Origin of the sequence: Streptomyces sp. NPDC059851 (assembly GCF_042732005.1) — a bacterium.
In the GTDB taxonomy this organism is placed as follows: Bacteria; Actinomycetota; Actinomycetes; order Streptomycetales; family Streptomycetaceae; genus Streptomyces.
In genome coordinates, this window is record NZ_JBHWJJ010000015.1 from 1 (window position 1) to 57,671 (window position 57,671).

49 protein-coding genes and 2 pseudogenes (1 of these 51 running past the window's edge) are annotated in these 57,671 nt (G+C 73.2%); 37 read left to right on the forward strand and 14 right to left on the reverse strand.

Going from position 1 to position 57,671, the window contains the following annotated elements; translation table 11 throughout:
- Positions 1–122 precede the first annotated feature (122 nt).
- The 4 genes from meaB to ACFV7Q_RS07465 all read right to left on the reverse strand — a co-directional run bounded on the left by meaB (position 123) and on the right by ACFV7Q_RS07465 (position 5,997).
- On the reverse strand, positions 123–1,106 hold the full coding sequence (gene meaB, locus ACFV7Q_RS07450; RefSeq protein ID WP_385424772.1) for a methylmalonyl Co-A mutase-associated GTPase MeaB: 984 nt from the start codon (positions 1,104–1,106) through the stop codon (positions 123–125).
- Between the two features lie 10 nt (positions 1,107–1,116).
- Positions 1,117–3,333 carry a methylmalonyl-CoA mutase gene (gene scpA / locus ACFV7Q_RS07455; RefSeq protein ID WP_385424980.1) on the reverse strand — a complete coding sequence of 739 codons (2,217 nt, stop codon included), beginning with the start codon at positions 3,331–3,333 and terminating at the stop codon, positions 1,117–1,119.
- Positions 3,334–3,341: 8 nt separating this feature from the next.
- Positions 3,342–5,201 (reverse strand): methylmalonyl-CoA mutase small subunit, encoded by a 1,860-nt coding sequence (mutA, locus tag ACFV7Q_RS07460; protein ID WP_385424775.1) that lies wholly within the window; start codon positions 5,199–5,201, stop codon positions 3,342–3,344.
- A 118-nt stretch (positions 5,202–5,319) separates the two neighbouring features.
- Complete coding sequence (locus ACFV7Q_RS07465) at positions 5,320–5,997, reverse strand: DUF2470 domain-containing protein (RefSeq protein WP_385424778.1); 678 nt, start codon at positions 5,995–5,997, stop codon at positions 5,320–5,322.
- Positions 5,998–6,160: 163 nt separating this feature from the next.
- Between ACFV7Q_RS07465 and ACFV7Q_RS07470 the strand changes: the two genes are divergently transcribed.
- The 4 genes from ACFV7Q_RS07470 (at position 6,161) to ACFV7Q_RS07485 (ending at position 9,157) form a co-directional block, all read left to right on the forward strand.
- Positions 6,161–6,556 (forward strand): cell division protein SepF, encoded by a 396-nt coding sequence (locus ACFV7Q_RS07470; RefSeq protein ID WP_179176422.1) that lies wholly within the window; start codon positions 6,161–6,163, stop codon positions 6,554–6,556.
- Between the two features lie 448 nt (positions 6,557–7,004).
- Positions 7,005–8,159 carry an ATP-binding protein gene (locus tag ACFV7Q_RS07475; protein WP_385424983.1) on the forward strand — a complete coding sequence of 385 codons (1,155 nt, stop codon included), beginning with the start codon at positions 7,005–7,007 and terminating at the stop codon, positions 8,157–8,159.
- Complete coding sequence (locus ACFV7Q_RS07480; RefSeq protein ID WP_385424782.1) at positions 8,156–8,548, forward strand: nucleotide pyrophosphohydrolase; 393 nt, start codon at positions 8,156–8,158, stop codon at positions 8,546–8,548. The genes ACFV7Q_RS07475 and ACFV7Q_RS07480 overlap by 4 nt, the downstream gene beginning before the upstream one ends.
- A gap of 123 nt (positions 8,549–8,671) precedes the next feature.
- Positions 8,672–9,157 (forward strand): DUF6099 family protein, encoded by a 486-nt coding sequence (locus tag ACFV7Q_RS07485; protein ID WP_385424785.1) that lies wholly within the window; start codon positions 8,672–8,674, stop codon positions 9,155–9,157.
- 139 nt (positions 9,158–9,296) lie between these two features.
- Here the strand turns inward: ACFV7Q_RS07485 and ACFV7Q_RS07490 are convergent, their stop codons facing one another.
- Positions 9,297–9,527 carry a hypothetical protein gene (locus ACFV7Q_RS07490; protein WP_385424787.1) on the reverse strand — a complete coding sequence of 77 codons (231 nt, stop codon included), beginning with the start codon at positions 9,525–9,527 and terminating at the stop codon, positions 9,297–9,299.
- 211 nt (positions 9,528–9,738) lie between these two features.
- Positions 9,739–10,240, reverse strand: a pseudogene (locus tag ACFV7Q_RS07495) (hypothetical protein).
- Between the two features lie 344 nt (positions 10,241–10,584).
- Between ACFV7Q_RS07495 and ACFV7Q_RS07500 the strand changes: the two are divergent.
- The 9 genes from ACFV7Q_RS07500 (at position 10,585) to ACFV7Q_RS07540 (ending at position 23,151) form a co-directional block, all read left to right on the forward strand.
- Positions 10,585–11,508 carry an LLM class F420-dependent oxidoreductase gene (locus ACFV7Q_RS07500; RefSeq protein ID WP_385424790.1) on the forward strand — a complete coding sequence of 308 codons (924 nt, stop codon included), beginning with the start codon at positions 10,585–10,587 and terminating at the stop codon, positions 11,506–11,508.
- Between the two features lie 15 nt (positions 11,509–11,523).
- Positions 11,524–12,441 carry a homocysteine S-methyltransferase gene (gene mmuM / locus ACFV7Q_RS07505; RefSeq protein ID WP_385424791.1) on the forward strand — a complete coding sequence of 306 codons (918 nt, stop codon included), beginning with the start codon at positions 11,524–11,526 and terminating at the stop codon, positions 12,439–12,441.
- 80 nt (positions 12,442–12,521) lie between these two features.
- On the forward strand, positions 12,522–14,126 hold the full coding sequence (locus ACFV7Q_RS07510) for a 3' terminal RNA ribose 2'-O-methyltransferase Hen1 (RefSeq protein ID WP_385424794.1): 1,605 nt from the start codon (positions 12,522–12,524) through the stop codon (positions 14,124–14,126).
- A complete protein-coding gene (locus ACFV7Q_RS07515; protein ID WP_385424796.1) occupies positions 14,123–16,726 on the forward strand; it encodes a polynucleotide kinase-phosphatase in 2,604 nt (867 codons plus the stop codon). Before ACFV7Q_RS07510 ends, ACFV7Q_RS07515 begins: the two co-directional genes overlap by 4 nt.
- A 211-nt stretch (positions 16,727–16,937) precedes the next feature.
- Positions 16,938–17,438, forward strand: a complete 501-nt coding sequence (locus ACFV7Q_RS07520) for a hypothetical protein (protein WP_385424799.1) — start codon at positions 16,938–16,940, stop codon at positions 17,436–17,438.
- Positions 17,439–17,519: 81 nt separating this feature from the next.
- Positions 17,520–18,746, forward strand: coding sequence for an arginine deiminase (locus ACFV7Q_RS07525; RefSeq protein ID WP_385424801.1), 1,227 nt, complete (start codon positions 17,520–17,522; stop codon positions 18,744–18,746).
- 139 nt (positions 18,747–18,885) lie between these two features.
- A complete protein-coding gene (argF, locus tag ACFV7Q_RS07530) occupies positions 18,886–19,884 on the forward strand; it encodes an ornithine carbamoyltransferase (RefSeq protein ID WP_385424804.1) in 999 nt (332 codons plus the stop codon).
- 164 nt (positions 19,885–20,048) lie between these two features.
- Positions 20,049–20,876 carry an enoyl-CoA hydratase family protein gene (locus tag ACFV7Q_RS07535; RefSeq protein ID WP_385424807.1) on the forward strand — a complete coding sequence of 276 codons (828 nt, stop codon included), beginning with the start codon at positions 20,049–20,051 and terminating at the stop codon, positions 20,874–20,876.
- Positions 20,877–20,880: 4 nt separating this feature from the next.
- Complete coding sequence (locus ACFV7Q_RS07540; protein ID WP_385424809.1) at positions 20,881–23,151, forward strand: bifunctional salicylyl-CoA 5-hydroxylase/oxidoreductase; 2,271 nt, start codon at positions 20,881–20,883, stop codon at positions 23,149–23,151.
- A gap of 199 nt (positions 23,152–23,350) precedes the next feature.
- On the opposite strand, the gene ACFV7Q_RS07545 is transcribed toward ACFV7Q_RS07540, so the two are convergent.
- From ACFV7Q_RS07545 to ACFV7Q_RS07560, 4 genes are all read right to left on the reverse strand, one after another.
- Positions 23,351–24,190 (reverse strand): GNAT family N-acetyltransferase, encoded by an 840-nt coding sequence (locus tag ACFV7Q_RS07545; protein ID WP_385424811.1) that lies wholly within the window; start codon positions 24,188–24,190, stop codon positions 23,351–23,353.
- Positions 24,191–24,275: 85 nt separating this feature from the next.
- On the reverse strand, positions 24,276–24,785 hold the full coding sequence (locus ACFV7Q_RS07550) for a hypothetical protein (protein ID WP_385424813.1): 510 nt from the start codon (positions 24,783–24,785) through the stop codon (positions 24,276–24,278).
- A 27-nt stretch (positions 24,786–24,812) separates the two neighbouring features.
- The gene (locus ACFV7Q_RS07555) at positions 24,813–25,619 is read right to left on the reverse strand and encodes a PaaX family transcriptional regulator C-terminal domain-containing protein (RefSeq protein ID WP_385424816.1); all 807 of its coding nucleotides are present in this window, start codon (positions 25,617–25,619) and stop codon (positions 24,813–24,815) included.
- A 4-nt stretch (positions 25,620–25,623) separates the two neighbouring features.
- On the reverse strand, positions 25,624–27,243 hold the full coding sequence (locus tag ACFV7Q_RS07560) for an AMP-binding protein (RefSeq protein ID WP_385424819.1): 1,620 nt from the start codon (positions 27,241–27,243) through the stop codon (positions 25,624–25,626).
- 163 nt (positions 27,244–27,406) lie between these two features.
- Here ACFV7Q_RS07560 and ACFV7Q_RS07565 point away from each other — a divergent pair, with 163 nt between their 5' ends.
- The 5 genes from ACFV7Q_RS07565 (at position 27,407) to ACFV7Q_RS07585 (ending at position 33,273) form a co-directional block, all read left to right on the forward strand.
- Positions 27,407–28,558, forward strand: coding sequence for an acyl-CoA dehydrogenase family protein (locus ACFV7Q_RS07565; protein ID WP_385424822.1), 1,152 nt, complete (start codon positions 27,407–27,409; stop codon positions 28,556–28,558).
- Positions 28,555–28,956, forward strand: a complete 402-nt coding sequence (locus tag ACFV7Q_RS07570) for a RidA family protein (RefSeq protein ID WP_385424824.1) — start codon at positions 28,555–28,557, stop codon at positions 28,954–28,956. Before ACFV7Q_RS07565 ends, ACFV7Q_RS07570 begins: the two co-directional genes overlap by 4 nt.
- A gap of 218 nt (positions 28,957–29,174) precedes the next feature.
- Entirely contained in the window at positions 29,175–29,462 is a 288-nt protein-coding gene (locus ACFV7Q_RS07575; protein WP_385424827.1) for a hypothetical protein, read from the forward strand.
- 146 nt (positions 29,463–29,608) lie between these two features.
- Entirely contained in the window at positions 29,609–30,535 is a 927-nt protein-coding gene (locus ACFV7Q_RS07580; protein WP_385424830.1) for a polyphosphate kinase 2 family protein, read from the forward strand.
- A complete protein-coding gene (locus tag ACFV7Q_RS07585) occupies positions 30,532–33,273 on the forward strand; it encodes a cation-translocating P-type ATPase (RefSeq protein WP_385424832.1) in 2,742 nt (913 codons plus the stop codon). The genes ACFV7Q_RS07580 and ACFV7Q_RS07585 overlap by 4 nt, the downstream gene beginning before the upstream one ends.
- Positions 33,274–33,380: 107 nt before the next feature.
- On the opposite strand, the gene ACFV7Q_RS07590 is transcribed toward ACFV7Q_RS07585, so the two are convergent.
- Positions 33,381–34,751, reverse strand: coding sequence for an aminopeptidase P family protein (locus ACFV7Q_RS07590; RefSeq protein ID WP_385424834.1), 1,371 nt, complete (start codon positions 34,749–34,751; stop codon positions 33,381–33,383).
- 201 nt (positions 34,752–34,952) lie between these two features.
- On the opposite strand from ACFV7Q_RS07590, the gene ACFV7Q_RS07595 reads away from it, so the two are divergent.
- From ACFV7Q_RS07595 to ACFV7Q_RS07640, 10 genes are all read left to right on the forward strand, one after another.
- Positions 34,953–37,370, forward strand: coding sequence for a collagenase (locus ACFV7Q_RS07595; protein WP_385424837.1), 2,418 nt, complete (start codon positions 34,953–34,955; stop codon positions 37,368–37,370).
- 126 nt (positions 37,371–37,496) lie between these two features.
- The gene (locus ACFV7Q_RS07600; RefSeq protein WP_385424840.1) at positions 37,497–38,651 is read left to right on the forward strand and encodes an NAD(P)/FAD-dependent oxidoreductase; all 1,155 of its coding nucleotides are present in this window, start codon (positions 37,497–37,499) and stop codon (positions 38,649–38,651) included.
- Between the two features lie 392 nt (positions 38,652–39,043).
- Positions 39,044–39,388, forward strand: coding sequence for a (2Fe-2S)-binding protein (locus tag ACFV7Q_RS07605; RefSeq protein ID WP_385424843.1), 345 nt, complete (start codon positions 39,044–39,046; stop codon positions 39,386–39,388).
- The gene (locus ACFV7Q_RS07610) at positions 39,369–40,883 is read left to right on the forward strand and encodes an NAD(P)/FAD-dependent oxidoreductase (protein WP_385424846.1); all 1,515 of its coding nucleotides are present in this window, start codon (positions 39,369–39,371) and stop codon (positions 40,881–40,883) included. The genes ACFV7Q_RS07605 and ACFV7Q_RS07610 overlap by 20 nt, the downstream gene beginning before the upstream one ends.
- A 97-nt stretch (positions 40,884–40,980) precedes the next feature.
- Positions 40,981–41,916, forward strand: coding sequence for a dihydrodipicolinate synthase family protein (locus ACFV7Q_RS07615; RefSeq protein ID WP_385424849.1), 936 nt, complete (start codon positions 40,981–40,983; stop codon positions 41,914–41,916).
- Between the two features lie 17 nt (positions 41,917–41,933).
- The gene (locus ACFV7Q_RS07620) at positions 41,934–42,938 is read left to right on the forward strand and encodes a proline racemase family protein (RefSeq protein ID WP_385424852.1); all 1,005 of its coding nucleotides are present in this window, start codon (positions 41,934–41,936) and stop codon (positions 42,936–42,938) included.
- Positions 42,935–44,005, forward strand: coding sequence for a proline racemase family protein (locus ACFV7Q_RS07625; protein ID WP_385424855.1), 1,071 nt, complete (start codon positions 42,935–42,937; stop codon positions 44,003–44,005). The genes ACFV7Q_RS07620 and ACFV7Q_RS07625 overlap by 4 nt, the downstream gene beginning before the upstream one ends.
- 23 nt (positions 44,006–44,028) lie before the next feature.
- Positions 44,029–44,946: an ornithine cyclodeaminase family protein gene (locus ACFV7Q_RS07630; RefSeq protein WP_385424985.1), complete on the forward strand. Its 918-nt coding sequence runs from the start codon at positions 44,029–44,031 to the stop codon at positions 44,944–44,946.
- Positions 44,947–45,002: 56 nt separating this feature from the next.
- The gene (locus tag ACFV7Q_RS07635) at positions 45,003–45,713 is read left to right on the forward strand and encodes a GntR family transcriptional regulator (RefSeq protein ID WP_385424857.1); all 711 of its coding nucleotides are present in this window, start codon (positions 45,003–45,005) and stop codon (positions 45,711–45,713) included.
- A 150-nt stretch (positions 45,714–45,863) separates the two neighbouring features.
- Positions 45,864–46,286 (forward strand): hypothetical protein, encoded by a 423-nt coding sequence (locus ACFV7Q_RS07640; RefSeq protein ID WP_385424859.1) that lies wholly within the window; start codon positions 45,864–45,866, stop codon positions 46,284–46,286.
- Positions 46,287–46,294: 8 nt separating this feature from the next.
- Here the strand turns inward: ACFV7Q_RS07640 and ACFV7Q_RS07645 are convergent, their stop codons facing one another.
- Both ACFV7Q_RS07645 and ACFV7Q_RS07650 read right to left on the reverse strand, forming a co-directional pair.
- Positions 46,295–46,558: a hypothetical protein gene (locus ACFV7Q_RS07645; RefSeq protein ID WP_385424862.1), complete on the reverse strand. Its 264-nt coding sequence runs from the start codon at positions 46,556–46,558 to the stop codon at positions 46,295–46,297.
- A 71-nt stretch (positions 46,559–46,629) separates the two neighbouring features.
- Positions 46,630–47,113 (reverse strand): annotated as a pseudogene (locus ACFV7Q_RS07650) (IS5 family transposase); the annotation flags it as partial.
- Between the two features lie 280 nt (positions 47,114–47,393).
- Between ACFV7Q_RS07650 and ACFV7Q_RS07655 the strand changes: the two are divergent.
- The 9 genes from ACFV7Q_RS07655 (at position 47,394) to ACFV7Q_RS07695 (ending at position 56,610) form a co-directional block, all read left to right on the forward strand.
- Positions 47,394–49,298, forward strand: a complete 1,905-nt coding sequence (locus ACFV7Q_RS07655; protein ID WP_385424988.1) for a CHAT domain-containing protein — start codon at positions 47,394–47,396, stop codon at positions 49,296–49,298.
- Between the two features lie 14 nt (positions 49,299–49,312).
- On the forward strand, positions 49,313–49,744 hold the full coding sequence (locus tag ACFV7Q_RS07660; protein ID WP_385424865.1) for a hypothetical protein: 432 nt from the start codon (positions 49,313–49,315) through the stop codon (positions 49,742–49,744).
- Between the two features lie 249 nt (positions 49,745–49,993).
- Complete coding sequence (locus tag ACFV7Q_RS07665) at positions 49,994–50,233, forward strand: CD225/dispanin family protein (RefSeq protein WP_385424867.1); 240 nt, start codon at positions 49,994–49,996, stop codon at positions 50,231–50,233.
- Positions 50,234–50,340: 107 nt separating this feature from the next.
- The gene (locus ACFV7Q_RS07670) at positions 50,341–50,664 is read left to right on the forward strand and encodes a DUF2752 domain-containing protein (RefSeq protein ID WP_385424991.1); all 324 of its coding nucleotides are present in this window, start codon (positions 50,341–50,343) and stop codon (positions 50,662–50,664) included.
- 155 nt (positions 50,665–50,819) lie between these two features.
- Positions 50,820–52,562 carry an ABC transporter substrate-binding protein gene (locus ACFV7Q_RS07675; RefSeq protein WP_385424870.1) on the forward strand — a complete coding sequence of 581 codons (1,743 nt, stop codon included), beginning with the start codon at positions 50,820–50,822 and terminating at the stop codon, positions 52,560–52,562.
- Between the two features lie 46 nt (positions 52,563–52,608).
- Positions 52,609–53,562: an ABC transporter permease gene (locus ACFV7Q_RS07680; RefSeq protein WP_385424873.1), complete on the forward strand. Its 954-nt coding sequence runs from the start codon at positions 52,609–52,611 to the stop codon at positions 53,560–53,562.
- Positions 53,559–54,545 carry an ABC transporter permease gene (locus ACFV7Q_RS07685; protein WP_385424876.1) on the forward strand — a complete coding sequence of 329 codons (987 nt, stop codon included), beginning with the start codon at positions 53,559–53,561 and terminating at the stop codon, positions 54,543–54,545. Before ACFV7Q_RS07680 ends, ACFV7Q_RS07685 begins: the two co-directional genes overlap by 4 nt.
- Positions 54,545–55,579, forward strand: a complete 1,035-nt coding sequence (locus tag ACFV7Q_RS07690; RefSeq protein WP_385424879.1) for an ABC transporter ATP-binding protein — start codon at positions 54,545–54,547, stop codon at positions 55,577–55,579. Before ACFV7Q_RS07685 ends, ACFV7Q_RS07690 begins: the two co-directional genes overlap by 1 nt.
- On the forward strand, positions 55,576–56,610 hold the full coding sequence (locus tag ACFV7Q_RS07695) for an ABC transporter ATP-binding protein (RefSeq protein WP_385424882.1): 1,035 nt from the start codon (positions 55,576–55,578) through the stop codon (positions 56,608–56,610). Before ACFV7Q_RS07690 ends, ACFV7Q_RS07695 begins: the two co-directional genes overlap by 4 nt.
- 77 nt (positions 56,611–56,687) lie before the next feature.
- Here ACFV7Q_RS07695 and ACFV7Q_RS07700 read toward each other — a convergent pair whose 3' ends face one another.
- On the reverse strand, positions 56,688–57,671 hold the end of the coding sequence (locus tag ACFV7Q_RS07700) for a prolyl oligopeptidase family serine peptidase (RefSeq protein ID WP_385424885.1). The gene runs 1,125 nt beyond the window's last position; only the last 984 of its 2,109 coding nucleotides appear in the window; its start codon lies beyond the right edge, outside the window; its stop codon occupies positions 56,688–56,690.

Below are 57,671 nucleotides of genomic sequence, written 5' to 3' on the forward strand. Positions count from 1 at the left end.
CCGGGGGCCCCCCCGGCGTCTTGGGCCCGGGGGGGGCGGGCCGGGCCAACCCGCGCGGGGGGGGGGGCCCGGGGGGGGGGGCCCCGGCGCAGAGGTAGCGCGGGGCCGCGGCCCGGGTTCTGCTACGGGCGGGTGAAGGCGGCCAGGATGTGGTCCGCGGCCAGGGTCGGGGTCAGGGAGCCCTCCCTGACCCGGGCCTCCAGGGCGGGGGCCAGGTCCCGCACCGCCGGATCGTCCCGCAGCCGCTGCAACAGTTCGTCGCGGACCATGGACCAGGTCCACTCCACCTGCTGGGCGGCCCGCTTCGAGGCCAGCCGGCCTCCGGCGTCCAGCAGCCGGCGGTGCTGTTCGAGGCGGTTCCACACCTCGTCCAGCCCGCTGGACTCCCGGGCGCTGCACGTCAGTACCGGCGGCGTCCACGCCGCGTCGGCGGGGTGCATCAGCCGCAGCGCGCCGGACAGTTCGCGGGCGGCAGCGCGGGCGTCGCGTTCGTGCGGGCCGTCGGCCTTGTTGACCGCCAGGACGTCGGCGAGTTCCAGGACGCCCTTCTTGATGCCCTGGAGCTGGTCCCCGGTACGGGCCAGGGACAGCAGCAGGAAGGAGTCGACCATTCCGGCGACCGTGGTCTCCGACTGTCCGACGCCGACCGTCTCGACCAGGACGACGTCGTAGCCGGCCGCCTCCATCACGATCATCGACTCGCGGGTGGCCTTGGCGACCCCGCCGAGCGTTCCCGCCGACGGGGAAGGGCGGACGAAGGCGGCCGGGTCCACCGACAGGCGTTCCATCCGCGTCTTGTCGCCGAGGATGGAGCCGCCCGTACGGGTCGAGGAGGGGTCCACGGCCAGGACCGCAACCCGGTGGCCCAGCCCGGTCAGCATCGTGCCGAACGCGTCGATGAACGTGGACTTGCCGACGCCCGGCACACCGCTGATCCCGATGCGCCGGGCCCGCCCCGCGTGCGGGAGCAGCTGCGTCAGCAGGGTCTGCGCCAACACGCGGTGCGCGGGGAGGGTGGACTCGACGAGCGTGATCGCACGCGCGATGAACGCGCGCTTCCCGTCGAGCACCCCCTTCGCGTAGGCCTCGATGTCGATCTTCGGCACCGGCCCCCGCCTACAGCTCGTGGCCCAGATCCGCGGCGAGCCGCGTCACCAGGTCGTGGGCCGCGTCCGGGATGACCGTGCCCGGCGGGAACACCGCCGCCGCGCCCATCTCCAGCAGCGTCGGCACGTCGGCCGGTGGGATCACCCCGCCCACCACGATCATGATGTCCTCGCGCCCCTCCTCCGCCAGCTGCTCGCGCAGCGCCGGTACGAGGGTCAGGTGGCCGGCCGCCAGCGACGACACGCCCACGACGTGGACGTCCGCCTCGACGGCCTGGCGGGCCACCTCCGCCGGGGTCTGGAACAGCGGGCCGACGTCGACGTCGAAGCCCAGGTCGGCGAAGGCCGTCGCGATGACCTTCTGGCCGCGGTCGTGGCCGTCCTGGCCCATCTTGGCGACGAGCACGCGCGGACGGCGGCCCTCCGCCTCCTCGAACCGGTCGACGAGCGCACGGGTGCGCTCCACGTTCGGGGACTCGCCTGCTTCGCTGCGGTACACACCCGAGATCGTACGGATCTGGCTGGCGTGCCGTCCGTACACCTTCTCCAGGGCGTCCGAGATCTCGCCTACGGTGGCCTTGGCCCGCGCCGCGTCCACCGCCAGGGAGAGCAGGTTGCCCTCCAGGCCCTGCCCGGCGCCCCGCTCGGCCGCGTTGGTCAGGGCGCGCAGCGCGTCCTGCGTGCGGGCGTCGTCGCGTTCCTCGCGCAGCCGGCGCAGCTTGTCGATCTGCTGCGCGCGCACCGAGGAGTTGTCGACCTTGAGGACCTCGATCTGCTCGTCGTTCTCGACACGGTACTTGTTGACGCCGATCACGGGCTGCCGGCCGGAGTCGATCCGCGCCTGGGTGCGGGCGGCGGCCTCCTCGACGCGCAGCTTCGGGATGCCGGCGTCGATGGCCTGCGCCATGCCGCCGGCCGCCTCGACCTCCTGGATGTGCTGCCAGGCCCGGCGCGCGAGGTCGTACGTCAGCTTCTCGACGTACGCGCTGCCGCCCCACGGGTCGATCGACCGGCAGGTGCCCGACTCCTGCTGGAGCAGCAGCTGGGTGTTGCGGGCGATGCGCGCGGAGAAGTCCGTCGGCAGGGCGAGCGCCTCGTCGAGGGCGTTGGTGTGCAGCGACTGGGTGTGGCCCTGGGTCGCGGCCATCGCCTCGATGCAGGTGCGGGTGACGTTGTTGAAGACGTCCTGCGCGGTCAGCGACCAGCCCGAGGTCTGCGAATGGGTGCGCAGGGAGAGGGACTTGGTGTTCTTCGGCTCGAACTGCTTGACCAGCTTCGCCCACAGCAGGCGGGCGGCGCGCAGCTTGGCGACCTCCATGAAGAAGTTCATGCCGATCGCCCAGAAGAAGGACAGGCGCGGCGCGAACGCGTCCACGTCCAGGCCCGCTTCCCGGCCGGCCCGCAGGTACTCCACACCGTCCGCGAGCGTGTACGCCAGCTCCAGGTCCGCCGTCGCCCCGGCCTCCTGGATGTGGTACCCGGAGATCGAGATCGAGTTGTACCGCGGCATCTTCTGCGAGGTGAACGAGAAGATGTCCGAGATGATCCGCATCGACGGCTTCGGCGGATAGATGTAGGTGTTGCGGACCATGAACTCCTTGAGGATGTCGTTCTGGATGGTCCCGGCGAGCTTGTCGGGGGAGACGCCCTGCTCCTCCGCCGCCACGATGTAGAGGGCGAGGACCGGCAGCACCGCGCCGTTCATCGTCATCGACACCGACATCTTGTCCAGCGGGATGCCGTCGAACAGCTGCCGCATGTCGTAGATGGAGTCGATCGCCACGCCCGCCATGCCGACGTCGCCCGTCACCCGCGGGTGGTCGCTGTCGTAGCCGCGGTGCGTCGGCAGGTCGAAGGCCACCGACAGGCCCTTCTGGCCGGCCGCGAGGTTGCGCCGGTAGAAGGCGTTCGACTCCTCGGCCGTGGAGAAGCCCGCGTACTGGCGGATGGTCCAGGGCTGGTTGACGTACATCGTCGGGTAGGGGCCGCGCAGGTACGGGGCCACGCCCGGGTACGTCGCCAGGAAGTCCAGGCCCTCCAGGTCCCGCCCGGTGTACAGCGGCTGGACGCCGATGCCCTCGGGCGTCTCCCACACCAGGTCGCCCGGGGCGGTGCCGGTGGATTCCTTGACGGCGGCGCGCCACTGGTCCTCGGAGCCGGCGGCGGGGGCGACCGCGCCGCTGCGGAGCGGGAGGTCGGAGAAGTCGGGGATCCCGCTGCCGGTCATGATGCCGCTCACGAGGCCACTCCCATCCGGTCGAGAACGGAGGACAGCACGGCGACCGCGTCGCAGCCGGCGTAGACGTACTCGTCGACGGCGTCGGCCGCCGTGCCGGGCCTGCCCGCGAGGAACACGGTCGTCGCGCCCGCCGAACGCAGGGCCGCGGCGACGGCCTCGGCCTGCTCCTCGTACAGGGCGTCGCTGGAGCACAGCACGGCCATGCCGTCGGCGCCGCTCGCCGCGTACGCCTCGGCGGCCGTCGCCGCGTCCACCGACACCGGGTCGTGGACCGGCTGGATGCCGCCCGCCTGGAACAGGTTCGAGGCGAAGGTGGCGCGGGCGGTGTGCGCCGCCGCCGTGCCGAGTGCCGCGAGGAAGATCCGCGGTCGGGCTCCGGTCGCCGCCAGGTGGGCGTCGCTGCGGGCGCGCAGCGCCTCGTACGCCTCGTCGCGCCGGACCCGGGGCAGCCCGCCGGACGGGGCCTCGGGGGCGCTCTCGCGCTCGGGCAGCTGCTCGGTGAGCAGCGGGAACTCGCTGACGCCGGTGATGGGCTCGCGGCGCTTGGCCAGGCGTGCGGAGCGCTCCGCCCACGTCGCGGCCAGGCGGTCGGCGACCAGGCCCGAGCGCAGGGCGGCGGGCAGTCCGCCCGCCTTCTCGACGGTCTGGAAGAACTCCCAGGCGGCGTCGGCGAGTTCGTCGGTGAGCCGCTCCACGTAGTAGGAGCCGCCGGCCGGGTCGATGACGCGGGCCAGGTGCGACTCCTCCAGCAGGATGGAGGAGGTGTTGCGGGCGATGCGGCGCGCGAACGCGTCCGGCAGGCCGAGTTCGTGGTCGAACGGGAGCACGGTGACCGCGTCGGCGCCGCCCACGCCGGCCGCCATGCAGGCGACGGTGGTGCGCAGCATGTTCACCCACGGGTCGCGACGGGTCATCATCACCGGCGAGGTCACGGCGTGCTGGCGCTGGGCGCCGGCCTGCGCGGCCCCGCACGCCTCGGCGATCCTGGCCCACAGCCGGCGCGCGGCCCGGAGCTTCGCGATGGTCAGGAACTGGTCGGCGGTCGCCGCGTACCGGAATTCCAGCTGGCCGAGGGCGGCCTCGATGCCGAGCCCCGCTCCGTCGAGGGCGCGCAGGTAGGCGACACCGGTGGCCAGCGACAGGCCCAGCTCCTCGGCGGCCGAGCCGCCGGCCTCGTGGTAGGGCAGGGCGTCCACGGACAGGGCGCGCACGCCCGGCCAGTGCGCGGCCGCCTCCTGGGCGAGGGCGACGGCCGGGGTGAGGTCCGCCTCCTCGCCGGTGCGGGCCTCGTGGCCCAGCGGGTCGGCACCCAGGGCGGCACGGGCGGCCTCGGGGGCCACGCCGCGCTCGGCGTACAGGGCGAACAGGGCGCGGGCGGCCGCGGCGAATTCGGCGCCGGCGTCGAGGGACACGGGCGCGAGGTCCAGGTACACCCCGTCCAGGGCGCGGCCCAGCGACTCCACGGGCAGCCCGTCCCGGCCCAGGGTCAGCCAGAGGGAGGTGACGCCGTTCTCCAGGTCGGCGAGGACGGCCTCGTTGACCCGGGCGGGGTCGGCGCCGAGGTGCCGCTGACGCACGTCCCAGCCGGAGGCGGAGCCGCCCGCGGGGCTCCCGCCCCGTACGAAGGGGGCGAACCCGGGGAAACCGGTGTCGTGGGGCGTTTCGGGCGTCGTGTACAGGGGGCGGGTGGTGAGCCCGTCCTCTAGCTTCGTGGACAACGCGTCTTCCGCGGCGTCGCCGGTTGCCTCCTTGCCGGACTTGCGCAGTACGCCTTCTACCAGGCGCTGCCACTGCTCATGCGTCGCGTCAGGGAACTCGGCGGCCAGGGAGAGCCCGTCGTCAGGCAGGACCGTCATGGCCCGAATGCTAGGGGGGTCACCCAGAGGACGACCATAACCACCGGATGTGATCTCCCCCTCTCAGGTGAGGGGGGCGCGGCACGGACGAGCGGCTTGGGGGAGGGCTCCCGGGCCGTCAGGCGGGCAGGGTGTTGCGGTGGGAGCGGCGTCGGGCGGCACTGAACAGGGCCTGGAGCTGTACGCCGGACTGCTCGACGTCGTCCAGCGGGGAGGGGAAGGGGAGGGTGACGTCGCGGTGGCCGCGGGCCTCCTCCAGCCGCAGGGTGATGCCGTAGCGGTCCATGGCGAGCGGCAGCGCGCGCACGAGGGCGGCGGTCGGTGCGGGCCGGACCAGGCGGAGCAGCAGGGTGACGAGTTCGGCGTGGTCGTCGAGGAGGTGGGTGAGCATGCCGGCCTCGTACGGCGCGAGCGGGTCGGGGGAGGCCGCCTCCAGCTCCTGCAGCCCGACGTGCGAGCGGTGGCCGTCGCCGGTCTCCAGGACGGCCCGGTCGAGCTCCATGCAGGTGGAGGCGTCGGGGTCGGCGTCCAGGTACGGGGTGAGGAGGCGGCCGAGGAGCGTGACGCGGGCGCGCACCCGGTCCCGTACGGGGGTGGGGGCGACGTCGGTGAACTCCAGCCGGATCGCGGGCCGGTGCTCGGCGTGGCCGCCGGGTTCCGCGGGGTGCAGGTGAAGCCGGCCGAGGGGGTCGGTGCCGTCGAGGTGGCGGACCTCGGTGGCCAGCCCGTCGACGGTCACGGTCATGGAGTGGGCGGAGGCCAGGATCGACCGGACCCGCTCGGCGTCGGTGGACATGCGTATCCCTCTCCCTCACGGGTTACTTAGGTATGCCTAACCTAACCCATCCTGGAGGTGCGTTGAACCCCGGATCGAGCCACTCCGTGTCGTTGTTGGGCTGAACGGGTGAAGCACGAGAGGATGGGGGGATGCACATGAAGCGCACGGTCGAGGCGGTCCGGTGAGCAGGTACGACGTCACGGACGAACAGTGGGAGGGGCTCGCGCAGGTGGTCCCCCTGCGCAGTCGCAACGAGTGGCCCTCCCGGGTGGACCACCGCACGATCCCCACGACCCCCAAGGCGTCTGCGGCGGAGCAGCGCCGCTTCGTCGTGATCCGGGTCCAGGTCTTCGCCGACGCCCGGGAGGTGGCCGAGTACCTGATCGCGCAGATCCCCGTGCTGCTCGACCTCACCGGCGCGGACACCGAAGTGGCCAAGCGGATCCTGGACTTCAGCAGCGGCGTCGTCTTCGGGCTCGGCAGCGGGATGCACCGGGTCGACCGGAACGTCTTCCTGCTGGCCCCCGTCGGGACCGAGGTCGAGGGGATCGCGGCCGCCGCCGTCCCCCGATCGTAGGAAGGACGCCGTGGCGGAACGGTTCGCCGGACCCGAGGAAGGTCCGGGGGCCCGTACCGTCCCGCGCATGGACGCCACCTCGGACGCGGCGGGTGCCCTGGCCGCCGCCCTCCCGCGGCCCCGGGCCGCCTCGACCGTCCCGCCACGACCCCGGCCCGCGGCGGACGATGCGGACCCCGCGGCCGATGCCGCCGCGCCCGACGCCGCCGCGCCCGACGCCGCCGCGCCCGCCGCCGCCGCGCCCGATGTCCCCGGGTTCGATGCCCTCGCGGCCGATGCCGCCGCGTCCGATGCCCCCGGGTTCGATGCCCTCGCGGCCGATGCCGCCGCGGCCGATGCCGCCGCGTCCGATGCCCCCGCGTCCGATGCCCCCGGGTTCGATGCCCCCGGGTTCGATGCCCTCGCGGCCGATGCCGCCGCGTCCGATGCCCCCGGGCCCGACGCCGCCGTGCCCGACGTCCTCGCGGCCGACGCCGCAGTGCACCACCGGCCGGCCGTCACCGAGTTGCGGCTCTCCGCCTTCGGTGCGCACCGCGCGGCCACCTTCCCCCTCGGCCCCGTCACGCTGTTCGCCGGGCCCAGCGGCAGCGGGAAGACCCAGGCCCTGGCCGCCCTGGAGGCCCTGGCCCGGCTCGGCTCCGGCGCCACCTTGGACCGGGTCTTCCCCGACCCGCGCTCCCGGATCCCCGACCGGGCCCGCGCCGACGGGCAGCAGCGGCGCGGATTCCGGATCGGGTGCACCGTCGACGGACCCCTCGGCCCCGTCCGCCTCGACCTCGCCGTGCAGGTGGAGCCCGAGCTGCGGATCGCCGGCGAGCGCCTGTCCGCGGACGGCCGGATCCTGCTCGCCACCGCACTGCGCGACCCGGGCCGGCGCACCGTCCAGGCCGCCTGGCTCACCGGCGGCAGCACCGGGGTCACCCGGGCCCCGCTCCCCGACGACCGGCTCGGCACCGCACTGCTCCCGCTCCGCGTGGCCGGCGCCACGCCCGGCCAGCGGGAGGTCCTCGCCGCCGCCGAGCAGGTGGTGGTGGCGCTGCGCTCGGTGTTCCCGTGCGATCCCCGGCCCGAGCGGATGCGCGCGCCCGTCCCGCCGGGCGAGGGGCGGCTGCTGGGCGACTGCGCCAACCTGGCAGACGTACTGCGCCGGACCCGCCACGAATGCGGCACCCGCCATGCCCTGCTGACCGGCGCGGCGCGGACGGCGTGCGCGGGCCCGGTGCACGGTCTCGGGGTCCGGACCGACGCCGACGGCCTGGTCACCGCGCTGCTGGAGCGCGGCCCCGGACGGCCCGCCACCGAGCTGGGCCGGCTCGGCTCGGGCGAACTCCGCTTCCTCGCCCTGGCCCTGGTCCTGCTGACCGGGCCCGGGGTGCTCGCCATGGACCCGGCCGCCGAACTCCTCTCCGCCCGGCAGGCACTGACCGTCCTCGCCGACGGATTCGACCGCTGTCTGGACCCGCAGCAGCGCGCCGAGCTGCTGCGCCTGGCCCTGCTGTGCTGCGCGCGCGGCCACGTCCGGATCGTCGGGGCGGTGGGCCCGGAAACCGCGGCGGCCGCCCGCCCGGTACCGGGGGTCGTGGTGGTAGACCTGGGGTCATGAGCGAGACGAACGATCGGCGGCCGGACGACGGCCGACCCGAGGAGCGGCTGCACCAACTCCAGCGGCGGCTGGCCGACTTCGCGGCGGCGCGCGGCTGGGAGCCGTACCACACGCCGAAGAACCTGGCCGTTGCGCTGAGTGTGGAGGCGGCGGAACTGGTCGAAATCTTCCAATGGCTGACACCGGAACAGTCGGCGAAGGTCATGGAGAAGCCCGAATCCGCACACCGTGTGGCCGACGAGGTGGCCGACGTGCTCGCGTATCTGCTGCAATTCTGTGAGGTTCTCGGGGTGGATGTGTTGGATGCGCTCGCCGCGAAGATCGAGAGGAACGAAATCCGCTTCCCGGTGGAGGGAACCTCGACACCAAATCGTCACTCTTCGGAGTGATGGCGTTGTTCACAACCATGTTTGTGTCCATAGATTTCCGAATACCCCTGGCTTTACTGGCTCATTGCCCTCACTCTGGGTAGTGGTGAGAACGGCGGATGTCGTGCGGACGGGGGACGGCACATGGAGGCGGTACGGCTCATTGCGGCCGGCCGGCACGCGCTGGCGCGGAGCGGGGCGGCACTGGACATCGTGGGCGAGGCCTGGCAGGCCCAGGCGTTGGCCCAGGGCATGGGCAACTGGATCGCGGTCAGCGGACCGCGGGAGCTGAGATCGGAGGCGCGGGGACTGGGGGAAGCGGGAGGAAGAGGCTGTGGGGTGTTCGACAGAGCCGCCCTGCGCGGTGAGGGCCGCGGGCCCGACCACCCGCCGAGAGCGGCGCAACTGAGCGGGGTGGCCGATGTCCGACAGGCGCTGCTCGGATTGCAGGAGCTGTTGGGCGAGGTGGGGATCGCCCTGGTCGGCGTGGCCTGCGCGACGGACGACGAGGGCCTGTACTGGCAGTGCATAGAGTCCATCGACGCGGCCGACGAGTCGAGCGACCGGGTCCGGGCGATCCTGCGCCTGCTGATGGTCCGCGAGCGGGGCTCGGCCACGGGCGCGGCCTGACCGACGGAACGTCCGGCCGGGGCCGGGCGGGCCCCAGGGTGGTCCGGCTGGTCCAGCCGGCCCGGCGGCCTGTGCGATACGGCGGCCCGTGCGGTCCGTGCGGGCCGGCTGCCGGGCGGGTGGCCGGAGGGGGCAGCGGTCAGGACGGGCGGGAGGAGGAGCGGTCGTTCTCCGGGGTGCGGGAGGTCGCGGGGGACGTCGTGCCGGGGGCATGGTCCGCGGAGGACTGGAGCTCGGCGTCGAGCTGCGACAGGTCGGCGTTCAGGGCTTCCATCAGCGCCTCCATCTGCTGCAGCAGGCCCTTCGGCGCGCCGTCCGCGGCGGCCCCGCCGGGCTCCTGGCGCGCGTCGTGCGCGGACTCGTCGGACAAGACGGCCTCCTCGGCACTGGCCCTTCCACGGCGGAAAGGGGCGGTGTACGCACCGGCGGGCGCCGCCGACGCGCGGGCCGGGCGGTCCGGCTCCGGAGGGGCCAACGATCTCCGCCCCGGGCCGGTCACTGGCCGGGCGTCCTTCGACTGGCTGACCTGGGTGGACTGGATTGGGTGGCAATAGGCCCGAGCCTGACACCCCGGCGTCCGGTCAGTCCTCGATGTGGAGCTCCGGGCGGGTCCAGAGGGTGAGGTCGCTGCTGGTGGCGACTGCCAAGGTGAGACCGGACGGGGAAGAGCCGGCAGCGCGCAGCTCCGAGTACTCGGAGTGGAAGACGTGCCACCAGGTGCCTCCCGCCGGTCCTTTGTGTGCTCCGCCGTCGGCGGAGAGGATGACGCGGTCGTGGGGCCATTCGGGACTGACGACGTCCAGCGTCCAACCGTCCGGGGTGGTGCGGTGCAGACCGCCGCCGAAGAGGTCGGCGATGCGGACCGGGCTCCCTGCGACTGGACCGAGGCCGGGGCAGGTGAGGTCCGGGATCGGGATCCCGGTCGCGTGCGATCCTCTCGCCGGTGACCGCATCGGAGAGTCCGTGTCCGGCGCTGGCCACCATTACGAGGTCGCGTCCGGTGTTCGGGTGGACTGCGAAGCCGATGCCGAGCAGGCCGCCGATCGCGACCCTGTGGTCCAGGACTGGTTGCCAGGGCGAGATCGCCCGTCACCGGCGCACGGGGCGTCACTGAAATGGGGGACGCCCGCGGCTACCGGATGACGGAAGGCTTCGCTGCTGAGCTGCGTGCCGCCGTGGAGCGCAGGGCGAGCGAAATGCAGTGGTGAGAGGAAGCGGGCCACGTGGCCGACGTCCTGAGCGCGCACCTGGCCTCCGCGTCCGGCTGTCCGGAGTGCCGCTCCCCCTGGCCGTCGCCGAGTAGATCGGTGTGCGGGGGGCGGCGGGGCTGCGGCGCGGGTGAGGTCCATTTCCGCAGTCCCGCCCGTCCCGAATCGGGTGACCCCGGATTTCGTCCGGCAGGGGTGGGAGGCGGGCAGGATGGAGGCATGGATCTGCGTATCTTCACCGAGCCCCAGCAGGGCGCGAGCTATGACACCCTCCTGGCCGTTGCGAAGGCCACCGAGGACCTCGGCTTCGACGCCTTCTTCCGGTCTGACCACTACCTGAAGATGGGATCGGCCGACGGGCTGCCCGGGCCCACCGACGCCTGGATCACCCTCGCCGGCCTGGCCCGGGAGACCCGACGGATCCGGCTGGGCACCCTGATGACGGCCGGCACCTTCCGCCTGCCCGGCGTGCTCGCCATCCAGGTCGCACAGGTCGACCAGATGTCCGGCGGACGCGTCGAACTCGGCCTGGGTGCAGGCTGGTTCGAGGAGGAGCACAAGGCCTACGGGATCCCCTTCCCCGCGGAGCGGATGGCCCGCCTGGAGGAGCAGCTGGCCATCGTGACCGGCCTGTGGGCCACCGAGCCGGGGGACGTGTTCGACTTCGCGGGAACCCACTACCAGGTGGAGGGCTCCCCGGCCCTGCCCAAGCCCGCCCAGGCGAAGGTGCCCGTCCTGATCGGCGGCCACGGCGCCAGGCGCACTCCCCGCCTCGCCGCCCGCTACGCCGACGAGTTCAACATGCCCTTCGCTTCCATCGCGGACAGCGAGCGGCAGTTCGACCGGGTGCGCAGGGCCGCGGAGGAGGCCGGGCGCAAGCCCCACGACCTCGTCTACTCCAACGCCCTGGTGGTCTGCGTGGGCCGGGACGACGCCGAGGTCGCCCGCCGGGCCGCCGCCATCGGCCGGGACGTCGACGAGCTCAAGGCGAACGGCCTGGCCGGCTCGCCCGCCGAGGTCGTCCACAAGATCGGCGCCTACGAGGCCATCGGCTCCTCCCGCGTCTACCTCCAGCTGCTCGACCTCGACGACCTGGACCACCTGGAGCTGATCTCGGCCCAGGTGCTGTCCCAGCTCCGCTGAGGCAGGTGCAGCACGGTGCCCCGCGCGTCCGGCCCGCTCGCCGAAGCCCTGTCCCGCAGGACCGTCGTCCTCGACGGCGGCCTGAGCAACCAGCTCGCCGATCAGGGCTGCGACCTCTCCGGCGGCCTCTGGACGGGCCGGGTGCTCGCCGAGGCGCCCGGGCAGGTCGAGGCCGCCCACACCGCGTACGCGCGGGCCGGAGCCGAGGTGCTGATCACCGCGAGCTACCAGGTGGGGTACGGGGCCTTCGCCGCCCGCGGGCACGGCCGTGCCGAGACCACCGCCCTGCTGCACCGCAGCGTCGCCCTGGCGGCCCGGGCCGCGGAGGCCGCCGACCACGAGGTGTGGGTCGCCGCATCCGTCGGCCCGTACGGGGCGGTCCTCGCGGACGGCTCCGAGTACCGCGGCCGGTACGGACTGACCGTGCGCGAGCTCGCCGCCTTCCACCGGCCGCGCATCGAGGCCCTGCTGGCGGCCGGCCCCGACCTGCTGGCGGTGGAGACGGTTCCCGATGCGGCCGAGGCCGAGGCCCTGGTCACCGTCCTCGCCGAGACGGGCGCCCCCGCCTGGATCGCCTACACCGTCGCCGCCGGGCGCACCCGCGCCGGGGACCCCCTGGCCGGGGCCTTCGCCCTCGCCGCGGCCTCCCCGCAAGTCATCGCGACCGGCGTCAACTGCTGCGACCCGCAGGACGTCCTGCCCTCCCTGGAGGCCGCCGCCTCCGTCACGGACCTGCCGCTCCTGGCCTACCCCAACGACGGCTCCGTCTGGGACGCGGCCACCGGCACCTGGGACCGCCCGGCCGACCCCGCGCCCTGGCCCACGGCCGCCTGGCAGCGCGCCGGCGCCCGTCTCCTCGGCGGCTGCTGCCGCATCGGCCCCGCCCGTATCACCGGACTGGCCGCCGAGGTCGGGTCGGCGGAACCGGAGTGACCGGCGAGGGCGCCGGGAACGACGGGGACGGCGCGAAAACGGGAGGCGGCGGGAGCCGGTGAGGGGCAAGAATCGGTCATGTGTTCCTGACGATCTCCACCACCGGTACCCCTGAACGACCCGCCACCGACCTGGGCTTCCTGCTGCACAAGCATCCCGGCAAGGCGCAGGCGTTCCCCACCTCCCACGGCACGGCCCACGTCTTCTACCCCGAGGCCGCGCCCGAGCGCTGCACGGCGGCCCTGCTGCTGGAAGTGGACCCCGTCGCGCTGGTGCGCCGCGGGCAGGGCAAGGGTCGGGGCGGGGCTCCCGACGCGGCGCTGGCGCAGTACGTCAACGACCGCCCGTACGCGGCCTCCTCGCTGCTCTCCGTCGCCCTGCGCGCGGTGTTCGGCAGCGCGCTGAACGGCCGGTGCGCCGCCCGTCCGGAGCTCGTCGAGCAGGTCCGCCCGCTGCGGATCGAGATCCCGGCGCTGCCCGCGCGCGGCGGTGCGGAGCTGGTGCACCGGCTGTTCGACCCGCTCGGCTGGGAGCTCGTACGTCCCGAGCCGCTGCCGCTCGACGAGCAGTTCCCCGAGTGGGGGGACTCCCGGTACGTACGGCTCGTCCTGGAGGGCGAGCTGCGGCTCACCGACGCGCTGCGCCAGCTGTACGTGCTGCTGCCCGTGCTGGACGACGCCAAGCACTACTGGGTCGCGCCCGACGAGGTGGACAAGCTGCTGCGGGCCGGCGACGGCTGGCTCGCCGGGCACCCCGAGAACGGCCTGATCACCTCCCGCTACCTGGCCCGGCAGGCACGGCTGACCCGGGACGCCTTGGAGCGCCTGGAGCTGGCCCGCCTCGCCGAGGCCGACGGCAGCGAGGCCGAGGACCTGGACAACGCCGTCGACGAGGACACCGACACCGTCGAGCGGCCCGTGCCGCTGGCCGTGCGGCGGCGCGAGGCGATCGTCGCCGCGTTGCGCGCCGCGGGCGCGGCCCGGGTGCTCGACCTGGGCTGCGGCCAGGGCCAGCTGGTGCAGGAGCTGCTGCGGGACGTGTCGTTCACCGAGATCACCGGTGTCGACGTGTCCGTGCGGGCCCTGGGTACCGCGGCCCGGCGACTGCGGCTGGAGCGGATGGGGGAGAAGCAGAGCGGGCGCGTGACGCTGCTGCAGGGCTCGCTGGCGTACACCGACGACCGGCTGGCCGGCTACGACGCGGCCGTGCTCAGCGAGGTCGTCGAGCACCTGGACCCGCCGAGGCTGCCCGCCCTGGAGTACGCCGTGTTCGGCGCGGCGCGGCCCCGGACGGTCCTCGTCACCACCCCGAACGCGGAGTACAACGTCCGCTGGGAGACCCTGCCCGCCGGACGGTTCCGGCACGCCGACCACCGCTTCGAGTGGACCCGCGCCGAGTTCCGGGACTGGGCCGGGGCGGTCGCCGGCCGGTACGGGTACGTCGTGGAGTTCACGCCCGTCGGCGAGGACGACCCCGAGGTCGGCCCGCCCACCCAGATGGCCGCCTTCACCCGGACCGACGACCCCCGCGACCCCCGCGGCACAACCGGCGCCCGCGACACCCGCGGCGCCCACGACAACACCGGCGCCCGCGACACCACCGACACCCGCGGCACGACCGACACCACCAACACCCCGCAGACCGTCCGCACCACCGACACCCCGAAGGAGGGAGAGGCGGCATGACCACCGACACCGGGTCCACCGGTTCGCCCACCGCCGGCACCGACCGCCGTGTGCTCCCCGTCACCGACCTGTCCCTCGTCGTCCTGATCGGAGCCACCGGATCGGGCAAGTCGACCTTCGCCCGCCGGCACTTCAAGCCCACGGAGGTCATCTCCTCCGACCACTGCCGCGGGCTCGTCAGCGACGACGAGAACGACCAGAGCGCCAGCAAGGACGCCTTCGACGTCCTGCACTACATCGCCGGCAAGCGCCTGGCCGCCGGCCGCCTCACCGTGGTGGACGCCACCAGCGTCCAGCAGGAGGCCCGCCGGCAGCTGGTGCGGCTCGCCCGCGAGCACGACGTGCTGCCCGTCGCCATCGTGCTCGACCTGCCCGAGCAGGTCTGCGCCGAGCGCAACGCCGCCCGCCCCGACCGGGCCGGGCTGCCCCGCCACGTCATCCAGCGGCACCGCCGCGAGCTGCGCCGCTCGCTGCGCGGCCTGGAACGCGAGGGCTTCCGCAAGGTGCACGTGCTGCGCTCCGTCGAGGAGGTGGAGGCCGCCGAGATCGTCCGCGAGAAGCGCTTCAACGACCTCACCCACCTCACCGGCCCCTTCGACATCATCGGCGACGTCCACGGTTGCTCCTCCGAGCTGGAGGCCCTGCTCGCCAAGCTCGGCTACGAGGACGGGGTCCACCGCGAGGGCCGCACCGCCGTGTTCGTCGGCGACCTCGTCGACCGCGGCCCGGACAGCCCCGGCGTCCTGCGCCGCGTGATGGGCATGGTCCGCTCCGGCAACGCCCTGTGCGTGCCCGGCAACCACGAGAACAAACTCGGCCGCTACCTCAAGGGCTCCAAGGTCCAGCTGACCCACGGCCTGGCCGAGACGGTCGAGCAGCTCGGCCGCGAGCCGGAGGAGTTCGTGCGGGAGGTCCGCGCGTTCATCGCCGGCCTGGTCAGCCACTACCTCCTCGACGGGGGCCGGCTGGTGGTGTGCCACGCCGGCCTGCCCGAGAAGTACCACGGCCGGACCTCCGGCCGGGTCCGCTCGCACGCCCTGTACGGGGAGACCACCGGCGAGACCGACGAGTTCGGGCTGCCGGTGCGCTACCCGTGGGCCGAGGAGTACCGGGGCAAGGCGGCCGTGGTCTACGGCCACACCCCGGTCCCGGACACCTCCTGGATCAACAACACCATCTGCCTCGACACGGGTGCGGTCTTCGGCGGCAGGATGACCGCCCTGCGCTGGCCGGAGCGGGAACTGGTCGACGTACCGGCCGAGAAGGTCTGGTACGAGCCGGTCAAGCCGCTCGTGGCCGAGGCCCCCGGCGGACGCGAGGGCCGCCCGCTCGACCTGGCCGACGTGCACGGCCGGCGGACCGTGGAGACCCGCCACCTGGGCAACGTCGCCGTGCGCGAGGAGAACGCGGCCGCCGCCCTGGAGGTCATGAGCCGCTTCGCGGTGGACCCCCGACTGGTGCCGTACCTGCCGCCGACGATGGCGCCGGTGGCGACCTCGAAGGACGAGCCCCGCGGCGGAGCCGCTGAGCACTACCTGGAGCACCCGGCGGAAGCCTTCGCCCAGTACCGGGCCGACGGCATCGCCCAGGTCGTCTGCGAGGAGAAGCACATGGGCTCCCGCGCCACCGTCCTGGTGTGCCGGGACGCCGAGGCCGCCCGGGAGCGCTTCGGCACCGACGGCACCGCCACCGGCTCGGTCTACACCCGTACCGGCCGGCCCTTCTTCCCGGACCCGGAAACCACCGAACAGGTCCTGGCCCGGATCGGGTCGGCCGTCACCGACGCGGGCCTGTGGGAGGAGCTGGACACGGACTGGCTGCTGCTCGACGGCGAGCTGCTGCCGTGGTCGCTGAAGTCCGCCGGGCTGCTGCGCAGCCAGTACGCCGCCGTCGGCGCGGCCTCCCGCGCCGTCTTCCCCGACGCGATCGCCGCCTTGGCCGCGGCCGCCGGGCGGGGTGTGGACACCGGCGTCCTGTTGGAGCGCCAGCGGGAGCGGGCCGAGGACGCCGCCCGGTTCACCGACGCCTACCGCCGCTACTGCTGGACCACCGACGGGCTGGACGGCGTACGGTTCGCGCCGTTCCAGCTGCTGGCCGCGGCCGGGCGGTCGCTGGCCGCCGTGCCCCACGACGAGCAGCTGTTCTGGCTGGACCGGCTCGTCGCCGCCGACGAGGCGGCCGGCACGGGGCTGCTGCGCCGCACCGACCGGATCCTGGTCGACACCGCCGACCCGGACTCCGTACGGGCGGGCACCGACTGGTGGCTGGAGCTCACGGCCGCCGGCGGCGAGGGCATGGTCGTCAAGCCGCTCCAGGCGTACGCCCGGGACGGCAAGGGTCGCCTGGTCCAGCCGGGCATCAAGGTGCGGGGCCGGGAGTACCTGCGGATCATCTACGGTCCGGAGTACACGCGGCCGGAGCAGCTGGAGCGGCTGCGGGCGCGGTTCCTGGGGCACAAGCGGTCCCTGGCGCTGCGCGAGTACGCGCTCGGGCTGGAGGCCCTGGACCGGCTGGCGGCCGGCGAGCCGCTGTGGCGGGTCCACGAGGCGGTCTTCGCGGTGCTCGCCCTGGAGTCGGAGCCGGTCGACCCGCGGCTGTGACGGACGGCCGGGCCGGCCCGGCCAGCCCCGGCCGGTCCGTCACGGCGCGGGCCGGCCCGGGCCTTCCCCGGCGCGTAAAGCCCGCGCCCGCGGACGGCCCCGAATTAGGTCGTACGGGGGAACTTGCCGGGGAACGCCGGGGAAACCGCGGGCGGGATCGTTCATCCAGGGCAGCGGATCGTCCGCGACCCAGGAAGGACGGAACATCCCTATGAAGATGACCGCGCGCGGAAGCATTGCGGCGCTCATGACCTGTATCGCCGCCGCCGGTGCGGCAGGCCCGGCGGCGGCCGACGCGGTGCCGGTCGACGTCCCGCTGGACGCCGTGAAGACCACGCTCGGCGTGGACACCCCGCGCGTGGGCACCGGAGTGCCGCTACCCGTCGTCGGCGCCCCGGAGATCCGCCACCACAAGGGTGACCTGCTGCCGACGCCGGTCCTGCCGGCCCTGCCCGTCGGCGCCGAGCTCGGTCGCACCCTGGTCAGCACCCCCGTGCCGAACCTGCTGGGCGACCCGAAGACCGACGGTGAGGGAGCCGTGGAGGCGCCGGCCACCGACCTGGTCGCCCGGACCCCCGGTGTGGTCCTCGGCGCACCGCTGACCATGCCCGACGGCAGCAACCACGGCATCCCGAACGCGACCCTGCCCAAGCTGGGTCTGACCGGCCCCGAACTGGTCGGCGCGCCCAGCGCGCTGCTCGGTCTGCACTGAGCCCGCGCGACCCGTGGTCCGCCGGGGTCTCCTGAGCCAACGCCACGTCAAAAAGCCGTCCGGTCTGCGAACGTGGACGCCATGGGATTCCATGTCGACTCCGAGGCCGGACGGCTTCGCCGCGTCATCCTCCACCGGCCCGACCTGGAGCTGAAGCGGCTCACACCGAGCAACAAGGACGCACTGCTCTTCGACGACGTGCTGTGGGTGCGCCGGGCCCGCCAGGAGCACGACGGGTTCGCCGACGTACTGCGGGACCGGGGCGTGGAGGTGCACCTCTTCGGTGACCTGCTGCGCGAGGGCTTGGACATCCCCGAGGCCAGGCACCTCGTCCTCGACCGGGTGTTCGACGAGAAGGAGTACGGGCCGCTCGCCACCGACCACCTCCGCGCGGTGTTCGACGGGCTGTCCTCGGCCGAGCTCGCCGAGGCGCTGGTCGGCGGCATGACCAAGCGCGAGTACTTGGAACGGCACGCGGAGCCGGTCTCGGTCCGTTTCCACGCCATGGAGCTCGACGACTTCCTGCTGGAGCCGCTGCCCAACCACCTGTTCACCAGGGACACTTCGGCCTGGATCTACGACGGGGTGTCGATCAACGCGATGCGCTGGCCGGCCCGGCAGCGCGAGACCGTGCACTTCGAAGCGATCTACCGCTACCACCCGTTGTTCACCGCCTCGGGCGCCTTCCACTTCTGGTCGCAGGGGCAGGCCGACTACCCCTCGACGATCGAGGGCGGGGACGTGCTCGTCATCGGCAACGGCGCGGTCCTGATCGGGATGAGCGAGCGGACCACCCCGCAGGCGGTGGAGATGCTCGCCCGCGGCCTGTTCGCCGCCGGGTCGGCGACGAGCATCGTCGCCCTCGACATGCCCAAGCGGCGGGCGCTGATGCACCTGGACACCGTGATGACCATGGTCGACGGAGATACGTTCACCCAGTACGCGGGGCTGGGCCCGCTGCGCTCGTACACCATCGAGCCGGGCGTCGGGGCGGACGACCTGAAGGTGAGCGACCACCCGCCGGAGCACATGCACCGGGCCATCGCCGCGGCGCTCGGACTGGACGCGATCCGGGTGCTGACCGCCCGGCAGGACGTCCACTCGGCGGAGCGGGAGCAGTGGGACGACGGCTGCAACGTGCTGGCGGTGGAGCCGGGCGTGGTCGTGGCGTACGAGCGGAACGTGACGACCAACACGCACCTGCGCAAGGAGGGCATCGAGGTCATCGAGATCCCGGGCAGCGAACTGGGGCGGGGTCGGGGCGGTCCGCGGTGCATGAGCTGTCCGGTGGAACGGGATCCCGTATGAGCCGTTCGGCCCCCGGCGGTGCGCGAGGAGGCGTTTGACGAGGGAGGATGTGCAGGGCGGGGAAAACAGGGGCTGTATATCAATACGAAGGATCGTATAGACTTCCAGTGTTCCCGTCACGCGACCCTGGAGTGCCGCCATGGCCACCGACCTCGTCGGCCGCAGTTTCCTCAAGGAGCTCGACTTCACCGCCGCCGAGTTCCGCGGCCTGGTCGAGCTGGCCGCCGAGCTGAAGGCGGCCAAGAAGGCGGGGGCCGAGCAGCGGCACCTCGTGGGCCGGAACATCGCACTGGTCTTCGAGAAGACCTCGACGCGCACCCGCTGCGCGTTCGAGGTCGCCGCCGCTGACCAGGGCGCCCGCACCACCTACCTGGACCCCGCGGGGTCCCAGATCGGCCACAAGGAGTCGGTCAAGGACACCGCCCGCGTGCTCGGCCGGATGTTCGACGCGATCCAGTACCGCGGCGACAGCCAGGAGGCCGTCGAAGCGCTCGCCGAGCACTCCGGCGTGCCCGTCTACAACGGTCTCACCGACGACTGGCACCCCACGCAGATGCTGGCCGACGTCCTGACCATGACCGAGCACTGCGCCGAGCCGCTGGACCGCATCGCCTTCGCCTACCTCGGCGACGCCCGTTTCAACATGGGCAACTCCTACCTGGTCACCGGCGCCCTGCTGGGCATGGACGTGCGCATCGTCGCGCCGAAGGCCTACTGGCCGGCCGAGCACGTGATCGCCCGCGCCCACGAGCTCGCCGCCGGCAGCGGGGCCCGGATCACGCTGACCGAGGAGGTGGCCGAGGGTGTCGACCAGGCCGACTTCATCGCCACCGACGTGTGGGTCTCGATGGGCGAGCCCAAGGAGGTCTGGGACGAGCGCATCGCCGCCCTGGCCCCGTACGCCGTCACGATGGACGTGCTGCGCGCCACCGGGAACCCGGACGCGAAGTTCCTGCACTGCCTGCCGGCCTTCCACGACCTGGGCACCGCGGTCGCCCGCGAGATCCACGCGCGGCACGGGCTGGACTCGCTGGAGGTCACGGACGAGGTGTTCGAGTCCGCGCACTCCGTCGTGTTCGACGAGGCCGAGAACCGGCTCCACACCATCAAGGCGATCCTCGTCGCGACCCTCGCCTGACCGGGCCCCGTCCGTCCGGGCCCTGTCCGTCCGGGCCCTGTCCGTCCGGGCCCCGTCCGTCCGGGCCCCGTCCGTCCGGGCCCCGTCCGTCCGGGCCCTGCGTGCCTCACCCGTATATCGCGCTTCTGTGACGGAAGTCAGGATGCGGTGATACCGTCGTTGCCGTGAGCCCCTTCATCGGTTCCACCCCGGCAACGCAGCGGTGGCGCCACCTGCGGGTGACCCGGCAGGACGGCGTGGCCACCGTCACCCTCGACCGCCCCGAGAAGCTCAACGCCCTCACCTTCGGCTCCTACGCCGACCTGCGCGACCTCCTCGCCGAACTCTCCCGGGAGCGTTCCGTGCGCGCCCTCGTGCTCGGCGGCGAGGGGCGAGGCTTCTGCTCCGGCGGGGACGTCGACGAGATCATCGGCGCCACCCTCGCCATGGACACCGCGCAGCTCCTCGACTTCAACCGGATGACCGGCCAGGTCGTGCGCGCCGTCCGGGAATGCCCCTTCCCGGTGATCGCCGCCGTGCACGGGGTCGCCGCCGGCGCCGGCGCGGTCCTCGCCCTCGCCGCCGACTTCCGCATCGCCGACCCCACCGCCCGCTTCGCCTTCCTCTTCACCCGCGTCGGCCTCTCCGGCGGCGACATGGGCGCCGCCTACCTGCTGCCCCGCGTCGTCGGCCTCGGCCACGCCACCCGGTTGCTCATGCTCGGGGAGCCCGTCCACGCCGCCGAGGCGGAACGCATCGGCCTGCTCAGCGAGCTCACCGAAGAGGGCGGGGCCGACGCACGTGCCGCCGAGCTCGCCGCCCGCCTCGCGGCCGGCCCGGCCCTCGCCCATGCCCAGACCAAGGCGCTGCTCACCGCCGAGCTCGACATGCCGCTGGCCGCCGCGGTGGAGCTCGACGCGAACACCCAGGCCCTGCTGATGAACGGGCAGGACTACGCCGAGTTCCACGCCGCCTTCACTCAGAAGCGGCCCCCGGAGTGGAAGGGCAGGTAGCGCCGTGCCCCTCGCGCAGCGCAGGACGGGCCCACTGCGGGTCGCGGTGATCGGCGGGGGACCGGGCGGGCTGTACGCCGCCGCGCTGCTGGCCCGGCAGGGCCACGGGGTGGAGGTGTGGGAGCGCAGCGCCCCCGACGAAACCTTCGGCTTCGGCGTCGTCCTGTCCGACGAGACCCTCGGCGGCATCGAACGTGCCGACGCCGTCGTCCACACCGCCCTGAGCGACGAGTTCGTCCGCTGGGACGACATCGACATCGTCCACCGCGGCCGGATGCTCACCTCCGGCGGCCACGGCTTCGCCGCCCTCGGCCGGCGCCGGCTGCTGCAGATCCTGCACGAGCGCTGCACCGACCTCGGCGTCCGCCTCCGCTTCCGCACCCCGGCGCCGCCCGCCGAAGCGCTGGCGACCTCGTACGACCTGGTCGTCGCCGCCGACGGGGTGCACAGCCCGACCCGGCAGAGCGGGGCCGAACACTTCCGGCCGACCGTGACGAGCGGGCGCTGCCGGTACATCTGGCTGGCCGCCGACTTCGCCTTCGACGCGTTCCGCTTCGAGATCGCCCAGACCGAACACGGCGTCGTGCAGCTGCACGCCTACCCGTTCTCCGCGGACGCCTCCACGGTGATCGTCGAAATGCGGGAGGAGGTCTGGCGGGCCGCCGGCTTCGACCTGTGCGACGAGGCCGAATCCGCGTCCCGCTGCGCCAAGCTCTTCGGCGAGGCCCTGCGCGGCCGCCCGCTCCACGGCAACCGCTCCGCCTGGACCGCCTTCCGCACGGTCGTCAACGAGCACTGGTCCCACGGCAACGTCGTGCTGCTCGGCGACGCCGCGCACACCGCGCACTTCTCCATCGGCTCGGGCACCAAACTGGCCGTCGAGGACGCCCTCGCCCTCGCCGAGGCCGTGGCCGCGCAGGACGACGTCCCCGCGGCCCTCGCCGCGTACGAGACCGCCCGGCGGCCCGCGGTGGCCTCCACCCAGCGGGCCGCCGCCGCCAGCATGCGGTGGTTCGAGGAGCTCGCCGGCTACGTCGGTCAGTCCGACCGGCAGTTCGCCTTCAACCTGCTCACCCGCAGCCGCCGGGTGACCCACGGCAACCTGCGGCTGCGCGACGAACGGTTCACCCGCGCCGTCGAACGCGACTTCGGCTGCCCCGACGGGGCGACCCCGCCCATGTTCACCCCGCTGCGGCTGCGCGGGCTGACCCTCCGCAACCGGGTCGTGGTCTCCCCGATGGACATGTACTCGGCGGCGGACGGGGACGGCACCCCGGGGGACTTCCACCTCGTCCACCTGGGCGCCCGGGCCCTCGGCGGGGCGGGCCTGGTGATGACCGAGATGGTCTGCGTGTCCCCCGAGGGCCGGATCACCCCCGGCTGCACCGGCCTGTACACCGCCGCACAGGCCGCCGCCTGGAAGCGGATCGTCGACTTCGTGCACGGATCGGCGCCCGGCACGGCCCTCGGTGTCCAACTCGGCCACTCGGGCCGCAAGGGCTCCACCCGTCTCATGTGGGAGGGGATGGACGCCCCCCTCCCCGAGGGCAACTGGCCGGTGACGGCCGCCTCCCCGCTGCCGTACCGGCCCGGCGTCTCGCCCGTGCCGCGCGCACTGACCCGCCGCGACCTCACCGCCGTCCGCGGCGAGTTCGCCGCGGCCGCCGCCCGGGCCGCCGACTGCGGCTTCGACCTGCTCGAACTGCACTGCGCCCACGGCTACCTGCTGTCCGGGTTCCTGTCCCCGCTGACCAACCACCGCGACGACGCCTACGGCGGCCCGCTGGAGAACCGGCTGCGGTTCCCGCTGGAGGTCTTCGACGCCGTCCGCGAGGTCTGGCCCGAGGACCGGCCCATGACGGTCCGCTTCTCCGCCGCCGACTGGGCGCCGGGAGGCACCACGCCCGAGGAGTCCGTCGAGATCGCGGCCGCCTTCGCCGCCCACGGCGCCGACGCCATCGACGTGTCCACCGGCCAGGTCGTCGCCGACGAGGCCCCCGAGTTCGGGCGCTCGTACCAGACCCCGTACGCCGACCGCATCCGCAACGCGCTCGGCGTCCCCGTGATCGCCGTCGGCGCCATCTCCTCCTGGGACGACGTCAACTCCCTGCTGCTGGCGGGCCGTGCCGACCTGTGTGCGATCGGCCGCCCCCACCTGTACGACCCGCACTGGACCCTGCACGCCGCCGCCGACCAGGAGTACCAGGGCCCGGCCGCCCCCTGGCCCGCTCCCTACCGGGCGGGCAGCCGCAAACCGCCGACCGGCAAGGGCTGAGCGGCAGCCGCCCCGCCCACCAGCCGCCGACCTTCCAGCCAGCCAGCCGACCTGCCGGCTGCCGCCGCTCGTCCGCCGCAGCGCCGCCCGTCCGCCGCCGCGCCGCCCGTCCGCCGCCATTCGCGCGCCGCTCGTCCGCCGACTGCCGCCGCGGCGGCAGCCTGGTCCCGGCGGCCACGGGGGCGCGTACGGTGTGTGCTCAGGCCGGCAGCACCACGGCCCGGTCCTCCACCGGCCTGAAGCCGAGCCTCAGGTAGACGCCCGTGCTCGTCGGGTTCGCCGTGTCCGCGAAGAGCAGCACCTCCGACGCCCCTGCCGCGCGGGCCGCCCCCACCGCGGCGTGGGTCACCCCGGCGGCGTAGCCCCGGCGCCGCTCCTGCGGCGGCGTGTACACCGGGCCGATGCGGGAGGCCCCGCCCTCCGCCGGGCTGAACGCGGCCAGCGCCACCGGGCGGCCCGTGGCGTCCTCCCACAGCAGGACGCCGTTCCCGGCGATGCGGTCCCGCATCACCCCGTCCGCGGGCACCGGGTCGCCGATCTCGTGCGCGAAGGCCGTGAACCACTCCCGCACGAGTGGCAGGTCCGCCTCGACGGCCGGCCTGGCCCGCCCGGCGGGCGCGGGATCCGGGTCCACCAGGTCCCCGAGCCGGTACAGTCGCATCACCTCCGGCTCGCCGACCGGCCGCCCCCAGGCCGCCGCCAGCCGCTCCCTGTGGGCGAGCCGCGCGTTGAACCCGCCGATGCCGCTGAGCAGCGGCTCCCGGTGCAGCGCCGCGCAGAGGGCCGCCACCGCCTCGTCCGGCACGGCGCCCAGCACCAGCGGGTACGGCGGCGTGCACAGCAGCCCGCCGGCCACGGCGCCGTCCGCGCCGGTCCACCAGCCGAACACGGGGTCGTGCTCGGAGTAGGCGTGCGGGCCGCGGCGGTGCAGCCCGCCGGCCACGGTCAGCAGCAGGGTGTTGGACACCGGGTCGGCGGCCACGGCCGGTCCCGCCGCGGCCTGCCAGGCCGCCAGGTCGTGCGTCAAGGTCCAGGTCATGGCTCATGATGGCGCTGCCCCCAGCCGCCCCGCACCCGTATTCCGCCCGCGCGGACGGAGCCCGCGCGGGCGGAGCCGGGATCGGTCAGGAGGGCAGCCAGCCGGGCCACCACAGCGGCACGTTGTCCGGCCCGCACAGCCCCGAATCCCCGCGGTAGCCCGCCGGGGTGCCCTCGGTGGCGAAGTACCAGACGACCACCACCGCCAGGACCAGCAGCACGGCCGCCACACCCACCATCGGGTGCACCCGACGGGCGAGCAGCCAGACCAGCACGGCGAGCACCGCACACCCCGGGACGAGGCCCACCATCTGGACGAACATCCCGAACCTGCCGCCCGCCTCCCAGGCCGCGTCGCAGTAGGCGCGGGCATTGGCGGCCAGTGCGTGCGCGAGGTAGCCGGCGCCGGCGCCGACCAGCGCCACGACGACCGCGCCCTCGATGAGCGCCCGCCTCCGGGCCCGTGCCGCCATCGCGGCGGGCGGGAGCGGGGGCGGCAGGGGGACCGGCGGCCCGAATCCGGGCGGCGGGGCCTGGGGTGGGCTGGCCTGCGGTGCAGCGGCCGGAGTCTCCGGCGGAAGATCGTTTCTGGTCACATCCCGAGGTGACGCCCGCACCGGCCGCTAAGGTTCCACGAACCGGGCCCCCGGGTCCCGCAGCCGCGAGTGCAGCTCGGCGAAGACGGCCGCGGCCCGGTCACCCGGCCAGTCGGACGGCAGCAGGTCGTGCGGCAGCCCGGGGTCCGCGTACGGGAGACGGCGCCAGCTGTCCAGGGCGAGCAGGTAGGCGCGGTAGGCCTCCTCCGCGGTGGGGGAGCCGCCCTGCTGGAGGCTCCGGAGCACCGGCTCGTGCCGGTCGAGGAACTCCTCGTGCTCCTTGGCCAGGGCCGTCAGGTCCCACCAGCGCGCCACCGCCTCGGCGGTCGCGGCGAAGCCGAGGTGCTCGCCGCGGAACAGCTGCACGTACGCCGTCAGGTGGAGCCGGTCCAGGGTGTGCCCGGTCTCCTCGTACAGGTGGGCCGGGGCGATCCACACGCCGGGGGCCACCGAGCCGAAGCCGAGCCGGGACAGCCGGGAGCGGAGCAGGTGCCGCTTGGCCCGTTCCTGCTCGGGTACGGAGAACACCGCGACCAGCCACTCGCCCGTGCCGCGGACGACGCGGTCGCCGTAGATCCGCCGGTCGCCGTCGTCCAGCAGCTGCCGGGCCTCCGCCGACAGCTCGTACCCGGCGGAGCCGTCCGCAGCCCGGGCGGGCAGCAGGAAGCCGCGCCGTTTGAGCCGGGACACCGACGAGCGCACCGACGGGGCGTCCACGCCGGCCGCGCCCAGCAGGCGGACCAGCGCGGACACCGGCACCGGGCCCTCGAAGGTCCGCCCGTAGGCGCCGTAGAAGGTGACGATCAGGGATCGCGGGGTGTGCTGCTCGGCCACGAGTTCACTGTAGATCGCGCAGCCGGAACCGCTGCAGTTTGCCCGTCGCCGTCCGCGGCAGCGAGGACAGGAAAACGAACGCCCGGGGGCATTTGTGCGGGGCCAGCTCCGCCCGCATGAACGCCCGCAGGGCGTCCTCCGTCAGAGTGGCGCCCTGGCGGGGCACCGTGTACGCGACCACGATCTGCCCGCGTCGCTCGTCCGGGCGGCCCACCACCGCGGCCTCCGCCACGTCCGGGTGGCGCATCAGGGCTTCCTCCACCTCCGGGCCGGCGATGTTGTAGCCCGCCGAGACGATCATGTCGTCGGCACGGGAGACGTACCGGAAGTAGCCCTCCGGATCCCGCACGTAGGTGTCGCCCGTCAGGTTCCAGCCGTCCCGCACGTACTCCTCCTGGCGTGGATCCGCCAGGTACCGGCAGCCCACGGGGCCGCGCACGGCGAGCAGCCCCGGCTCGTTGTCCGCGACGGGCCGCCCGGTGCCGTCCACGATCCGGGCCTGCCAGCCGGGTACCACCCGGCCCGTGGTGCCCGGGCGGATGTCGTCGTCGGCGGCGGAGATGAAGATGTGCAGCAGCTCGGTGGCGCCGATCCCGTTGATGATCCGCAGCCCGGTGCGCCCGTACCAGGCGTGCCAGGTGGACGCCGGCAGGTTCTCGCCCGCCGAGACGCAGCGGCGCAGCGACGACAGGTCGTAGGCGCCGGCGTCGTACGGGCCCAGGGTGTCGAGCATCGCCCGGTAGGCGGTGGGGGCGGTGAACAGGACCGTCACCCGGTGTTCGGCCAGGGCGGGGAGCAGGGTGCGAGGGCCGGCCTGCTCCAGCAGCAGTGCCGAGGCCCCGGCCCGCAACGGGAAGACCACCAGCCCGCCGAGGCCGAAGGTGAAGCCGAGCGGGGGGCTTCCGGCGAAGACGTCGTCGGGGCGGGGGCGCAGCACGGTGCGGGAGAAGGTGTCGGCGACGGCGAGCAGGTCGCGGTGGAAGTGCATGCAGCCCTTGGGGCGGCCGGTGGTGCCGGAGGTGAAGGCGATCAGGGCCACGTCGTCGGCGGAGGTCCGTACGGCGGGGAACGGCGCCCCGTGCCGCTCGGCGAGCGCGAGCAGGTCCCGGGGACCGCCACCGCCGTACGGGGTGATCCGCAGGTCCGGCACGCCGGCCCCGGCCAGGTCGTCGAGCACGTCCGCATGGCACAGCGCGTGCCGGACCCGGGCCATGGCGCAGACCGTGGCCAGCTCGTGCGCCCGCTGCTGCGCCAGGACGGTGACGGCGACCGCGCCCGCCTTCAGCACGGCGAGCCAGCAGGCGGCGAGCCAGGGTCCGGTGGGACCGCGCAGCAGCACCCGGTTGCCGGGGACCACGCCCAGGTCGGCGGTGAGCACGTGGGCGATCCGGTCGACGCGGTCGCGCAGTTCGCCGTACGACCAGACCTCGCCGGTGCCGGTGCGGAAGGCCGGGCGGTCCGGCCCGAACCGGCCGATGGTGGCGTCGAGCAGCTCGGCCCCGCAGTTGAGCCGGTCCGGGTAGGCCAGCTCGGGCAACTCGAAGAGCAGCCGCGGCCAGGCGTGGGGCGGCGGCAGGTGGTCACGCGCGAAGGTGTCGGCGTGGGCGGAAGGCTTGAGCTCCAAGGCGGGTTCGCCCCCTTGCGACGGCAGCGGCCCCCGGCGGGGGGACCGAGGTGGGTGGAGCCGGCCGTGCGAACCCTCCCGACTGCCGCCGGGAGGTACTGCCAGGAGCGTATCGTGATGGTGACGGCAGTCAACAGGACGCGATAGAACCGGGGATGTCCGCATGAACGGATTCGCGCTCGGAGCAGAACAAGAGGAGTGGTGCGGGCAGCTGCGCGCGCTGTCGGCAGCCCGGCTGCGGCCGCTGGCCGACAAGGGGGAGCCGGGACGGGTCAACCGGCCGCTGCTCGCGGAGCTCGGGGAGCTCGGCCTGGTGGAGCGGGTCTTCGACGCGGGGGCCCTGGAGCTGTGCCTGCTGCGCGAGTCGCTCGCGTACGGCTGTACGGAGGCGGAGACGGCCCTCGCCCTCCAGGGGCTCGGCGCGCACCCGGTGCTCCGCTCGGGCACGGAGGAGCAGCGGGAGCGCTGGCTGCCGCAGGTCCGGGCCGGGCGCGCGGTGGCGGCCTTCGCGCTGAGCGAGCCGGGGGCCGGCTCGGACGCGGCGGCCCTGGCCCTGGTGGCCGAGGCCGACGGCCCGGGCGGGGCGGCCGGGGCGCGCGCCGGGGCCGCGTCCGGGCGGGGCTGGCGGCTCAGCGGGGAGAAGTGCTGGATCTCCAACGCCCCCGAGGCGGATTTCTACACCGTGTTCGCCCGAACGGGTGAGGCGCCGGGCGCGAGGGGGGTCACGGCGTTCCTGGTCCCCGCCGACCGGCCCGGCCTGACCGGTGAAGCCCTGGACATGCTCTCCCCGCACGCCATCGGCCGGCTGGTCTTCGACGGGGTGCCGGTCGGCCCGCAGGACCTGCTGGGCGAGCCCGGCCGCGGCTTCGCCGTGGCGATGGCCACCCTGAACCTGTTCCGGCCGAGCGTGGGCGCCTTCGCGGTCGGCATGGCGCGGGCCGCGCTCGACGCGACCCTGGCGCACACGGCGCGGCGGCCCGCCTTCGGCGGGGTGCTGGGCGACTTGCAGGCGGTGGCGCACCGGGTGGCCGAGATGGCCACCCGGACCGAGGCCGCCCGGCTGCTGGTCTACGCGGCGGCGGGTGCGTACGACGCCGGCGCGCCGGACGTTCCGCGCCGCTCGGCGATGGCGAAGCTGCTGGCGACCGAGACCGCGCAGTACGTGGTCGACCACGCCGTCCAGCTGCACGGGGCGGTCGCCCTGCAGCGCGGCCACCTGCTGGAGCACCTGTACCGGGAGGTCCGGGCGCCCCGCATCTACGAGGGCGCGAGCGAGGTCCAGCGCACGATCATCGCGCGGGAGCTGTACCGGTGAGCCCGGAGCGCATCAACCCGGCGGAGCTCTCCCCGCCGACGGGCTTCTCCCACGCGGTGGCCGCGACCGGGTCCCGGCTGGTCTTCCTGGCCGGGCAGACCGCACTGGACAGCGCGGGCAAGGTGGTCGGGGCGACGCTGCCCGAGCAGTTCGAGCGCGCCCTGACCGGCCTGCTGACGGCCCTGGCCGCAGCCGGCGGAACCCCCGCGGACCTGGTCCGGGTCACGGTCTACGCCGTCGACGTGGCCGCGTACCGCGCGCACGCCCCGGCCCTGGGCCGCATCTGGCGCCGATTGGCGGGCCGCGAGTACCCGGCGATGGCGCTCGTCGGCATCGTCCGCCTCTGGGACGCGGAGGCGATGGTCGAACTGGACGGTATCGCCGTCCTCGATGCATAGGCGAAACCGCCCCAAAACCCTTTCCGCATCGCGAGAAAGCCCAGCCCAAGAGGGTGTCATCGGCCGTGCCTTTGACACCGGACGGGGTACGAGGGAGGGTGGAAATGACCGTTGCGTAAGCATGCGTCAACGATGCTCGGAGGTGCATGACCATGCGCCGTGGGATCATTGCGGCGGTTGTTGCAAGTACCGCCGGAGTAACGCTCGGCCTGTCTCCCGTGAGCGGTGCTTTCGCCGCAGGGCTTCCCCAGACTCAGCCGGCCGCTCAGGCTTCGCAGACCGCCCCGGACCACTGGAACTGGTGCGACAACTGGCGCGGACGCTGGAGTGACTGGCGTGACTGGCGTGATTGCTGCGACAGGTGGGACCGTGACTGGTGCTGGGACCACCACGGGCGTGGCGGCGACGGCAGGTTCAACGACCACCGGCACCACCACTGGAACGACCACCGTGGCGACCACGGACGCGGCGGCTACGCCGGTTGGGACTGGTACTACTGGCGTTAGAGCTGAATGAACGACGGGACTGCGGGCGGCCGCCCACGCGGCCGCCCGCAGTGCTGCGCACCCCACCCGAACGGCCCCCAGCGTTTGCCGCGGGCCGCATCCCCTCCGAACCTGCAAGTACTGCCGGACCGGAGGGACGGGTACCGATGGCGGACGCACGAGCCCGGCGCATCGCGCAGTTCATCGAACCGCTGCGCGTCGCACCCGGATCCACCGTGGACCTCGCCGGGGACTTCGATCCCCGCTACAAGGCCGCCATGAGCAAGGGGGAAGGCGTCGCCCTGCTGGCGGAGGGGGTGGAACTGCTCGCCGAGTACCAGGCGCGGCTGGCCGCCCAGGACTCCCGCGGCGTACTCCTCTGCCTCCAGGCCATGGACGCCGCGGGCAAGGACGGCACCATCCAGCACGTGATGAGCGGACTCAACCCGCAGGGCGTACGCGTGAGCAGCTTCAAGGTGCCCTCGGACGAGGAGATCGACCACGACTACCTGTGGCGCTACGCGTGCCGGCTGCCCCGGCGGGGCGAGATCGGCATCTTCAACCGCTCGCACTACGAGGAGGTCCTCGTGGTCCGCGTGCACCCCGAGTACCTCCGCCGCCAGCGGCTGCCGCAGGAGAGCAGCGATCCCGGTGTCTGGGAGCGCCGTTTCCGCGAGATCAACGAGTGGGAGCGCCACCTCTCCGACAACGGCTTCAGCGTGGTGAAGGTCTTCCTCAACCTCTCCAAGGAGGAGCAGCGCCGGCGCTTCCTCAGCCGGATCGACCGGCCCGAGAAGAACTGGAAGTTCTCCTCCGCAGACGTCCGGGAACGCCGCCACTGGGACGCGTACCAGCGGGCGTACTCCGAGGTGCTGTCCGCCACCAGCACCGAGTGGGCACCCTGGTACGTCATCCCCGCCGACCGCAAGTGGTTCGCCCGCATCTGCGCGGCGGCCGTGCTCGGGCACGCGCTGATGGAGATCGACCCGCAGTACCCGACCGTCGGCGAGCAGGCCCGCGAAGACCTGAAGACCGCCCGGAGGGAACTGGAGCGGGAAGCCCCGGATGCCCGGTCACGGGCGGTAGGAGGATGACCGGCCGGCCGGACGCGGTGGGCGAGGAGGGCGCCCCCGACGCCTGGTACGCGCAGTCGCCGCAGGACGTCGCCGCCCGCTGCGGGGTGGACCCCGCGGTCGGCCTGCCCGCGGCCCGGGCCGCCGAACGGCTCGCGGCCGACGGCCCGAACGCACTGCCCGAGGAGAAGCCGAAGCCCGGCTGGCTCCGCTTCCTCGACCAGTACCGCAGCTACATGCAGATCATCCTGGTGGCTGCGGCGGTGGTGTCCCTGCTGATCCAGGAGTGGAACACCGCCGTCCTGCTCGTTGTGCTGACCCTGCTGAACGCGGTCGTCGGCCTGCGCCAGGAGGGCAAGGCCGAGAGCGCCATGAACGCGCTGAAGTCGATGATGAAGGCGACGGCCCGGGTCCGGCGCGACGGCACCGAGTCGGAGATCCCGGCCGAACAGCTGGTGGTCGGGGACGTGGTGCTCATCGCGGCCGGCGACCAGGTCCCCGCGGACGGCCGGATCGTCGAGGCCAGCGCCCTGCAGATCGACGAGTCGGCCCTGACCGGCGAGAGCACCCCCGCGGCCAAGGACACGCGCACCCTTCCCGTCGAACGGCTCGGGCCGGGCGACCAGCCGAACATGGCGTTCATGAACACGCCGGTCACGCACGGCAGCGGCCTCGTCATCGTCACCGGCACCGGCAGCGGCACCGAGCTCGGGAAGATCTCCGGCATGCTCTCGGCGACCGAGCGGGAGCAGTCGCCGCTCACCAGGGAACTCAACACGCTCACCCTGTGGATCGCCGGGGCCGCCGGTCTCACCATGGTCGTCATGTTCGTCCTCGGCCGCAGCCGCGGCCAGGCCTGGGACCTCCTCTTCGTCAGCGCCGTCTCGCTCGCCATCGCCGCCATCCCCGAGGCGCTGCCCACCGTCAGCCAGGTGATCCTCTCGGTCGGCAGCCTCAACCTGGCCCGGCGCAACGCGATCGTCAAGGAGCTCGCGTCCGTCGAGACCCTCGGCTTCACCTCGGCCATCAACTCCGACAAGACCGGCACCCTGACGATGAACCAGGTGACCGTCGTCGAAGTGATCAGCCCCACCGACCGGTACACCGTGTCCGGCACCGGCTACCGCCTCGACGGCAAGGTCCACCACGCCGCCGGGACCTCCGCCGGCATCGAAGACGCCGTCCTGCCCTACCTGGTCGCGAGCGACGCCAAGCTGGTGGACGGCCAGGTCGTCGGCGACCCCACCGAGGGCGCCCTGCTCGTCCTCGGCCACAAGGCCGGACTGGACATCGAGGAGACCCGGGACCGCCTGCCGCGCCTCGCCACCCTCCCGTTCGACCCCACCTACAAGCTGATGGCCACCTTCAACGCGGCCAAGGACGCCTCGGGCCGCAAGGTGGTCCGCTGCTTCGTCAAGGGCGCCGCACCCGCGGTCATGGGACGCGCCACCACCGCGCTCGCCGCCGGCACCCCCGTCCCCTGGGACGAGGACCTGAACCGCCGGGCCCAGGAGCAGATCAACCGGATGGCCGCCGACGGGCGCCGGGTGATGGCCGCCGCCGTCCGCGACCTCGACCCGGCGGACTTCGACCCGGACGGCGACCTGCTCGCCCTCGTCACCGGCCTGCACGTGGTCAGCCTGGTCGGCATGGTCGACCCGCCGCGCGAGGAGTCCAAGGCCGCGGTCGCCGATGCCCGGGCCGCCCACATCCGGGTCCGCATGGTGACCGGGGACGACGTCACCACGGGTGCCGCGATCGCGCGGCAGCTCGGCATCCCCGGCGAGGCGGTCCTCGGGGCCGACTTCGCCGCCCTGCCCGAGCAGGAGCAACTGGACCGGATCGACGGGATCGGCGTCCTCGGCCGGGTCGCCCCCGAACACAAGGTGCTCCTCGCGGACGTCCTCAAGAAGAAGGGCGAGGTCGTCGCCATGACCGGCGACGGCGTCAACGACGCGCCCGCCATCAAGGCCGCCGACATGGGCATCGCCATGGGCAGCGGCACGAGCGTCGCCAAGGACGCCAGCCGGATGATCCTCTCCGACGACAACTTCGCCACGATCATCCACGCCGTGGCGGAGGGCCGGAAGCTCTACGACAACCTCACCAAGTACATCCGCTTCGTCCTGGTCCTCCTGGTCACCTTCGTCCTGACCTTCCTCGGCGCAGCCCTCTTCAACATCGCCGCCGGCGAGCCCTTCACGCCCCCGCAGGTCCTGTGGATCCACTTCGTCGTCAACGCCCCCTTCGGCTTCGCCCTCGGCTTCGACCGGGAGACACCGGGCCTGATGCAGCGGATCCCGCGCCCACGCGGAGAGACGGTGCTGACGGGCCGCCTGATGGCCACCGTCGGCCTGGCCGGGCTGGCGCTCACCCTCGCCCTGCTCGGGCTGGTCCAGCTGGGGCAGGAGCGCTACGGCAGCGCCGAGGTCGGCAACTCCGTCGCGTTCACGGCCTTCGCGCTGTGCCTGATCGTGGCCGCCTTCGAGTGCCGCAGCGAGACGGAGTCCGTGCTGACCCCGAGTACCTTCGACAGCAAGCAGATGAACTGGGCGGCGCTCGCGGAGCTGGCCCTGGCGGTCATGTCCACGCAGATGGACGGCTTCCGGCGGATGCTGGACACCACCGAGCTGACCGTCCGACAGTTCGGGTGGGCCGTGCTGGCCGCCCTCGTCCTGCTGGTCCTGTGGGAACTCGGCAAGGCCGTCCGGCGCGCCCGCGCCCGTGCCCGCGCCCGCGGCGCGTCGGCCACCGGGTGAGGGGGCGGCCCGGCAGTCCCTGCGCCCGTGCCTGACCGCCCGTCCCCGGCCCCGCCCCCGGCCCGACCGGGCCGGTCCCCGAACCCGTGGACGTGTCGGTTCGGGCGTCAGCCCTCCAGCAGCGCGCCCATCCACTCCTCGATACCTGCCACCGTCCGCGGCAGGGCGCCCGACATCAGGCGGGCGCCCGTCGCCGTGACGACCAGGTCGTCCTCGATGCGGACCCCGATGCCGCGCAGCTCCGGCGGCAGCGTCTCGTCGTCCGGCTGGAGGTACAGGCCCGGCTCGACCGTGAGCACCTGCCCCTCTTCCAGGACCCCGTCCAGGTACGTCCCGGCCCGCGCCTTCGCGCAGTCGTGCACGTCCAGCCCCAGCATGTGGCCGCTGCTGCACAGGGTGTACCGCCGGTGCAGGTCGCCCTCCGCGTTCTTGAGCACGCCCCACTCGGCGAGCCCCTCCGCGATCACGCGCATGCCGGCCCGGTGGAAGTCCCGGAAGCTGGCGCCCGGGCGGAGCGCGGCGATACCGGCCTCCTGGGCGGCGAGGACGAGTTCGTACACCTGGCGCTGGACGGGGGAGAAGCGGCCCGACAGCGGGAGGGTGCGGGTGATGTCCGCCGTGTAGAGGGTGTCGGTCTCCACGCCCGCGTCCAGCAGCAGCAGGTCGTCCCGGTCCAGCCGCCCGTCGTTGCGGATCCAGTGCAGGACGCACGCGTGGGTGCCGGACGCGGCGATGGTGTCGTAGCCGGTGCCGTTGCCCTCGGCCCGGGCGCGGAGGCCGAAGACGCCCTCGATCCACCGCTCGCCGCGCGGGTGCGCGAGGGCGTGCGGCAGTGCCCGTACGACGTCCTCGAACCCGGCGGCCGTGTGGTCGACGGCGAGCTGGAGCTGCCCGACCTCCCAGGCGTCCTTCACCAGGCGCAGTTCGGAGAGTGCGGCGGCCAGCTCGGCGTCGGTGGCGGGGTTGCGGCCCTCCGGGCTGCCGAGGGCGTCCAGGTGGGCGCAGCGCAGCCCGGTCAGGCGCTCGGCCTCCGCCAGGTCGGGGCGGCGGCCGACCCAGAACTCCCCGTAGCGGCGGTCCCGGTAGAACTCCTCGCTGCCTCCGGTGCGCGGGGAGCGGGGGCGCAGGTACAGCACCGCCTCGTGGCCGTGGGGGCCCGAGGGTTCCAGGACCAGGACGTGGCCGACCTGGTCCTCGCCGGTGAGGCCGGTGAGCCAGGCGTACGCGCTGTGGGGGCGGAAGCGGTAGTCGCAGTCGTTGGAGCGGACCTTGAGTTCGCCGGCCGGGATGATCAGCCGCTCGCCCGGGAAGCGCGCCGAGAGTCGGGCGCGGCGGGCGGGGGTGGCGTCGTACGCGGGGACGCGCACCGAGTTGGGCAGGGGTGAAGCGGCCCAGTCCCCGGCCATGAAGCGGGACAACGCGGGGGATACCGGCAGGTCGTGGCTGCCGATGTTGAGGCGGGGGGATGCGTCGGACACGTCGGGCTCCCTCGGGAAACGCGAACTGGTGGGCGCACAGGTCTTGTCAGTGCAATTTCACATTACTATGTTACAGCTCACACCGCGGCGCGTTAATCCCCGTCAAACGCCGTGTGACACAGGGCAGTTCACGTTTCCTTTCGCACCACGCACCCCCTTGCGCGCCATGTCCCCCACCTCCCCTCCCCACAGGAGTCCTTGGTGTCCCAGCACAGAGTTGTGCGTACGTCCCTCCTCTCCGCCGCCGTGGCGGTCACCCTCCTCGCGACGGCCGGCCAGGCCGTCACCCAGGCCGCCGAGCCGGCCGCCGCCGCCCCCGCCAAGGCGCCGGCCGCCGCACCGGCCGCCTTCACCGGCGGGGCGCACGGGGCGAACCCCTTCGACGAGGTCGACCGCGTGGCCTCGCCGAAGGAGGCCGTCCCGGCACCCGATCGGGCCCCCGGCGCGGACCGGGCCGGCGAAGCCGGAGCCGCCCCCGCCGCCGGCCGGACACCCGGCGCCGCCACGGCTGCCGCCGCCCCCGCCGAGCGCACCGAGAAGAGCCGCGGGGCGGCCGAACGGGCCACCCCCACCGGCCGGACCCTCGCGGCCGGCGTGCCCTGCACCCTCGACGGGATCACGGGTCTTTCCCCCGAGCGGTTCGCCGACTTCCTCGGCGACGAGGCCGTCCTCGCCGACGGCTGTCTGCGGGGCCTGATCTGGACGTGGGACGCCCGCCTGGCCCCCGTCATGTCCGACGCGCACGTCCAGGCCGTGTCCCGGCGGATATCCTCGCTGGCCGCCTCCCACGACGGCCGCAACTCCTCCCACCTGGAGGAGATGTTCACGTACCTGCACGCGGTCGCCTACCACGACCACACGCGCTCCGAGATCGACATCACCGACGCCCCGACCGTGGACGCCATGCGCCGGGCCATCGCCGACTTCGGGGCCGCGGCCCGCACCTTCGACGTCACCGCCTCCAACGCCCGCACCCTGCGCGAGGCGCTCTACGCGGGCAGTGCACCCGGCCTGCGCCACCACCAGCTCGGCCTCATCAAGCAGGTCCTGGCCACCATGGACCCGGCCCACACCGCCACCCACAAGGACCCCACCTGGGCGGGCGCGGCCCTGGCCGGCCTCTCCGTGAACTACCTCGGCGTGTACCCGGGCAACCAGGACGCCGCCTTCCACGCGGCGGCCGCGGCCGACCCCGGGTACCGTGCCGTCTTCAAGGCCTTCGCCTCGTACGCCCACCTCAAGGACACCGCCAACGCCTGGGTGGCGCGCGACGCCCTCGGCGAGTACGGCCGCTTCGGTCAGGTCCCCGCCCTGAAGGACCAGGTCGTCGCGGACCTCGGGGCCCTGCTCCCGACGGCCCGGTCCACGTTCGGCGACGGCAGCGAGCAGTGGGCCAAGGTCGTCTCCTGGCTGAACTTCTACGAGGCGTGCAAGCCGTACGGGGTGTGCAAGGAGGACATCGAGAAGCAGCTCTTCCCGAACACCTTCACCTACGACAACGGCGCCATCAAGGTCCGCACCGCCCTCGACCGGGCCACCGTCGACCAGCTGTACTACGCGAGCAAGCAGGTCAAGACGCAGTTCCACCGCGTGCTCGGCACCGACCAGCCGCTCGCCGGCGACCCCAACAGCACCCTCAACATCGTGCTGTACGCCTCCCGCGCCGACTACGTGAACTACCACCCCATCCTGACCGGCTACGGCACCAACAACGGCGGCATCTACATCGAGAACGGTGCCACCTTCTACACGTACCAGCGGCGCGTCCCGCAGGACTCCTCCCTCACCCTCGAAGAGCTCTTCCGCCACGAGTACACGCACTACCTCAACGGCCGCTTCGCCGTCCCCGGCTTCTTCGGCGAGGGCCCCTGGTACGAGGGCGACCGTACGACCGCGATGGACGAGGGCACCGCCGAGTTCTTCGACGGCGCCACCCGCGACAACGGCATCGCCGTACGCAAGTCCCTGGTCAGGAGCATCATCAACGACACCGCGGGCGGCGGCCCCCGCATGTCGGTCGAACAGCTGCTCAACGCCACGTACGACGGCGACGGCTTCCGCTTCTACAGCTACGCCGGCACGTTCTTCGAGTTCCTGTGGACCGAGAAGCCCTCCCTGCTGCGCGAGATGTACACGCACCTGCGCAACAACGACGTGGCCAAGTACGACGCCTGGCGCCACCGCCTCGGCTCGGACACCTACCTCCAGCGCGACTACGACCGCTTCCTGGACGCGCAGATCGCCAAGGTGGACGAGCTGTTCGTGCCGAACACCACCTACACGCCCAACGAGCAGCTGCGCGACTCGGCGCTCGCGGCCGTGAAGTCGTCCTTCGCGGCGGCCACCTACAACACGCCGGACTGCGTGGAGAACGGCGACCCCGGCAAGCGCCGGTTCACCTGCACCGGCCGGATCACCGCGAACCTGAAGAACTGGCGCAGTGACGACCAGAACTTCAAGGACATGTCGGAGACGGTCGACTACTTCCTCCTCGACCGGGCGGGCGCGGCCTCCAACAACCTCGCCGACATGAACTGCTCCTTCGGCCCGGTGGAGATCTGGGACAACCGCAAGGCCGGCACGTCGAGCTACAGCTGCGAGGGCCCGCTGCGCAGCTGACCCGGCACCGGCGGTCGGCCCCGTTTCCGACACGGTCGGGCGGGGGGCGGGACCGGCCGCCGGACACCAGCGACCCGGGCCCTTTCGGGCCTGGGCACGATCTAAAGAATGTGACATATTACTGCCGTGCCCAATAGACATCCCCTGGACGTCGTGATCATCGGCGCGGGCGTCGTCGGAGCAGCCTGCGCCTACTACGCGGCCCGCTCCGGACTGCGCGTGGCCGTCGTCGACCGCGGCCCCGTCGCCGGCGGCACGACCGGCGCCGGGGAAGGCAACCTGCTCGTCTCCGACAAGGAGGCCGGCCCGGAACTCGACCTCGCCCTGCTGTCGGCGGGCCTGTGGGGCAAACTCGCCGGGCTGCTCCCGCAGGAGGTCGAGTACGAGCCCAAGGGCGGTCTGGTCGTCGCCCCCGACCGCGCCACGCTGGAGGCCCTGCGCACCTTCGCCAAGGGCCAGCGCGCCGCCGGGGTCGAAGCGGTCGAGGTCGGCCCCGACGGCCTACGGGAACTGGAGCCCCATCTGGCCCCCGGCCAGGCGGGCGGCTTCCACTACCCGCAGGACGCCCAGGTCCAGCCCGCCCAGGCCGCGGCCCGGCTCCTCGCGGCCTCGGGGGCCGAGGTCCACCTCGGCGAGGAGGTCACCGCGGTGCTGCGCACGGCCGGCGGCGCCGTCCGCGGAGTCCGTACGCGGTCCCGCGAACTGGCCGCCCCCGCCGTGGTCAATGCCGCCGGCACCTGGGGCGGCCGCGTCGCCGAACTCGCCGGAACCACCCTGCCGGTGCTCCCGCGCCGCGGCTTCGTCCTGGTCACCGAGCCGCTGCCGCGGGTGGTCCGGCACAAGGTCTACGCCGCCGACTACATCGCCGACGTCGCCAGCGGCTCCGCGGCCCTGCAGTCGTCGGCCGTGGTCGAGGGCACCCCCGCCGGCCCGGTGCTGATCGGGGCGACCCGGGAGCGGGTGGGCTTCGACCGCTCCCTGTCGACCGAGGCCCTGCGCCGTCTCGCCGCCCAGGCGGCCGCGCTCTTCCCGGTCCTGGCGGACGTACGGATCCTGCGCACCTACCACGGCTTCCGGCCCTACCTCCCGGACCACCTCCCGGCGATCGGCCCGGACCCGCGGGTCCGCGGACTGCTGCACGCCTGCGGCCACGAGGGCGCGGGCATCGGCCTGGCCCCGGCCACGGGCGTCCTGATCACCGCCGCCCTGACGGACACCCACCCGCCCCTGGACCCGGCCCCGTTCCGCCCGGACCGTTTCCCGCCACGACCCCACCCATGACCCCACCGCCACCTCCCGCCCCACCGGGTGCCGGGCCGGCCCGGTGCTCGCGGACCGGGGTGACCCCCGTCCCACGGGGGCGCGCCGGACCGGCCGGGTGTGTGCGGGCGGGCAAATCCAGCCCTGCGCCGGACCGGCCGGGTTGTCGGCGGGGGCGAATCCAGCCCGGCCGGCGTTCGAGGACCGGCAGTCCGGGGGCGGAGTCCCCGGGATGCGGAGAATGGGCGGGGCGTGGGGGTACCCCCGGACGGAGCCTGGGGGAGAGAAGGCTCCGCGCAGCGGCCCCGGACCACCACCCCGACGCAAGGACCGGCCCCCGGCCCCCCGGCCCGCCCGACCGCCCGCGCGACCCCGAACGACCCCGAACGACCCACCCCCGAGGGAGAACCCCGATGAGCCACCCCACCCGCACCCCGCGGCCCCCGCGGAGGTCGCCCCGCGGACTCGTCGGCGGGTCCCCCGAAGCCACGTACGTCCTCCGCTTCGACGGCCGCGAGCTCACCGCCCAGGCGGGCCAGAGCATCGCCGCCGTCCTGTGGGGGGCCGGCATCCTCGCCTGGCGGACGACCCGTCACGGCGGCACCCCCCGCGGGGCGTTCTGCGGCATCGGCAGCTGCTACGACTGCCTGGTCACCGTCAACGGCCGCCCGAACCAGCGCGCCTGCCTCGTCCCCGCCCGCCCCGGGGACGTCGTCACCACCCAGGAAGGAACCGGCCGTGCCGACCTCGCCGTCTGACAGCCCGGCCACCGCGGCCCAGGCCGACCCCGCCGGCCCCGCGGCACCCGGCGACCCCGCCGGCCTGGCCGACCTCGCCGTCGTCGGCGCCGGCCCCGCCGGCCTCGCCGCAGCGGTCACGGCCGCAGGCTTCGGCCTGCGCGTCACGCTGCTGGACGCCGGGGAGCGCACCGGCGGCCAGTTCTACCGCCACCCCGCCCCGGGCCTCGGCGCCGCCCGACCCGAAGCCCTCCACCACGGCTGGGCCGCGTTCGCCACCCGCGATGCCGCCCTGCGCGCCCATGGGGCCGCCGGTCGCATCACGCACCTGCCCGGCCACCACGTCTGGACCGTGGTCCCGCAGGACCCGGCCGGCACCTCCGCCACCTGGGTCCTGCACGCCGTCGCCGGCCCCGACGAGCTCCCCGCCACCGTCCGCGCCCGCGCCGTCCTGCTGGCCACGGGGGCGTACGAGCGTCAACTCCCCTTCCCCGGCTGGACCCTGCCCGGGGTCGTCGGGGCCGGCGGGGCCCAGGCCATGCTCAAGTCGGGGCTCGTCCTGCCGGGCCGCCGGGTCGTCGTCGCCGGGAGCGGCCCGCTGCTGCTCGCGGTGGCCGGCTCCCTCGCCGCCGCCGGGGCCCGGGTCCCGGCCGTGGTCGAGGCCGCCGCCTACACCGCGTACGCCCCCCACCTCCCGGCCCTGCTGCGCAACCCGGGCAAGCTCGCCGAGGGCGCCGTGTACGGCAGCGCCCTGCTGCACCGTCACATCCGGCTGCTCACGCGGCACGCCGTGACCGAGGCCCACGGCACCGACCGGGTCGAGGCCGTCACCGTGGCCCGCCTGGACCGGGACTGGCGGCCGCTGCCCGGCACGGCCCGCCGGATCCCGTGCGACGCGGTCGCGGTCGGCCACGGGCTCGTGCCCCAGCTGGAACTGGCCACCGCCCTCGGCTGCGCCACGCGCGGGGCCGCCGACGGCACGGTCGCCCTGGAACTCGACGCACTCCAGCGCACCTCCGTCCCCGGCATCTGGTCCGCCGGCGAGACGGGCGGGGTCGGCGGCGCCCAACTGGCCCTGTTCGAAGGTGAGATCGCCGCCCACGCGGTCGCCGGCCGGCCGGTTCCCGCCGCGCTGGTCCGCCGCCGCGCCCGGCTGCGCGCCTTCGCCGACGCGATGGGCCGGGCCCACCGCCCGGGCGCAGGCTGGACCGGCTGGCTGCGCGACGACACCGATGTCTGCCGGTGCGAGGAGGTGCCGGCCGGCCGGATCCGGGAGGCGGTCGCCGACCTCGGCGCCCGCGACGCCCGTACCGCCAAGCTGCTCACCCGTGCCGGGATGGGCTGGTGCCAGGGCCGGATGTGCGGCCCGGCCGTCGCCGCCCTGGCCTGCGCGGCGGCGCCTCCCGGGGCGCCCGGCCCGCCGTGCGCCGGTGGAGGGCCGGAGCCGGACCGGCGCCCACTGTCCTGCCCGGTGCCGCTGCGTCACCTCGCCGAACTTCCGCCCGCCGACCGCTGATCCGCGCTCGCCCGGGCACGACCCGCGGCGCCCGGACCCTTGTGGCCACATCACACCCACTAGTAAAATGTCACACACCACACTAGGGAGCTCTCACATGACCGACGCGCAGACCCCCGCGCCCAGCCCGTCCCTCCCCGACACCCGCACCCGTCCCTGGCACGGCATCATGGTCGCCACCGCGCTCCCGCTGCGCGAGGACCTCACCGTCGACTTCGACGCCTACGCCGAGCACGTCGCCTGGCTCATCGCCAACGGCTGCGACGGCGTGGTCCCCAACGGCTCCCTCGGCGAATACCAGACCCTCACCGACGACGAGCGGACCCGCGTCGTGCGCACCGCCGTCGAGGCGGCCGGCGACGGCGCCCGCGTCATGCCCGGCGTCGCCGCCTACGGCAGCGCCGAAGCCCGCCGCTGGGCCGAGCAGGCCGCCGAGGCCGGCGCCGGCTCCGTCCTCCTCCTCCCGCCCAACGCCTTCCGGGCCGACGAGGAGGCCGTACGCGCCCACTACGCCGAGGTCGCCGAGGCCGGCCTGCCGGTGGTCGCCTACAACAACCCCATCGACACCAAGGTCGACCTGACCCCGGCCCTCCTCGCCCGGCTGCACGCGGACGGCAGCATCGTCGCCGTCAAGGAGTTCAGCGGCGACGTCCGCCGCGCCTACGAGATCGCCGAACTCGCCCCGGGCCTGGACCTGCTCATCGGAGCCGACGACGTCCTGCTCGAACTCGCCCTCGCCGGCGCGGTCGGCTGGATCGCCGGCTACCCCAACGCCCTGCCGCGCTCCTGCGCCACCCTGTACCGGGCCGCCGTCGCCGGCGACGTGGCCACCGCCCTGCCGCTGTACAAGTCCCTGCACCCGCTGCTGCGCTGGGACTCCAAGACCGAGTTCGTCCAGGCCATCAAGCTCTCCATGGACCTGGCCGGACGCCCCGGCGGCCCGACCCGCCCGCCCCGCCTCCCGCTCACCGGCGAGACCGAGGCGGCCGTCCGCGCCGCCACCGAAAAGGCCCTCGCCGAGGGACTCAACTAGCCGACCGGGGGGATCCCATGCGCACGCGCCACATCTACCACGCGGTGGACTCGCACACCGAGGGCATGCCGACCCGGGTCATCACCGGGGGCGTCGGGGTGGTCCCCGGCGCCACCATGGCCGAGAAGCGGCTCCACTTCATCGAGCACCTGGACCACGTCCGCACCCTGCTCATGTACGAGCCGCGCGGGCACTCCGCGATGAGCGGCGCGATCCTGCAGCCCCCCACCCGCCCCGACGCCGATTTCGGCGTGCTGTACATCGAGGTGTCGGGCCTGCTGCCGATGTGCGGGCACGGCACCATCGGAGTCGCCACCGTCCTCGTCGAGACGGGCATGGTGCCGGCCGTCGAACCGGTCACCACCGTCCGCCTCGACACCCCGGCCGGGCTCGTCAGCGTCGACGTCCGGGTCGAGGACGGGGCGGCCACCGCCGTCACCCTCACCAACGTCCCCTCCTTCTGCGTCGGACTCGACCTCAAGGCGGAGGTCCCCGGGTACGGCACGGTCACCTACGACCTCGCCTACGGCGGCAACTTCTACGCCTTCGTCGAACTCGACGCCCTCGGCCTGCCCTTCGACCGTGCCCGCAAGGACGACCTGCTCGCCGCCGGGCTCGCCGTCATGGACGCGGTCAACGCCTCCGCCGACCGGCCCGTCCATCCCGAGAACCCCTCCATCGCCGGGGTCAAGCACGTCTACCTCGCCGCCCCCGGCTCCGACGCCCGCCGCTCCCGGCACGCCATGGCCATCCACCCGGGCTGGTTCGACCGCTCGCCCTGCGGTACGGGCACCAGCGCGCGCATGGCGCAGCTCCACGCCCGCGGCCTCCTCGACCTCGACACCGACTTCGTCAACGAGTCCTTCATCGGCACCCGGTTCACCGGCCGGCTCGTCGGCCGGACCACCGTCGGCGGCCACCAGGCGGTCGTCCCCACCGTCACCGGACGGGCCTGGATCACCGGCACCGCCCAGTACTTCCTCGACCCGACCGACCCCTTCCCCGGAGGGTTCCTCCTTTGACTCCCGCACCCCCCACACCCCCGAGGACCGTCCGCACGGTCGACTACCACACCGCAGCGGAGCCCTTCCGGATCGTCGACACCACCGCCCCCGGGTTCCCGGCCGTGCCCGGGGACACCGTCGCCGAACGCTGCGCCACCGCCATCGGCCCGGGCGGCTCCGGGACGGCCCCGCGCCCGGGCGAACTGGACGACGTACGACGCTTGCTCGTGCAGGAGCCGCGCGGGCACGCCGGGATGTACGGCGGCTTCGTCGTGCCCCCGGACGACGACGGGGCCCACTTCGGCGTGCTGTTCTGGCACAAGGACGGCTACTCCACCGCCTGCGGCCACGGCACCATGGCGCTCGGCGCCTGGGCCGTGGACAGCGGCCGGGTCCCCGCCCCCGACCGGGGCGACGCCGAGGTGCGGATCGACGTCCCGTCGGGGCGGGTCACCGCCACCGTGCACCGGGAGGGGGGCCGCACCACCGGGGTCACCTTCCGCAACGTCCCCGCCCGGGTCACCGCCCGCAAGGTGCCCGTCGCCACCACCCTCGGCCTCGCCGAGGTGGACCTCGCGCACGCCGGCGCCTGCTACGCCTCCGTCCGCGCCCGCGACCTAGGCCTGGAGGTCACCCGGCCCGCCCTGCCCGACCTGGTGCGCGCCGGGCGCGAAATCCGGGCGGCCCTCGCCACCCACCCCGGGACCTGGCACCCGGGCGGCCCGCTGCTCTCCGGCGTCTACGGGGTGATCCTCCACGAGGAGCTGCCGGACACCCCGTTCGGCCCGCACCAGCGCAACGCGACCGTCTTCGCCGACGGGCAGGTCGACCGCTCGCCCTGCGGCTCCGGCACCTCGGCGCGACTCGCCCTGCTGGCCGAGGACGGGCGGCTGGGGCCGGGGGAGGACCTGCTGCACGAGTCGGTCGTCGGCACGGTGTTCACCGGCCGCGTGGTCCCGGACGCCGGGCCCGGGGCCGATGCCGACGGTCTGGTCACGGAGGTCACCGGTACCGCGTACCGCACCGGCGAGCACACCTTCGTCCTCGACCCGCACGACGCCGTCGGCACGGGGTTCCTCCTGTGATCCGCCAGATCGGGGCCACCGAGATGGCCGGGCTGCTCACCCCGGCCGCGGCCGCCGACGCCCTGGCCGGGACCCTGCGCCGCGGGCTGGACCCGGAGGTCTGCCCGCAGCGCAGCGCGCTGCCGGTACCGGGCGGGGAGCTGCTGCTGATGCCGGCGGCGGCGGGGGCGTACGCGGGGGTGAAGGTGGCCGGGGTGGCGCCCGGCAACCCGGCGCTCGGCCTGCCCCGCATCACCGGCTCGTACCTGCTGCTGGACGGGGCCACCCTGCGCCCCCTCGCCCTCCTCGACGGGGCCGCCCTCACGGCGCTGCGCACCCCCGCGGTCTCGGCGCTGGCGCTGCGGTACCTGGCCCCGGAGGGTCGGCCACTGCGGCTGGTGCTCTTCGGTAGCGGGCCGCAGGCGTACGGGCACCTGGAAGCGGTGGCGGCGGTGCGGGAGCTGGCGGGGGCGGTGGTCGTCGCCCGCGACCCGGCGGGGGCACGGAAGTTGTCGTCGCACGCACAGGCCCTGGGCATCCCCGCCCGTACGGGGACGGCGGCGGACGTCGCCGAGGCCGACCTGGTCGTCTGCTGCACCTCGGCCCGCACCCCGCTGTTCGACGGGCGGCTGGTGGCACCGGACGCAGTGGTCGTGGCGGTCGGCTCGCACGAGCCGGACGTCCGCGAGACGGACACGGCGCTGGTGCGGCGGTCGGCCGTGTACGTGGAGGCGCGGACGGCTGCGCTGCGCGAGGCGGGGGACCTGCTGGTGCCGGAGGCGGAGGGTGCCATCGGCCCCGGTCATATCAACGGCACCCTGGCCGACCTGGTCGCGGGCCGGGTACCGGTCGGCGGGCGGCCGGGTTGTCCACAGCTCTTCAAGAGCGTGGGCATGGCCTGGGAGGATCTTGCCGTGGCGGTGGCGCTGTACGTCGCCGCCGGGGAGAACAGCGAAACGTGACATTGTACGCTGTTCCCCTGCACGTCGGTCGGGTGCGGTGCCTCGGAGGAAAAGCAATGGGTGACCTGAAGCAGCACAGTCTCATCAAGGCCCAGGAGCGGCTCCGCGACCAGGTCGGCCACGCCCTCCGAGCAGCCCTGATAGCGGGCGAACTCCGCCCCGGCAGCGTCTACTCGGCCCCCGGCCTGGCCGCCGAGCTCGGCGTCTCGGCCACCCCGGTCCGCGAGGCCATGCTCGACCTCGCCCGCGAGGGCCTCGTCGAACCCGTCCGCAACAAGGGCTTCCGCATCACCGAAGTCAGCGAGCGCGACCTGGACCAGTACACCGAACTGCGCACGATGATCGAGGTCCCGACCGTCGGCAAGGTCACCCGGATGGCGACGAAGGAGCAGTTGGAGGCCCTGCGTCCGATCGCGGAGGAAATCGTCACCAACGCCCGCGAGCACAACCTCATCGGCTACCTCGAAGCCGACCGCCGCTTCCACCTGACACTCCTGGGCCTCGCGGGCAACGAACGCCTGGTCGAAACGGTGGGCGACCTCCGCAAGCGCTCCCGCCTCTACGGCCTGACGGGCCTGGACGAGGCCGGCAAGCTGGTCTCCTCCGCCGAGGAACACCTCGAACTCCTGGACCTGATGCTGGCGGGCGACGCGGAAGCGGCCGAGGAATGCATGACCCGCCACCTCGGCCACGTCCGCTCCCTCTGGGCGGAAGCCCGCAACGAACCGGTGGGCCGCCCGACGGGAGCCCTCGGGTCAGGGCGCTAGGCCGTGTTTTAGAATTGGATCACTCATGTGATCTTCTGTGCAGAGGAAGTCCTGCCATGGGTCCACGGAGGCCGTGACCGGGACCACCTTCCGCTGTGGATGTTCGGCGAAGGTCCCGTCGACACTACTGCCAGAAGGAGCGGATCAGCTGTGATCACGGATGACATCCTCGCGCGCATGCTCGAAACGGTTCCCGAGACGAGGCCCTTCCTGGAGGAGAAGTACGAGCTCGAGCCGGGTGAGGCGCTGCCGAGCTCGGACGGCGAGCTGAGCCTCTACGTGATCCTGCTCGATGGGTTGGTCAGGCCCGTCCTCCAGCCGGCCCTGGTGGCGCCGGAGGGGGACGAGGACCTGCTGCGCAGGTGCTTCGGGTTCGTCGAGGAGGTGTACGCGTTCGATTCCGAGCTCACTCGCGGCGCGGTGTACTTCCAGGTCTTGGAGAGCCTGCTCGACGCCCGGGAGTACCTGGTTAACGCGATACCCTTCCTGCGGGGAAACATCAGAGAGCCCGTCTCCCAGATGCTCAGGACCTATGAGGTCGAGGGGTACGAGGACGGCCTGCCGCCCCTCTAGGCCGTGGTTTAGGAAGCGCGGGCGGCCAGCCGTTTGGTGAGGTCACCCGCGATGCGGTCGGTGCTGTTCTCGACGGTTACGTCGTGTTCGCGGCGGGTGGTGTCGCGGCGGACGATCTCATATCCGCCCTCGTCCAGAACGGCGACTGAAATGACGACGAAGGTGTTGTCGGAGTCGTTCAGGTCACTGATCAGCATGGACAGCGCGTCCCCAGATGGGTCGTCGACGTGGTCGCCGTTCTCACTGTCGGCGCAGTAGTACCTGGCGGCCACTGAACCCTCCCCATGCGTGCCTGCCCGATGCCGGTGATCAGCATGGCACGGCCGAATGGGCGGCCGCTGGTTCACAGCCACTGGTGGATCGCCGCGACCTGGACGGTCGCCTCGAACCGGACGGCGAGCTTGTCATACCGGGTCGCGACAGCCCGGTGCTGCTTGAGGCGGCTGATCCCGCACTCGACCGCGTGGCGGGCCTTGTAGTCCTCCCGGTCGAAGGCTGGCGGCCGGCCCCCGGAGCGGCCACGGCGCTTGCGGTTGCGGACCTGGTCGGCCGGCTCGGCGGTGCCGCAGCGGATCCCGCGTCTGCGCAGGTAAGCACGGTTGGCGCGCGAAGAGTACGCCTTGTCACCACGCACCCGCAGCGGCCTGCGCCTGGGACGACCGCCACCCGGCTTGGGCACCCCGGATTGCTTCGAGGACCGGCTCGAACTGTGGGCTGTCATCCCTCTGACCTGCCGTGACCAGCAACGACAGCGGCTTCTGACCCTGCTCGCACGCCAGATGGATCTTCGTGGAGAACCCGCCCCGCGACCGACCCAGCCCGTGGTCCTCCGGCCCTAGGCTGCTCTCTTCCCCCTCCGCAACCCCTCGGATGGACGCCGCGAACCATCGGGTGTGAAACTATATCCAGGGGGCGGAGGTGGGTTGGATGAATGGTCTCCCATTCCAACTCGAAATCATTGAAGCCGACACCAACTGGATCGTGTCGTGTGCTTCTGACTGCGGTGAAGCGCTTATTCGGGTGCCGGCGCCTTACTCTGAGAACGAACTCCAATCTGCGCTTTCGCGCGTGGAAATTTCGCTGGCCAAGTCATACAGTTCTGCGGTCATGCGTGGTGCGCCTGTATCGGAAAGGCCCGTTCGAGAACTTGGGGAACGTCTCACTGCAGCGATCTTCCAGGACGACATATCAATACTGTTCGACCGGTGGCGCAGCCACGCACGAACGCAGGGAAGCCCGTTGCGCATCCTGCTGCGGACGAACGGACCGCATGTTGCGCACATTCCCTGGGAATTCCTCGTCGACCCCTCCCGCGACGACTACCTCGCGCTCCGGATCCCGGTCGTCCGGTACCTGCGGCTGATGAACCCCGTGCCCCCACTGGCCCTCACTCTGCCCCTGCGAGTGCTGGGCGTGTCAGCGCAGCCCCATGACCTGCCCGTACTTGAAGGGAAACGGGAAGGGGAGCAGATATCGTTGGCGCTTCAGCGGTGCAGTTCCGACAGCGTGGACGTCCACTGGCTTTCCGGGGACCAGTGGCAGGATCTGGCGAAGGAATTGCGATTCGGCACCTGGCACGTGCTCCACTGTGTCAGCCATGGGGGATTCGACGAGGAGCGGAATGCGGGCTACATTCAGCTTGCGGGTGCCGACGGGTCGGCAAGGAAGATATATGCCAGCGATTTCGAGCGGTTGATCGCGGACAGTCCGAACCTGCGCCTCATCGTGCTGAATTCCTGTGAGTCGGCGGTCAGCGGGTCCGACGACGTATTTGCGGGCACCGCCGCCAATCTCGTGCGCGCCGGCGTCCCCGCGGTCGTCGCCATGCAATATGAGATAACCGACGGGGCCGCCCTCGTCTTCGCCTCCTCCTTCTATGAGCGGATCGCGGAGGGCCTCCCGGTCGACCGGGCGGTGACCCTCGCCCGTGAAGATGTCAAGATGGATCTGGACAGCCTGGAATGGGCCACTCCTGTGCTGTTCCTCGCATCCGACGAGACACGGATTTTCTCGCTGCCCAAAGCGGCACCAGGCCCACGGCGGCCGCAACCGCGGCTGTCGACGACCTCCCCGCCACCTGCGCCCGCACCGCCGCCTCCCACACCGCCATCCCGCGTCTCCCAGAGGTCTGTGCTCGCCGAGATCGGCCCGTGCAGCCACCTGGCGGTCGGGCCTCCCGACCTCCTCGCCGCCGCCTGCAGCGATGGCGCCGTCCGGATCTTGAACACTGTCCACGGCGGACTGGTCGCGCAGTGCATGCCCGTACAGCGCGAGGTTCCAGTACGCGTGGCCTGGGGCCCCTGGCGGCGAAACGTGGCCAGTCGGCACAACGACGGAACCGTTGTCGTCTGGAACCTCGAGTCCGAAACGCCGGTGCGTGTAATGAACGTGGGTGGCGAAGGAGACGCCCTCGCGTTCAGCGCTGACGGCCGCTGGCTCGCGGTGACCGCCAAGGATCGCATCTACGTCTACAACACGTGGGGCGCTCGGGTGCGGGATCTGCCAGCCCGGTCAGGGAGACAGCCGAGAACCTTCCAGGGACGGAGCGGACGCGGCAGGATCGGTCCCCTCGCTTTCGCACCGGGTGACCGGCATGTCGTCGTCGCGACCGGTGACGGCATGGTGCGGCAGTTGGACGTGCGAGGACAGCCGGTGATGACCTGGCGGCAGCCGCAGCCGGTGCGCTGCCTCGCGCTCACCGAAAACTTCCTCGCCACTGGCTCCGCCGACGGCAGGGTGCGCCTCTGGTCCTGGGACGGTCGTCTCCTCTGCCAGACCAACCATGGCCGACAGCCTTCCCACCTGGTGTTCTCTGCCGGCCTCCCGGCCCTCGCCGTCTCCGACGACCAGGGCACGGTAGCCCTGTGGAACCTCAGGACGGGTGAATTGACCGTCGTGGCGGAGCTGTTGCACCAGCTCGCAGGGCTGGGGTTCCTCGAAAGCGGCAAGGGGCTGGTGACCGGCACCCGCTCGGGTCTCATCGAGCGCTGGTCGCTGCCCCACCGGCCATGAAAGGGAGAGACGTCATGGCAGACCCCGAGGTAGAGATCTTCTGGCCCTCATCGCTGCCCTCCGCCCCGGCGCTGGAGCAGCAGGATGTGCTGCGCGAGGCCGGAGTCACCGCGACGTGCATGCTGCGGCCCATCCGGCGAGGGGCGGCCGATGCCGTGCTGGTGCTGGTGACGTCCGCCGTCCTGGAACCGTTCCTCAGCACCTTGTTCGCGCGTCTCGCCGAACAGGCCCACAAAGGGTTGAAGGCGTTCGTGGACGGATTGCTGAGGGGCCGCCCGGACGGAGCGGAAGCGCCGGAGGGCGTAATCGTCGAGTCGGCGACGGGCGGCCGGGTCACCTTCACTGCGGATCTGCCGGAACAGGCGTACGAGCAGGCCGTCGGTCTGGAGGCCTGTGGCGACCGGTGGACCTGGGATTCCCGACGAGCGATCTGGACCCCTGCCTGAGGTCCGTATCCAGGAAGGTGTGCGGCCATGGCAGACCGACACCAGCCTCCGCCCTCCGAAGGTGAGAACTGGGGCCCGGAGACTCCCTGGCAGGAGCCGTTCCTCCCACCGCCCTCCCAATCCCCGCCTCCCCAGCCACCGCCTCACGAGTCGTCGTCTCCCCAGCCCCAGCCCCCGCAGCCGGCGTGGCAGCAACACCAGTGGGAAGCGGCTGCCCACCCGGGACAGGCGCGAGCGCCGGAGACGTACTTGTCCGCCGCCGTCCTCGTCACGCTCTTCTGCTTCCTGCCGACCGGCATCGCCGCCATCGTCTTCGCCTCGCGCGTCTCGGAGAAGTGGAAGGCGGGTGACCATGTGGGGGCCGCCGAAGACGCGCGGAAGGCGAGGCTCTTCGTCATCGTGAGTATCGCTGCTGGTTGCATCGTGTGGCTGATCATCTTTGCCGGTATGAGCACCGACACGAGCACCACTTACATGCCCTTGCCGTGAGAGGTCTGTGCCTGCGGGTCCTCCGGCTGGTGCGACGAGCCTGCACCCCGAAGCCCGTCCGCGACGCCTGGCTCGCCGCCGGGATCTTCGGAGCGGTTGCCGTCGCCGTGCGACTCGCGGACCCCACGCAACCCGGCGGCTTCCCCTCATGCCCGTTCCGTGCCCTCACGGGTTTCGACTGTCCGGGCTGCGGCAGCTTGCGTGCTCTCCATCAGCTCACTCATGCCCATGTGGCCGCCGCAGCAGATTACAACCTGCTGCTGGTCGCGGTACTGCCGTGCGTCGCCGTCGTGTGGCTGCGAGTCGTCACCGGCAGGACCGGTCGGCGATGGCTCCCCCCGTGGATGGGACCGCGCGCGATGCTCGTCATCGTCGTCCTGTGGACAGTGATGCGGAATCTCCCCGTTCTCGGGGGAGTGCTGGCAGCCTGACGGCTCGCGGGCTGCCGGACGGCGGGGCAAGTCCCCTTGCGGCAAAGCGATTTGGACACGGCTGGATAACGGCGGGACCGATCTCTTGTCAGTGCAATTTCACATTACTATGTTACCGGTCACATCATAGAGCGCGGCCCTGCACTGGAGTGACCATGACCAAGCGCACCCAACTCGCCCTCGCCACCGCCCTGGTGGCGGCTCTCGCACTCGGCGCCTCGGGCTGCTCCGACCCCAAGAAGGCCTCCAACGGCGGCGGTTCCGCCAATCCGGCCGCCGCCAACGACGGCAAGGTGCTCGGCGGCAACCCCGTCAAGGGCGGTACGCTCACCGTCCTGTCCAACCAGGACTTCTCCCACCTCGACCCGGCCCGCAACTGGACGATGCCGGCCATGGACTTCGGCACCCGCCTGCTCTACCGCACCCTCGTCACCTTCAAGGCCGAGCCCGGCAAGGCCGGCAGCGAGCTCGTCCCCGACCTCGCCACCGACCTCGGAACCCCCTCCAACGGCGGCCGCACCTGGACCTTCACCCTCAAGGAGGGCCTGAAGTACGAGGACGGAACCCCCATCAAGGCCCAGGACGTCAAGTACAACGTCGAGCGCTCCTTCGCCCCCGACCTCACCGGCGGCCCCGACTACGCCGCCCAGTACCTCGCCGGCACCGAGGGCTACAAGGGCCCGCTGCAGGGGCAGCACCTCGACTCCGTCAAGACCCCCGACGACCGGACCATCGTCTTCGAACTCAAGCGCCCGGTCGCCGAGTTCTCCGCGACGGCCACCCTCCCCACCTTCGCGCCCGTCCCGCAGTCCCAGGAGAAGGGCACCCAGTACGACGCCCGCCCGTTCTCCTCCGGCCCGTACAAGATCGAGTCGTACGACCGCGACAAGAAGCTCGTCCTCGTCCGCAACGAGCACTGGGACCCGGGGACCGACACCGTCCGCAAGGCCTACCCGGACAAGTTCGTCGTCGTCATGGGCCTCAAGGGAGGCCAGATCGACGACCGCATCATCGCCTCCGAGGGCGCCGACGCCTCCGCGGTGGAGTACTCCAACATGCGCCCGGAGAGCGCCCCCAAGGTGCTGCCCAAGCCGGAGGTCAAGTCCCGCCTGCTCGCCGAGTCCCAGGGCTGCACCACGATGCTGCACCTGAACAACTCCCGCGCCCCCTTCAACGACCCCAAGGTCCGCGAGGCCATGCACTACGCCCTCGACAAGGAGGCCGTCATCACCGCGGCCGGTGGCCCGGCCCTCAACGAGATCGCCACCGCCTACCTGCCGCCCGCCCTCACCGGCGGCAAGCAGGCCGACACCCTCAAGGTCGCCCCGGCCGGCGACCCCGCCAAGGCCAAGGAACTCCTGAAGGCCGCCGGGAAGGAGACCCTCAAGGTGTCCCTCGCCGTCTCCACGGGCGACAAGGGCCGCGCGGAGGCCGTCCAGCAGGGTCTGGCCCGAGCGGGCGTCGAGGTGGTCATCGACACCGTCGACCCGGGCGCCTACTACGACGTCATCGGCGACCTGTCCACCACCCCGGACATGACCTTCACCGGCTGGTGTCCGGACTACCCGTCCGGCTCCACCTGGATCCCGTTCGTCTTCGACGGACGCACCATCAAGGAGAAGGGCAACCAGGGCAACTACAGCCAGTTCCGCGACGAGGCCGTGCAGAAGCGGATCGACGAGATCAACGGCATGGCCGACGCCAAGCAGGCCAACCAGGCCTGGATCGAACTCGACGCCGAGATCATGAAGAAGGCCCCCTCCATCCCGGTCCTGCTGGAGCGCAAGCCCCTCCTGATCGGCACCAACATCGCCGGCGCCTTCGGACACCCCGTCTGGACCGGCACCATCGACTACGCCACCGTCGGCCTCAAGGACCCCTCCAAGGGCCAGGGCTGAGCGGGCCCCGGCCCCGGCTCCCGGAACCGGCCAGGACCCCAAAGCCATGACCGCCACCGCCGCCCCGCAGACCGCGTCCGCACCGGCAGGGGACCTCCCCCCGGGCAGCAGCCCCTGGCAGCTCGCCCGGCGGGAACTCCGCCGCCGCCCCGCCGTCCGCGTCAGCCTCTGCGTCGTCCTCCTCTTCGTCCTGATGGCCGCCACCGCCCCCTGGCTCAGCGCCCTGGGCGGCTGGTCCCCGGAGGAGTTCGACAAGTCCGCCGTCGACCCCTACCTCGGCGGCCTGCCGCTCGGCCCGTTCGGCGGGGTCAGCCCCGAGCACTGGCTCGGCGTCGAACCCGTCACCGGCCGCGACCTGTTCGCCCGCGTCGTCACCGGCGCCCAGGTCTCCCTGCTCATCGCGTTCTCCGCGACCGCCATCGTCGTCGTCACCGGCACCGCCGCCGGGATCGCCGCCGGCTACTTCGGCGGCCGCACCGACACCGTCCTGTCCCGCCTGATGGACCTGACGATGTCCTTCCCGTCCCTCATCTTCATGATCGCGATGCTGTCCGTGGCCAAGGACGTCAACCGGATCGTCCTCATGACCGCCGTCATCGGCATCTTCGGCTGGCCCGGCGTCGCCCGCGTCGTCCGCGGCCAGACGCTCTCCCTCAAGCACCGCGAGTACGTCGACGCCGCCCGCGTCAGCGGCTCCAGCTCCTGGCGGATCCTCACCCGCGACGTCCTGCCCGGAGTCTCGGGCCCGGTCATCGCCTACACCACCCTGCTCATCCCCGGCATGATCAGCACCGAGGCCGCCCTCAGCTACCTCGGCGTGGGCGTCCGCCCTCCCACCCCGTCCTGGGGCCAGATGATCGCCGAGTCCGTCGCCTTCTATGAGACCGACCCGATGTACTTCATCATCCCGAGCACCTTCCTCTTCCTGGCCGTCCTCGCCTTCACCCTGCTCGGAGACGCCCTGCGCGACATCCTCGACCCGCGGGGAGGCCGCAGTTGATCCTCTACCTCGCGCGCCGGCTGCTCGCCCTCGCGGGCGTGCTCCTCGCCATCGCCGCCGTCACCTTCCTCATCTTCTACGTCCTGCCCTCCGACCCGGCCGCGGCCGCCTGCGGCAAGACCTGCAGCCCCGAACGCATCGCCGACGTCCGCGCCTACCTCGGCCTGGACCTTCCGCTGTGGCGCCAGTTCGCCGACTTCCTCACCGGCATCTTCACCGGCCGCACCCTCGGCACCGGCCAGTACGCCGTCCGCTGCGACTTCCCCTGTCTGGGCTACTCGTACGAGAACTCCCTGCCCGTGTGGGACCTGCTGATGGACCGGCTGCCGGTCTCCGCCTCCCTGGCCCTCGGTGCCGCCGTGCTCTGGCTCGTCCTCGGCCTCGGCGCCGGCGTCACCGCCGCCCTGCGCAAGGACACCGCCACCGACAAGGCGCTCATGGTCGGCGCGGTCGCCGCCGCCTCCCTGCCGGTCTACTTCACCTCCGTGATGCTCATCTACGGGGTGATCCGCATCGCCGGCCTGCTGCCCTACCCCGCCTACCAGCCCTTCACCGACGACCCCCTGGGCTGGGCCGCCAACCTGCTGCTGCCCTGGACCGCACTGGCCCTGCTGTACGCCGCCATGTACGCCCGCCAGAGCCGCGGCTCCATGATCGAGGCGATGGCCGAGCCGTACATCCGCACCGCCCGCGCCAAGGGCATGCCCGAACGCACCGTCGTCGTCAAGCACGGCCTGCGCTCCGGGATGACCCCGATCCTGACCATCTTCGGCATGGACCTCGGCGGCCTCCTCGCCGGCGCCGTCATCACCGAGTCCATCTTCGGACTCCCCGGCATCGGGCGCCTGTTCTACGGCGCCCTCGTCAGCTCGGACCAGCCGGTCGTCCTCGGGGTCACCCTGCTGGCCGCCTTCTTCATCGTCGTCGCCAATCTCGTCGTCGACCTCCTGTACGCCGTCGTCGACCCGAGGGTGAGGTACTGATGGCCGCCCCCGCCGCCCCAGCCACCCCTGCCGCCCCCGCGGCACCGCTGCTCGACGTCCGCGACCTGAACGTCACGTTCACCACCCCACGCGGCCCCGTCCGCGCCGTCGACTCGCTCGGCTTCACCGTCGAGGCCGGGCGGACCCTCGGCATCGTCGGCGAGTCCGGCTCCGGCAAATCGGTCACCTCGCTCGCCGTCATGGGCCTGCACCGCGGCGCCGAGGTCACCGGCTCCGTCCGGCTCGCCGGACGGGAGCTCACCGGCATGCCCGAGAAGGAGCTCTCCCGGCTCCGCGGCCGGAAGATGGCCGTGATCTTCCAGGACCCGCTGTCCAGCCTGCACCCCTACTACACCGTCGGCGAGCAGATCGCCGAGCACGTCCGCGTCCACTTCAAGGCCGGGCGGGCCGCCGCCCGCAAGCGGGCCGTGGAGATGCTCGGCGAGGTCGGCATCCCCGAGCCGGCCCGCCGCGCCCGCGAGTACCCGCACCAGTTCTCCGGCGGCATGCGCCAGCGCGCGATGATCGCCATGGCGCTCGCCTGCGAGCCCGACCTGTTGATCGCCGACGAACCCACCACCGCCCTCGACGTGACCGTCCAGGCGCAGATCCTCGAACTCCTCGCCCGCCTCCAACAGGAACGCGGCCTCGGCATCATCATGATCACCCACGACCTGGGCGTCGTCGCCCGCGTCGCCCACGAGGTGCTCGTCATGTACGGCGGCCGCGCCGCCGAACGGGCCGACGTCGACGCCCTGTTCGCCGACCCCGCCCACCCGTACACCCGGGGCCTGCTCGACTCGATGCCGCGCCTGTCCGACGGCGCCGACGACGAGCCGCTGCGGGCCATCCCCGGCTCCCCGCCCTCCCTCCTCACCCCCGCCCCCGGCTGCACCTTCGCCCCGCGCTGCCCCAAGGCAGCCGCACCCTGCACCGACGACCGCCCGGCCCTGCGGGCGTACGGGCAGCAGCCCGGCCGGTCCGTGGCCTGCCACTTCGCCGGATCCCCCACCCCCGAGGAGGCGGCCCGATGACCATCCCCACCCCCACCCCCGCCCAGACTCCCGGGACCCCCCGGCCGGCGACGGACACCGGCTCCGGGGCCCTACTGTCCGTACGCGACCTGACCATGGCCTTCCCCGGCCGGCGGACCGGGAGCGGGCGCCGCGGGGCGCCCGTCCGCGCCGTCGACGGGGTCTCCTTCGACCTGGCGGCCGGCGAAACCCTCGGCCTGGTCGGCGAGTCGGGCTGCGGCAAGTCCACCACCGGCCGCATGCTCGTCCGCCTGCTGGAGCCCACCTCCGGCACCGTCACCTTCGACGGCCGCGACGTCACCCGGCTCTCACAGCGCGCCCTGCGACCGCTGCGCCGGCACGTCCAGATGGTCTTCCAAGATCCGCACTCCTCCCTCAACCCACGCCAGACGGTGGCCCGGATCATCTCCGACCCGCTGCTGGTGCAGGGCTGGACCGCGGCCGACGCCCGCCGCCGCGCGGCCGAGCTGATGGACCTCGTCGGGCTGATCCCGGAGCACATCGACCGCTACCCGCACGAGTTCTCGGGCGGCCAGGCCCAGCGCATCGGGATCGCCCGCTCCCTGGCCACCAGCCCCCGGCTCGTCATCGCCGACGAGCCCGTCTCGGCGCTCGACGTCTCCGTGCAGGCCCAGATCGTCAACCTGATGGAGCGGCTGCGCGCGGAACTGGGCCTGGCGTACGTGTTCATCGCGCACGACCTGTCCGTGGTGAAACGGGTCAGCGACCGGGTCGCCGTCATGTACCTGGGCCGGATCGTCGAGATCGGCGACAAGCGCGCCCTGTACGAGAACCCCCAGCACCCTTACACGCGGGCGCTGCTGTCCGCCGTACCGCTGCCCGACCCGGCGGCCGAGCGGCGGCGGGAGCGGATCGTGCTGCTCGGTGACCCGCCGAGCCCGGCCGCGCCGCCCCCGGGCTGCACCTTCCATCCGCGCTGCCCGAAGGCGCAGGAGGTGTGCCGCACCGAGCGGCCGCTGCTGCGGACCGCCGCCTCGCGCGAGGTGGCCTGCCACTTCCCGGGGGACTGACGGGGATCCCGGGAAGGGGAGGGCCCCGCGGCCGACACGATCGGTCGCGGGGCCCTCCGCCGGGTCCGGCGCCCGGCTCAGCAGGCGAGTTCGCGGCGGAAGAACTCCAGCTCCAGTGCCATGAGCTTTTCCCGGGTTCCGTGCCCGGTCATGTGCGTGACCCCCGGCAGGGCCAGCAACTGGTGGGGGCGGCCGGCGTCCGTCAGCGCCCGGGACAGGCGCAGGGTGTGCGAGGGGTGGACGTTGTCGTCGGCCAGGCCCGTCATCAGCAGCAGCGGCCGGGTCAGCTTCGGCGCGTCGGGGATCAGCGAGTCCCGCTCGTAGACCTCGGGGTGCTCCTGGGGCAGGCCGAGGTAGCGCTCGGTGTACGCGGTGTCGTAGTGGCGGAAGTCGGTGGGGGCGGCCCCGGCGGCGGCAGCGTGGAAGACGTCCGGGCGGCGCAGCACCGCGAGGGCGGACAGGTAGCCGCCGTACGACCAGCCGCGCACCCCGACCCGGCCGAGGTCGAGGTCACGGTGCCGGGCTCCGAGCGCCTGGAGGGCGGCGACCTGGTCCTCCAAGGTGACCTCGGAGAAGCCGCGGTACATGGCGTGGGTGAAGGCGGGGGAGACGTACGGGGTGCCGCGGTTGTCGACGGTCACCACCGCGAAGCCCTGGTCGGCCCACCACTGGCGGTGCTGCCAGCGGCGCGGCTCGGCGCTGACGTCCTGGAAGCCGGGGCCGCCGTAGCCGTCGACGAGCACCGGCAGCCGCTGCCCGGGGACGTGGCCGCGAGGCAGGACCAGCGCGGTGGGCACCCCGTGCTCGGTGACCCGCTCCAGCAGCGGGGCCACCCGCCGGGGCAGCGGCTCCGCGTGGTCGGCCGGGGTGTACTCGCGCCCGTCGGCGGTGCGCACGGTGCGGCGTACGCCCTCCCGCCCGGCGGCGGTCAGCAGCAGCGTCCCGGCGGAGGCGAGGACGGAGTGCACGGTCGGCACCTCGGGGTCGTCGGCGAGGACGGTGAGCTCGCCGGTGTCCGGGTCGAGCAGCAGCACCTGCTGCTCGGCGGGGTCGCGCAGCCC

Coding starts and splice junctions, on each gene's coding strand:
- scpA (WP_385424980.1), bottom strand. CDS start 3,333: ATGACCGGCAGCGGGATCCCCGACTTCTCCGACCTCCCGCTCCGCAGC.
- mutA (WP_385424775.1), bottom strand. CDS start 5,201: ATGACGGTCCTGCCTGACGACGGGCTCTCCCTGGCCGCCGAGTTCCCT.
- ACFV7Q_RS07465 (WP_385424778.1), bottom strand. CDS start 5,997: ATGTCCACCGACGCCGAGCGGGTCCGGTCGATCCTGGCCTCCGCCCAC.
- ACFV7Q_RS07480 (WP_385424782.1), top strand. CDS start 8,156: ATGAGCGAGACGAACGATCGGCGGCCGGACGACGGCCGACCCGAGGAG.
- ACFV7Q_RS07485 (WP_385424785.1), top strand. CDS start 8,672: ATGGAGGCGGTACGGCTCATTGCGGCCGGCCGGCACGCGCTGGCGCGG.
- ACFV7Q_RS07500 (WP_385424790.1), top strand. CDS start 10,585: ATGGATCTGCGTATCTTCACCGAGCCCCAGCAGGGCGCGAGCTATGAC.
- ACFV7Q_RS07515 (WP_385424796.1), top strand. CDS start 14,123: ATGACCACCGACACCGGGTCCACCGGTTCGCCCACCGCCGGCACCGAC.
- ACFV7Q_RS07520 (WP_385424799.1), top strand. CDS start 16,938: ATGAAGATGACCGCGCGCGGAAGCATTGCGGCGCTCATGACCTGTATC.
- ACFV7Q_RS07525 (WP_385424801.1), top strand. CDS start 17,520: ATGGGATTCCATGTCGACTCCGAGGCCGGACGGCTTCGCCGCGTCATC.
- argF (WP_385424804.1), top strand. CDS start 18,886: ATGGCCACCGACCTCGTCGGCCGCAGTTTCCTCAAGGAGCTCGACTTC.
- ACFV7Q_RS07545 (WP_385424811.1), bottom strand. CDS start 24,190: ATGACCTGGACCTTGACGCACGACCTGGCGGCCTGGCAGGCCGCGGCG.
- ACFV7Q_RS07565 (WP_385424822.1), top strand. CDS start 27,407: ATGAACGGATTCGCGCTCGGAGCAGAACAAGAGGAGTGGTGCGGGCAG.
- ACFV7Q_RS07580 (WP_385424830.1), top strand. CDS start 29,609: ATGGCGGACGCACGAGCCCGGCGCATCGCGCAGTTCATCGAACCGCTG.
- ACFV7Q_RS07585 (WP_385424832.1), top strand. CDS start 30,532: ATGACCGGCCGGCCGGACGCGGTGGGCGAGGAGGGCGCCCCCGACGCC.
- ACFV7Q_RS07605 (WP_385424843.1), top strand. CDS start 39,044: ATGAGCCACCCCACCCGCACCCCGCGGCCCCCGCGGAGGTCGCCCCGC.
- ACFV7Q_RS07615 (WP_385424849.1), top strand. CDS start 40,981: ATGACCGACGCGCAGACCCCCGCGCCCAGCCCGTCCCTCCCCGACACC.
- ACFV7Q_RS07620 (WP_385424852.1), top strand. CDS start 41,934: ATGCGCACGCGCCACATCTACCACGCGGTGGACTCGCACACCGAGGGC.
- ACFV7Q_RS07630 (WP_385424985.1), top strand. CDS start 44,029: ATGGCCGGGCTGCTCACCCCGGCCGCGGCCGCCGACGCCCTGGCCGGG.
- ACFV7Q_RS07635 (WP_385424857.1), top strand. CDS start 45,003: ATGGGTGACCTGAAGCAGCACAGTCTCATCAAGGCCCAGGAGCGGCTC.
- ACFV7Q_RS07655 (WP_385424988.1), top strand. CDS start 47,394: ATGCGTGGTGCGCCTGTATCGGAAAGGCCCGTTCGAGAACTTGGGGAA.
- ACFV7Q_RS07660 (WP_385424865.1), top strand. CDS start 49,313: ATGGCAGACCCCGAGGTAGAGATCTTCTGGCCCTCATCGCTGCCCTCC.
- ACFV7Q_RS07675 (WP_385424870.1), top strand. CDS start 50,820: ATGACCAAGCGCACCCAACTCGCCCTCGCCACCGCCCTGGTGGCGGCT.
- ACFV7Q_RS07680 (WP_385424873.1), top strand. CDS start 52,609: ATGACCGCCACCGCCGCCCCGCAGACCGCGTCCGCACCGGCAGGGGAC.
- ACFV7Q_RS07690 (WP_385424879.1), top strand. CDS start 54,545: ATGGCCGCCCCCGCCGCCCCAGCCACCCCTGCCGCCCCCGCGGCACCG.
- ACFV7Q_RS07695 (WP_385424882.1), top strand. CDS start 55,576: ATGACCATCCCCACCCCCACCCCCGCCCAGACTCCCGGGACCCCCCGG.